The 55,576-nt window shown below is 64.9% G+C and carries 58 protein-coding genes (1 of these 58 cut by a window edge); 38 read left to right on the top strand and 20 right to left on the bottom strand.

The annotated features are described in order from the left end of the window. Positions 1 to 74: the end of an SIMPL domain-containing protein gene (locus tag P6U24_RS01835; protein WP_407157519.1), read on the top strand. It extends 640 nt beyond the left edge of the window; 74 of the gene's 714 nt are visible here — the last part of the coding sequence; the start codon falls outside the window, past its left edge; it ends in the stop codon at positions 72 to 74. A gap of 233 nt (positions 75 to 307) precedes the next feature. On the opposite strand, the gene P6U24_RS01830 is transcribed toward P6U24_RS01835, so the two are convergent. Beyond that, the gene (locus P6U24_RS01830; protein WP_407157518.1) at positions 308 to 1,300 is read right to left on the bottom strand and encodes an MBL fold metallo-hydrolase; all 993 of its coding nucleotides are present in this window, start codon (positions 1,298 to 1,300) and stop codon (positions 308 to 310) included. Positions 1,301 to 1,719: 419 nt separating this feature from the next. On the opposite strand from P6U24_RS01830, the gene ffh reads away from it, so the two are divergent. From ffh to P6U24_RS01790, 8 genes are all read left to right on the top strand, one after another. Then, positions 1,720 to 3,258, top strand: a complete 1,539-nt coding sequence (ffh, locus tag P6U24_RS01825; RefSeq protein WP_407157517.1) for a signal recognition particle protein — start codon at positions 1,720 to 1,722, stop codon at positions 3,256 to 3,258. Positions 3,259 to 3,432: 174 nt separating this feature from the next. Continuing rightward, on the top strand, positions 3,433 to 3,765 hold the full coding sequence (gene rpsP, locus P6U24_RS01820) for a 30S ribosomal protein S16 (protein WP_407157516.1): 333 nt from the start codon (positions 3,433 to 3,435) through the stop codon (positions 3,763 to 3,765). A 218-nt stretch (positions 3,766 to 3,983) separates the two neighbouring features. Beyond that, on the top strand, positions 3,984 to 4,601 hold the full coding sequence (rimM, locus tag P6U24_RS01815) for a ribosome maturation factor RimM (protein ID WP_407157515.1): 618 nt from the start codon (positions 3,984 to 3,986) through the stop codon (positions 4,599 to 4,601). A gap of 132 nt (positions 4,602 to 4,733) precedes the next feature. Beyond that, positions 4,734 to 5,828, top strand: coding sequence for a zinc-binding dehydrogenase (locus P6U24_RS01810; protein ID WP_407157514.1), 1,095 nt, complete (start codon positions 4,734 to 4,736; stop codon positions 5,826 to 5,828). Positions 5,829 to 5,838: 10 nt separating this feature from the next. After that, a complete protein-coding gene (gene trmD, locus P6U24_RS01805) occupies positions 5,839 to 6,594 on the top strand; it encodes a tRNA (guanosine(37)-N1)-methyltransferase TrmD (RefSeq protein WP_407157513.1) in 756 nt (251 codons plus the stop codon). Positions 6,595 to 6,701: 107 nt separating this feature from the next. Then, a complete protein-coding gene (gene rplS, locus P6U24_RS01800; RefSeq protein WP_407157512.1) occupies positions 6,702 to 7,082 on the top strand; it encodes a 50S ribosomal protein L19 in 381 nt (126 codons plus the stop codon). Positions 7,083 to 7,493: 411 nt separating this feature from the next. Then, positions 7,494 to 8,900 (top strand): 3-isopropylmalate dehydratase large subunit, encoded by a 1,407-nt coding sequence (gene leuC, locus P6U24_RS01795; RefSeq protein WP_407157511.1) that lies wholly within the window; start codon positions 7,494 to 7,496, stop codon positions 8,898 to 8,900. 283 nt (positions 8,901 to 9,183) lie between these two features. Continuing rightward, positions 9,184 to 9,408, top strand: coding sequence for a hypothetical protein (locus P6U24_RS01790; protein WP_407157510.1), 225 nt, complete (start codon positions 9,184 to 9,186; stop codon positions 9,406 to 9,408). A gap of 81 nt (positions 9,409 to 9,489) precedes the next feature. On the opposite strand, the gene P6U24_RS01785 is transcribed toward P6U24_RS01790, so the two are convergent. The 3 genes from P6U24_RS01785 to P6U24_RS01775 all read right to left on the bottom strand — a co-directional run bounded on the left by P6U24_RS01785 (position 9,490) and on the right by P6U24_RS01775 (position 11,306). Further along, positions 9,490 to 10,218 carry a hypothetical protein gene (locus tag P6U24_RS01785; protein ID WP_407157509.1) on the bottom strand — a complete coding sequence of 243 codons (729 nt, stop codon included), beginning with the start codon at positions 10,216 to 10,218 and terminating at the stop codon, positions 9,490 to 9,492. A 314-nt stretch (positions 10,219 to 10,532) separates the two neighbouring features. Next, complete coding sequence (locus P6U24_RS01780; RefSeq protein WP_407157508.1) at positions 10,533 to 10,757, bottom strand: hypothetical protein; 225 nt, start codon at positions 10,755 to 10,757, stop codon at positions 10,533 to 10,535. Between the two features lie 234 nt (positions 10,758 to 10,991). Further along, positions 10,992 to 11,306, bottom strand: a complete 315-nt coding sequence (locus tag P6U24_RS01775; protein WP_407157507.1) for a hypothetical protein — start codon at positions 11,304 to 11,306, stop codon at positions 10,992 to 10,994. Positions 11,307 to 11,417: 111 nt separating this feature from the next. Between P6U24_RS01775 and P6U24_RS01770 the strand changes: the two genes are divergently transcribed. The 5 genes from P6U24_RS01770 to P6U24_RS01750 all read left to right on the top strand — a co-directional run bounded on the left by P6U24_RS01770 (position 11,418) and on the right by P6U24_RS01750 (position 14,305). Further along, a complete protein-coding gene (locus P6U24_RS01770; protein ID WP_407157506.1) occupies positions 11,418 to 11,816 on the top strand; it encodes a metallopeptidase family protein in 399 nt (132 codons plus the stop codon). Positions 11,817 to 11,901: 85 nt separating this feature from the next. Further along, positions 11,902 to 12,507, top strand: coding sequence for a 3-isopropylmalate dehydratase small subunit (gene leuD / locus P6U24_RS01765; RefSeq protein ID WP_407157505.1), 606 nt, complete (start codon positions 11,902 to 11,904; stop codon positions 12,505 to 12,507). Between the two features lie 33 nt (positions 12,508 to 12,540). After that, positions 12,541 to 13,386: a hypothetical protein gene (locus P6U24_RS01760; protein WP_407157504.1), complete on the top strand. Its 846-nt coding sequence runs from the start codon at positions 12,541 to 12,543 to the stop codon at positions 13,384 to 13,386. Positions 13,387 to 13,464: 78 nt separating this feature from the next. Beyond that, positions 13,465 to 13,884, top strand: coding sequence for a DUF6455 family protein (locus P6U24_RS01755; protein ID WP_407157503.1), 420 nt, complete (start codon positions 13,465 to 13,467; stop codon positions 13,882 to 13,884). A gap of 67 nt (positions 13,885 to 13,951) precedes the next feature. Next, positions 13,952 to 14,305 (top strand): c-type cytochrome, encoded by a 354-nt coding sequence (locus tag P6U24_RS01750; RefSeq protein WP_407157502.1) that lies wholly within the window; start codon positions 13,952 to 13,954, stop codon positions 14,303 to 14,305. Positions 14,306 to 14,311: 6 nt separating this feature from the next. Here the strand turns inward: P6U24_RS01750 and P6U24_RS01745 are convergent, their stop codons facing one another. Next, complete coding sequence (locus tag P6U24_RS01745; RefSeq protein ID WP_407157501.1) at positions 14,312 to 15,190, bottom strand: HpcH/HpaI aldolase/citrate lyase family protein; 879 nt, start codon at positions 15,188 to 15,190, stop codon at positions 14,312 to 14,314. 125 nt (positions 15,191 to 15,315) lie between these two features. On the opposite strand from P6U24_RS01745, the gene P6U24_RS01740 reads away from it, so the two are divergent. After that, positions 15,316 to 15,963 carry a carbonic anhydrase gene (locus tag P6U24_RS01740; RefSeq protein ID WP_407157500.1) on the top strand — a complete coding sequence of 216 codons (648 nt, stop codon included), beginning with the start codon at positions 15,316 to 15,318 and terminating at the stop codon, positions 15,961 to 15,963. 55 nt (positions 15,964 to 16,018) lie between these two features. Here P6U24_RS01740 and P6U24_RS01735 read toward each other — a convergent pair whose 3' ends face one another. Beyond that, positions 16,019 to 16,570, bottom strand: coding sequence for a TIGR00645 family protein (locus P6U24_RS01735; protein WP_407157499.1), 552 nt, complete (start codon positions 16,568 to 16,570; stop codon positions 16,019 to 16,021). Between the two features lie 35 nt (positions 16,571 to 16,605). Then, the gene (locus P6U24_RS01730; RefSeq protein WP_407157498.1) at positions 16,606 to 17,640 is read right to left on the bottom strand and encodes an aspartate-semialdehyde dehydrogenase; all 1,035 of its coding nucleotides are present in this window, start codon (positions 17,638 to 17,640) and stop codon (positions 16,606 to 16,608) included. Positions 17,641 to 17,754: 114 nt separating this feature from the next. On the opposite strand from P6U24_RS01730, the gene P6U24_RS01725 reads away from it, so the two are divergent. After that, positions 17,755 to 18,576 carry a hypothetical protein gene (locus P6U24_RS01725; protein WP_407157497.1) on the top strand — a complete coding sequence of 274 codons (822 nt, stop codon included), beginning with the start codon at positions 17,755 to 17,757 and terminating at the stop codon, positions 18,574 to 18,576. Positions 18,577 to 18,770: 194 nt separating this feature from the next. After that, positions 18,771 to 19,154 (top strand): hypothetical protein, encoded by a 384-nt coding sequence (locus P6U24_RS01720; protein WP_407157496.1) that lies wholly within the window; start codon positions 18,771 to 18,773, stop codon positions 19,152 to 19,154. Positions 19,155 to 20,403: 1,249 nt separating this feature from the next. Here the strand turns inward: P6U24_RS01720 and leuB are convergent. Next, the gene (gene leuB / locus P6U24_RS01715; RefSeq protein ID WP_407157495.1) at positions 20,404 to 21,516 is read right to left on the bottom strand and encodes a 3-isopropylmalate dehydrogenase; all 1,113 of its coding nucleotides are present in this window, start codon (positions 21,514 to 21,516) and stop codon (positions 20,404 to 20,406) included. Between the two features lie 256 nt (positions 21,517 to 21,772). Here leuB and P6U24_RS01710 point away from each other — a divergent pair, with 256 nt between their 5' ends. Continuing rightward, entirely contained in the window at positions 21,773 to 22,966 is a 1,194-nt protein-coding gene (locus P6U24_RS01710; protein ID WP_407157494.1) for a YbfB/YjiJ family MFS transporter, read from the top strand. 225 nt (positions 22,967 to 23,191) lie between these two features. Here the strand turns inward: P6U24_RS01710 and P6U24_RS01705 are convergent, their stop codons facing one another. The 3 genes from P6U24_RS01705 to P6U24_RS01695 form a co-directional block, all read right to left on the bottom strand. After that, positions 23,192 to 23,977, bottom strand: coding sequence for a molybdopterin-binding protein (locus P6U24_RS01705; RefSeq protein ID WP_407157493.1), 786 nt, complete (start codon positions 23,975 to 23,977; stop codon positions 23,192 to 23,194). 23 nt (positions 23,978 to 24,000) lie between these two features. Next, positions 24,001 to 24,645, bottom strand: coding sequence for a cytochrome b/b6 domain-containing protein (locus P6U24_RS01700; protein WP_407157492.1), 645 nt, complete (start codon positions 24,643 to 24,645; stop codon positions 24,001 to 24,003). Positions 24,646 to 24,835: 190 nt separating this feature from the next. Further along, positions 24,836 to 25,390 (bottom strand): fasciclin domain-containing protein, encoded by a 555-nt coding sequence (locus tag P6U24_RS01695; protein WP_407157491.1) that lies wholly within the window; start codon positions 25,388 to 25,390, stop codon positions 24,836 to 24,838. A 153-nt stretch (positions 25,391 to 25,543) separates the two neighbouring features. Here P6U24_RS01695 and P6U24_RS01690 point away from each other — a divergent pair, with 153 nt between their 5' ends. Continuing rightward, on the top strand, positions 25,544 to 25,696 hold the full coding sequence (locus P6U24_RS01690; RefSeq protein WP_407157490.1) for a hypothetical protein: 153 nt from the start codon (positions 25,544 to 25,546) through the stop codon (positions 25,694 to 25,696). Between the two features lie 202 nt (positions 25,697 to 25,898). Further along, positions 25,899 to 26,345: a hypothetical protein gene (locus P6U24_RS01685; protein WP_407157489.1), complete on the top strand. Its 447-nt coding sequence runs from the start codon at positions 25,899 to 25,901 to the stop codon at positions 26,343 to 26,345. A gap of 186 nt (positions 26,346 to 26,531) precedes the next feature. Here P6U24_RS01685 and P6U24_RS01680 read toward each other — a convergent pair whose 3' ends face one another. Further along, a complete protein-coding gene (locus tag P6U24_RS01680) occupies positions 26,532 to 27,293 on the bottom strand; it encodes an SDR family oxidoreductase (RefSeq protein WP_407157488.1) in 762 nt (253 codons plus the stop codon). An 82-nt stretch (positions 27,294 to 27,375) separates the two neighbouring features. On the opposite strand from P6U24_RS01680, the gene P6U24_RS01675 reads away from it, so the two are divergent. Both P6U24_RS01675 and P6U24_RS01670 read left to right on the top strand, forming a co-directional pair. After that, positions 27,376 to 28,902: a malonate--CoA ligase gene (locus P6U24_RS01675; RefSeq protein WP_407157487.1), complete on the top strand. Its 1,527-nt coding sequence runs from the start codon at positions 27,376 to 27,378 to the stop codon at positions 28,900 to 28,902. Between the two features lie 7 nt (positions 28,903 to 28,909). Then, positions 28,910 to 29,215, top strand: coding sequence for a DUF3658 domain-containing protein (locus P6U24_RS01670; RefSeq protein WP_407157486.1), 306 nt, complete (start codon positions 28,910 to 28,912; stop codon positions 29,213 to 29,215). 19 nt (positions 29,216 to 29,234) lie between these two features. Here the strand turns inward: P6U24_RS01670 and P6U24_RS01665 are convergent, their stop codons facing one another. Together P6U24_RS01665 and P6U24_RS01660 are read right to left on the bottom strand one after the other, a co-directional pair. Then, positions 29,235 to 30,095: a sulfite exporter TauE/SafE family protein gene (locus tag P6U24_RS01665; protein WP_407157485.1), complete on the bottom strand. Its 861-nt coding sequence runs from the start codon at positions 30,093 to 30,095 to the stop codon at positions 29,235 to 29,237. A gap of 21 nt (positions 30,096 to 30,116) precedes the next feature. Beyond that, positions 30,117 to 30,377, bottom strand: coding sequence for a hypothetical protein (locus P6U24_RS01660; protein WP_407157484.1), 261 nt, complete (start codon positions 30,375 to 30,377; stop codon positions 30,117 to 30,119). A gap of 105 nt (positions 30,378 to 30,482) precedes the next feature. On the opposite strand from P6U24_RS01660, the gene P6U24_RS01655 reads away from it, so the two are divergent. From P6U24_RS01655 to P6U24_RS01630, 6 genes are all read left to right on the top strand, one after another. Next, on the top strand, positions 30,483 to 31,400 hold the full coding sequence (locus P6U24_RS01655; RefSeq protein WP_407157483.1) for a LysR family transcriptional regulator: 918 nt from the start codon (positions 30,483 to 30,485) through the stop codon (positions 31,398 to 31,400). Positions 31,401 to 31,637: 237 nt separating this feature from the next. After that, the gene (gene sdhC, locus P6U24_RS01650) at positions 31,638 to 32,036 is read left to right on the top strand and encodes a succinate dehydrogenase, cytochrome b556 subunit (RefSeq protein ID WP_407157482.1); all 399 of its coding nucleotides are present in this window, start codon (positions 31,638 to 31,640) and stop codon (positions 32,034 to 32,036) included. A 23-nt stretch (positions 32,037 to 32,059) separates the two neighbouring features. After that, entirely contained in the window at positions 32,060 to 32,434 is a 375-nt protein-coding gene (gene sdhD / locus P6U24_RS01645) for a succinate dehydrogenase, hydrophobic membrane anchor protein (protein ID WP_407160734.1), read from the top strand. 3 nt (positions 32,435 to 32,437) lie between these two features. Beyond that, the gene (gene sdhA / locus P6U24_RS01640) at positions 32,438 to 34,273 is read left to right on the top strand and encodes a succinate dehydrogenase flavoprotein subunit (protein WP_407157481.1); all 1,836 of its coding nucleotides are present in this window, start codon (positions 32,438 to 32,440) and stop codon (positions 34,271 to 34,273) included. 61 nt (positions 34,274 to 34,334) lie between these two features. Beyond that, on the top strand, positions 34,335 to 35,117 hold the full coding sequence (locus P6U24_RS01635; protein ID WP_407157480.1) for a succinate dehydrogenase iron-sulfur subunit: 783 nt from the start codon (positions 34,335 to 34,337) through the stop codon (positions 35,115 to 35,117). Positions 35,118 to 35,332: 215 nt separating this feature from the next. Beyond that, complete coding sequence (locus P6U24_RS01630; protein WP_407157479.1) at positions 35,333 to 35,737, top strand: four-helix bundle copper-binding protein; 405 nt, start codon at positions 35,333 to 35,335, stop codon at positions 35,735 to 35,737. Positions 35,738 to 35,961: 224 nt separating this feature from the next. Here P6U24_RS01630 and P6U24_RS01625 read toward each other — a convergent pair whose 3' ends face one another. After that, positions 35,962 to 36,618, bottom strand: a complete 657-nt coding sequence (locus P6U24_RS01625; protein WP_407157478.1) for a TetR family transcriptional regulator — start codon at positions 36,616 to 36,618, stop codon at positions 35,962 to 35,964. Positions 36,619 to 36,716: 98 nt separating this feature from the next. Here P6U24_RS01625 and P6U24_RS01620 point away from each other — a divergent pair, with 98 nt between their 5' ends. The 9 genes from P6U24_RS01620 (at position 36,717) to P6U24_RS01580 (ending at position 48,723) form a co-directional block, all read left to right on the top strand. Beyond that, on the top strand, positions 36,717 to 37,541 hold the full coding sequence (locus P6U24_RS01620; RefSeq protein WP_407157477.1) for an NmrA family NAD(P)-binding protein: 825 nt from the start codon (positions 36,717 to 36,719) through the stop codon (positions 37,539 to 37,541). Between the two features lie 3 nt (positions 37,542 to 37,544). Then, the gene (locus tag P6U24_RS01615; RefSeq protein WP_407157476.1) at positions 37,545 to 38,042 is read left to right on the top strand and encodes a DUF1772 domain-containing protein; all 498 of its coding nucleotides are present in this window, start codon (positions 37,545 to 37,547) and stop codon (positions 38,040 to 38,042) included. Positions 38,043 to 38,291: 249 nt separating this feature from the next. Beyond that, on the top strand, positions 38,292 to 39,218 hold the full coding sequence (locus P6U24_RS01610) for a glutathione S-transferase family protein (RefSeq protein WP_407157475.1): 927 nt from the start codon (positions 38,292 to 38,294) through the stop codon (positions 39,216 to 39,218). A gap of 90 nt (positions 39,219 to 39,308) precedes the next feature. Next, entirely contained in the window at positions 39,309 to 40,538 is a 1,230-nt protein-coding gene (chrA, locus tag P6U24_RS01605; protein WP_407157474.1) for a chromate efflux transporter, read from the top strand. A 242-nt stretch (positions 40,539 to 40,780) separates the two neighbouring features. Then, positions 40,781 to 42,919, top strand: coding sequence for an ATP-binding protein (locus P6U24_RS01600; RefSeq protein ID WP_407160733.1), 2,139 nt, complete (start codon positions 40,781 to 40,783; stop codon positions 42,917 to 42,919). 84 nt (positions 42,920 to 43,003) lie between these two features. Then, a complete protein-coding gene (locus P6U24_RS01595) occupies positions 43,004 to 44,986 on the top strand; it encodes an ABC transporter ATP-binding protein/permease (RefSeq protein ID WP_407157473.1) in 1,983 nt (660 codons plus the stop codon). A 174-nt stretch (positions 44,987 to 45,160) separates the two neighbouring features. Then, a complete protein-coding gene (locus tag P6U24_RS01590; protein ID WP_407157472.1) occupies positions 45,161 to 45,988 on the top strand; it encodes an FkbM family methyltransferase in 828 nt (275 codons plus the stop codon). Positions 45,989 to 46,160: 172 nt separating this feature from the next. Beyond that, complete coding sequence (locus tag P6U24_RS01585) at positions 46,161 to 46,379, top strand: hypothetical protein (RefSeq protein WP_407157471.1); 219 nt, start codon at positions 46,161 to 46,163, stop codon at positions 46,377 to 46,379. 1,270 nt (positions 46,380 to 47,649) lie between these two features. Next, complete coding sequence (locus tag P6U24_RS01580) at positions 47,650 to 48,723, top strand: OmpA family protein (protein ID WP_407157470.1); 1,074 nt, start codon at positions 47,650 to 47,652, stop codon at positions 48,721 to 48,723. 311 nt (positions 48,724 to 49,034) lie between these two features. On the opposite strand, the gene argG is transcribed toward P6U24_RS01580, so the two are convergent. The 5 genes from argG to P6U24_RS01555 all read right to left on the bottom strand — a co-directional run bounded on the left by argG (position 49,035) and on the right by P6U24_RS01555 (position 53,986). Continuing rightward, positions 49,035 to 50,372 carry an argininosuccinate synthase gene (gene argG / locus P6U24_RS01575; protein WP_407157469.1) on the bottom strand — a complete coding sequence of 446 codons (1,338 nt, stop codon included), beginning with the start codon at positions 50,370 to 50,372 and terminating at the stop codon, positions 49,035 to 49,037. Positions 50,373 to 50,447: 75 nt separating this feature from the next. After that, complete coding sequence (locus P6U24_RS01570) at positions 50,448 to 51,224, bottom strand: phosphatase PAP2 family protein (RefSeq protein WP_407157468.1); 777 nt, start codon at positions 51,222 to 51,224, stop codon at positions 50,448 to 50,450. Positions 51,225 to 51,393: 169 nt separating this feature from the next. Further along, on the bottom strand, positions 51,394 to 51,879 hold the full coding sequence (locus P6U24_RS01565) for a hypothetical protein (RefSeq protein ID WP_407157467.1): 486 nt from the start codon (positions 51,877 to 51,879) through the stop codon (positions 51,394 to 51,396). A 122-nt stretch (positions 51,880 to 52,001) separates the two neighbouring features. Then, positions 52,002 to 53,213 (bottom strand): 23S rRNA (adenine(2503)-C(2))-methyltransferase RlmN, encoded by a 1,212-nt coding sequence (rlmN, locus tag P6U24_RS01560; RefSeq protein WP_407157466.1) that lies wholly within the window; start codon positions 53,211 to 53,213, stop codon positions 52,002 to 52,004. Between the two features lie 140 nt (positions 53,214 to 53,353). After that, positions 53,354 to 53,986: an invasion associated locus B family protein gene (locus P6U24_RS01555; protein ID WP_407157465.1), complete on the bottom strand. Its 633-nt coding sequence runs from the start codon at positions 53,984 to 53,986 to the stop codon at positions 53,354 to 53,356. 380 nt (positions 53,987 to 54,366) lie between these two features. Here P6U24_RS01555 and P6U24_RS01550 point away from each other — a divergent pair, with 380 nt between their 5' ends. After that, positions 54,367 to 55,341, top strand: coding sequence for an NADPH:quinone oxidoreductase family protein (locus P6U24_RS01550; RefSeq protein WP_407157464.1), 975 nt, complete (start codon positions 54,367 to 54,369; stop codon positions 55,339 to 55,341). The last annotated feature ends 235 nt before the right edge of the window (positions 55,342 to 55,576 follow it).

Raw genomic sequence — 55,576 nt, 5'->3', positions numbered from 1 at the left:
CGCCCGTCGCGCAAGGCGAGGAGCAGCTATCAGTCACGGTGAGCGTCATCTGGGGCATCAAGTCGGGGCAGTAATTTGGCCTCAGACTATTGCAGTCGCCGGTAGTGGGACCCGTACCTGCCGCTACAAGTTCAGTGTCGTCCCGGCCTTGCGCCGGGACCCATACTCACAGGTCGAAATTGGTGAGCGAGCTGGAGCTCCAGCCTTTGCAATCATTGATGGCGGTGTTTATGGGTCCCGGGTCTGCGCGCCAAGGGGCGCTTGCCCGGGACGACACTTGTTTAAATCTTCAGATCTCGCGACCTGATTAAATCTCCACCACCTGCCCCGGCTTCAGCACGGCGAACTTCTCCCGCGCGACACCGGCCGCGTCGAGCGCTTCGCCAAGCGCAAGCGCCGGCGCATCGATCGCCTCGTCAGTAAGCTGGAACGTGCCGTGATGATGCGCCAGCGCCATCTCGGCCCCGCAATCGGCCAGCGCCTGGACCGCATCCTGCGGGTTCATGTGCTGATCCTGCATGAACCAGCGTGGCTCATAGGCGCCGATCGGCAGGATCGCGAGCCTGATCGGACCATGCGCCTCGGCGACGCGGCGGAAATGCTTGCCCGTGCCGTAGCCGGAGTCGCAGACGATGTAGATCTTGCCCGCCGGGGTCTCCAGCACGAAGCTTGCCCAGAGCGCCGTGTTGCGATCGAACAGGCCGCGCGCCGACCAGTGCCGCGTCGGCACGAGGGTCACTGCGATCTCACTGCTCAGCTCGACCCGATCGTGCCAGTCGAACGCCTCGGCGCGGATTTTCGAATCCTTCTCAAGCATCGTGAGATCATTGCCGAGCGGCGTGACGACGCGCGGCGCAAACCGCGCGGTCAGCTTCGACAGTGTCCTGATATCGAGATGGTCGTAATGGCCGTGCGACACCAGCACGGCATCGATCCTGGGCAGCGCATCGAAGGCGATGCCGGGATCGTTGTGGCGCTTCGGTCCGGCAAAGCTGAAGGGCGACACCCGCTCCGACCAGACCGGATCGACCAGGATATTCAGCCCGCCGGTCTGGATCAGCCAGCTGGCATGGCCGACGAACGACAGCCGCGCGCGGCTGCCATCGACCCGCTCCGGCGGCGTATCGGCATGGGGGCTCGGCGCCCATTCCGGCCAGACCGAACGCTTGCGCTCGCCCCCGAACTGCCAGCGCAGGATATGGCGGACGGATTTGGGCGGAACGCCATCGGGATCGAAAAAGTGCCGGCCGTTGAAGTGATCGGTGACGGGACCGGAATAGGTCTTGGAACGGCGTGCCAATGGAGTCCTCGGGGGAAGCGCAAAAGGTGAGGTGCTGCAGACAGGTAGGAGGGCGCCGGCGGTCCGGCAACGGGCGCTTGATCCAAGTTTCCTTGACTTTTGGCCGCCAGAGGGGTTTAAGGCACCCCGATTTATCGGAAAGTGTGATCTTTTCGAGCCACCGACCGGTCCTCGAGGCCGGAGGTCAACGCCCGACAGCGCTGTGCGCCCTCGGGCGCAAACGTGTTTGGACGATCGGGTTTCGGCGGGTCTGCCGGGTCTTACATGGTCGTCATGCCCCGCGCAGGCGGGGCATCCAGTACGCCGCAGCGCTTCGGATCGAACCGTGCTGTCTCGGAATACTGGATCACCCGCCTTCGCGGGTGATGACGGCGCACAAATTCAAGCGCCTGCGTCGCGCAGGACAAAGGACGAAACAAGTGTTCGACAATCTGTCGGAAAGGCTTGGCGGTATTCTCGATCGGCTGACGGGACGTGGCTCCCTGTCGGAGGCCGACGTCGATGCCGCGATGCGCGAGGTGCGCCGGGCGCTGCTCGAGGCCGACGTCGCGCTGGAAGTCGTCAGGAGCTTCACCGAGCGCGTGCGCGAGCAGGCGATCGGCGCCACCGTCGTCAAGTCGGTCACTCCCGGCCAGATGGTGGTCAAGATCGTCCATGACGAGTTGGTCAACACGCTCGGCGCCGAAGGCCAGACCATCGACCTCAATTCGGTGCCCCCTGTGCCGATCATGATGGTCGGCCTGCAGGGCTCCGGTAAGACGACGACCACCGCGAAGCTCGCCCGCCGCATGACCCAGCGGGACAAGCGCAAGGTGCTGATGGCCTCGCTCGACGTCTACCGTCCGGCGGCCATGGAGCAGCTCGCCGTGCTCGGCCGCGACCTCGACATTCCGACCTTGCCGATCGTCGCAGGCCAGAAGCCGGCGCAGATCGCGCGGCGTGCGCTGGAGGCCGGCAAGCTCGGCGGCTACGACGTCGTGCTGCTCGACACCGCCGGCCGCACCACGCTCGACGAAGAGATGATGAGCGAGGCGGCCGAGATCAAAACGGTCGCGAGCCCGCACGAGGTGCTGCTGGTCGCGGACGCCCTGACCGGCCAAGATGCCGTCAATCTCGCCCGCGCCTTTGACAGCCGCGTCGGCCTCACCGGCATCGTGCTGACGCGGGTGGACGGCGACGGCCGCGGCGGCGCGGCCTTGTCGATGCGCGCGGTGACCGGCAAGCCGATCAAGCTGATCGGCACCGGCGAGAAGACCGATGCGCTGGAAGACTTTCATCCCTCGCGCATCGCCGGCCGCATCCTTGGCATGGGCGACATCGTCTCGCTGGTCGAGAAGGCGGCGGCGAACATCGACGCCGAAAAGGCCGCGCGCGCCGCCGAGAAGATGCGCAAGGGTCAGTTCGACCTCAACGACATGCGCGAGCAGCTGCAGCAGATGTCGCAGATGGGTGGCATCAGCGGGCTGATGGGGATGATGCCGGGCATTGCCAAGATGAAGAACCAGATCGCGGCGGCCGGGATCGACGACAAGATCATCAAGCGCCAGGTCGCGATCATCGATTCGATGACGCGCGAGGAGCGCAAGCATCCCGACATTCTGAAGGCCAGCCGCAAGAAGCGCATCGCCGCAGGGTCCGGCCAGAGCGTCGAGCACGTCAACAAGCTGCTCAAGATGCACCGGAACATGGCCGATGTGATGAAGATGATGGGCTCCGGCAAGCGTGGCCCGCTCGCCGGCATCGCGCAGGCGATGGGGTTCGGCGGCGGCATGCCTTCGCCCGAGCAGATGAAGGCGATGGCCGAGAAGATGCCCGGCGGGGCCGGCGGCTTGCCGAACCTGCCGAAAGACCTACCAGCAGGGCTGCGCGGCGGGCTACCCAATCTGCCGGGCCTCACTGGCCTCTCCGGCAAGCCGATGCTGCCCGGCCTCGGCCTCCCTCCGGGGAAGAAGAAATGACTTCGTTTCCGTCATTGCGAGCCAACGGGTCCGCGCGAACGCGCGGCCCGATGACAGGCTCCGCGAAGCAATCCAGAACCAAGGAACGACTGGATTGCTTCGTCGCGTCGCTCCTCGCAATGACGATCACATCCAGCATTCACATCGTTACATAGAACTCAACAGGAGACCCTTATGTCAGTCGTCATCCGTCTCGCGCGCGCAGGCACCAAGAAGCGCCCGGTCTATCACGTCGTCGTTGCCGATTCGCGCTTTCCCCGCGACGGCCGTTTCATCGAACGCCTTGGCTATTTCAACCCGCTGATGCCGAAGGACAACGAGGCACGGCTGAAGGTCGACATGGAGAAGATGAAGGCCTGGCTCGCCAAGGGCGCCCAGCCGTCCGACCGCGTCGCCCGTTTCCTCGACGCTGCCGGCGTCAGGAAGCGCGAAGCACGCAACAACCCCGAGAAGGCCGTGCCGCGCAAGGAACGCAAGGCGCAGGCCGAAGCCGCCGCCAAGGCGTAAGGCACTTCGCTCTGGTGGGTAAACGATCCTCCAACGGCACGACGGATGCACCCTCTCCCCTTGCGGGAGAGGGTGGCGAGATCGAACGTAGTGAGATTGAGCCGGGTGAGGGGTCTGCCTCGGCATTTGCAGACGGGGAGAGACACCCCTCACCCGCCTCCGATGCTTCGCATCTCCGGCACCCTCTCCCACAAGGGGAGAGGGTTTCTTCGCAAAGCGTGAGCGCAAAAAAAATCTGCGTCGGGCGAATCGGCGCCGCGCACGGCGTGCGCGGCGAGGTTCGCTTGTGGACCTTCACCGAGGACCCCCTCGCCATCCTGCATTACGGGCCGCTCACCACCAAGGACGGCAGCCGCAGCTTCGAAGTGACGAAAGCGCGCGAGGCCAGGGATCATCTGGTCGCGACCCTCAAAGGCATCACCGACCGCAACGCGGCCGAGAAGCTCAACGGCCTCGAGCTCTACATCGCACGCGACCAGCTGCCCGAGCCCGAGGACGACGAATATTATCACGCCGACCTGATCGGGCTTGCTGCCGAGACCACGGGCGGCGAGCCGCTTGGGCGTGTCCTTGCCATCCATAATTTCGGCGCCGGAGATATCATCGAGATCGCGCCGCCCTCCGGCAGTACATTGCTGCTGCCCTTCTCCAACGCCGTGGTGCCGACCGTCGACATCAAGGGCGGCCGCATCGTGATCGAGCTGCCTGCGGAGATCGACGGCGACGATGATGCGGATGATATTCGCGGTGACGATGGTGATCAAACCGACGGTAATGAGCACGACGCCGAGTCCGCGCCCTCCGCTCGTCGTCCCCGCGAAAGCGGGGACCCATAACCGCAGGCGTGGATTATTCGGCTAGGCTGGAGCTCCAGCCTTCTCCACCATAGAGTGCGGTGGTTATGGGTCCCGGATCGCGCTCGCAAGCGCTCGCTTGTCCGGGACGACATCGAGTTTGGAGTAATTGCCATGGCAACTAAGAAGGCTCATCACAAAGCCTGGCGCCTGCACGCCCACAATGATCTGCGCTTCGACGAGGTCGAGACGCCGGCGGTCGCGCCCGACGGCGTCCTCGTGCGCATCGAGGCCGCGATGGTGCTGTCCTATACCAACAAGGTGCTGTCGGGCGCCGTCCCCTACGCGCTGCCGCCGATGCCGTTCGTGCCCGGCACCAACGCGATCGGCCGCGTAGCTGCGGTCGGTGCAAATGTCGGCCATGTCAAAGAAGGCGACCGCGTCTTCCTCAGCCCGCATCTGCGCGCCGATGTGCCTGACCGCGAGCCGGCGCAGATTCTGATCGGTCTCACCAGCATGGCGCCGACTGAAGCGGCGCTCCGCATGCAGGCGCGCTGGCGCGACGGCGTGTTCGCGGAAGTGGCGCACTGGCCGGCGGCTTGCGTAACGCCTCTCAGCGGTCTCGACGACCGAGCTGCCACGGAGCTGATCGGATTGGCAAAACTGATCGTGCCCTTCGGCGGGCTGCAGCGGCTCGATCTTCGGGGTGGCCAGACCGTGATCATCAATGGCGCCTCCGGCTATTTCGGCTCCGGCGCCGTGCTGCTGGCGGTCGCGATGGGCGCCAGCCGCATCATCGCGGTAGGGCGCAAGCGCGAGGCGCTCGAGAGCCTGACCGAGTCCTTTGGACCGCGTGTCATTCCCGCCGTCGTCACCGGCGATGATCCGGCGAAGGATGTCGCCATCATCCGGCATGCCGCAGGCGGCGCGGCCGATGTCGCGCTCGACCTGCTTGGGCAGGCCAAGAGCACCTCGACGACGCTGTCGACCTTGCGTGCGCTCCGGCGCGGCGGCCGGTTGGTGCTGATGGGCAGCGCCACAGCCCCGCTCGAACTTTCGTTCGGCGAGATGCTGGCAAACGATTGGGAGGTGGTCGGCCAGTTCATGTATGACCGCACCGCCCCCGGCCAGCTCGCTTCGCTGGCGCGCGAGAATCTGCTCGACCTCACAAAGATCGTGGTCACGACCTTCAAGCTCGCCGACTTCCCGCGTGCGGTGGAGGCCGCGGCCCTGATGCAGGGGCTCGATCTGACCGCGATCGTGCCGTAACAACGGCGGCATGACCATTTCGACCGCGAGCGCCCCCTGGCGCGCCACCGTTCTGACCCTGTTTCCCGAGATGTTTCCCGGGCCCCTTGGCGTCAGCCTGGCGGGGCGGGCGCTCGCTTCTGGTCTATGGGCGCTCGAGGCGCGCGATATCAGGGCCTCCGCCACGGACAAGCACCGCAGCGTGGATGACACCCCGGCCGGCGGCGGACCCGGCATGGTGCTGCGCGCCGATGTGCTGGCGGCCGCGATCGACGCGGCAGGGGTCGCGCCCGAGCGGCCGCGGCTGCTGATGAGTCCGCGCGGGCGGCCATTGACGCAAGGAATGGTCGCCGAGCTCGCGGCCGGCCCAGGTCCCCTGATCGTCTGCGGCCGGTTCGAGGGCATCGACCAGCGGGTGATCGACGCCCGCCAGCTCCAGGAGGTCTCCATCGGCGACTACGTGCTCTCGGGCGGCGAGATCGCGGCCCTCGCCCTGATCGACGCCTGTGTCCGGCTGCTGCCGGGCGTCATGGGCAAGCTCGAATCGGGCTCCGACGAGAGCTTTTCCCACGGCCTGCTCGAATATCCGCAATACACCCGGCCCCAGACCTTCGAGGGACGGCCAATTCCGGACATCCTGCTCTCCGGCGACCACGCCAAGGTCGCGGCCTGGCGGCGCGCGCAGGCGGAGGCCCTGACGCAGGCGCGCCGGCCGGACCTCTGGGCCCGCTGGACCGAACAAAACGGGACCAGCCGAAAAACGCCAAAAATCAAGACAGACGGGTGACAAGCGGATCGCTTTGCCTTATAGGAGCGGCCAATTCCGCAAGTGACGGCAGGAACAAGCGCAGCCCGCGGGTGTCGGCTGGGCGCGCCGCCGATGGAGATTTACCCGTGAACCTGATTCAGCAGCTCGAAAAAGAGCAGTTCGACAAGCTGTCCGCCAACAAGACCATTCCCGAATTCGGCCCGGGCGACACCGTGATCGTCAACGTGAAGGTGGTCGAAGGCGACCGTACCCGCGTGCAGGCCTATGAGGGCGTCTGCATTGGCCGTTCCGGCGGCGGCATCAACGAAAGCTTCACCGTCCGCAAGATCTCCTATGGCGAGGGCGTGGAGCGCGTGTTCCCGATCCTCTCGCCGATGATCGACTCCATCAAGGTGGTCCGCCGCGGCAAGGTGCGTCGCGCCAAGCTGTATTACCTGCGCAATCTGCGCGGCAAATCGGCCCGCATCGTCGAAAAGCAGGACCGTCAGGCCGCCGTCGGCGAGTAAGTGCCGGAACAATCGGATTGAAAAGGCGCGGGCAGGTCCCGCGCTTTTTGTTTTGGGCCGTCGTCATTGCGAGGGGCGCCAGCCTAGAGGCAATCCAGTCTTCCTTGTAGCCCTGGATTGGTTCGCTTCGCTCGCAATGGCGGGAGCACGCAAACGCATCTCGCACTCCGCGCGGCGCGTGCTATATATGCCCTGAAATGGTTCTAAATCGCATCAGCATGGCCTGTCGGCGCGTCGTGATCGACGATCGCAGCCGGCTGCCCGGACGGTTCTTCGGCCGGTTCGCGACCTCGGCGATGTCTGAGCTTAGGCTCGCGCTGTAACCGCAGCGCTCGCCAAGCTCGTCTCCGCTTTCCGCGTGTTCCACGCGTGTCCTTCTCAGCCATAGCTATACCCCGGGAGCTTTTGCTCATGTCCAAGCCGACCACGCTGTACGACAAGATCTGGAACGACCATCTGGTGCACGAAGCCGAAGACGGCACCTGCTTGCTCTATATCGACCGCCATCTGGTGCACGAGGTGACCTCGCCGCAGGCGTTCGAAGGCCTGCGCGCCACCGGGCGCAGGGTGCACGCGCCGGAGAAGACTCTCGCCGTCGTCGACCACAACGTGCCGACCACCGATCGCACCAAGCCGAATCCCGATCCGGAGAGCATCGAGCAGATCAAGGCGCTGGCCGAGAACGCCAGGGAATTCGGCATCGAATATTACAACGAGTTCGACAAGCGCCAGGGCATCGTCCATGTCATCGGCCCGGAGCAGGGCTTTACCTTGCCCGGCACCACCATCGTCTGCGGCGACAGCCACACCTCGACGCATGGCGCGTTCGGCGCGCTCGCGCATGGCATCGGCACCTCCGAGGTCGAGCATGTGCTGGCAACGCAGACGCTGATCCAGAAGAAGGCCAAGAACATGCGCGTCACCGTCGACGGCAAATTGCCGGAGGGCGTGACGGGCAAGGACATCATCCTGGCCATCATCGGCGAGATCGGCACCGCCGGCGGCACCGGCTACGTGCTGGAATATGCCGGCGAGGCGATCCGCGCGCTGTCGATGGAAGGCCGCATGACGGTCTGCAACATGTCGATCGAGGGCGGCGCCCGCGCCGGTCTCGTTGCGCCTGACGAGAAGGCGTACGACTTCCTGCGTGACCGTCCGAAATCGCCAAAGGGCGCCGCCTGGGATGCGGCCATGCGCTATTGGGAGAAGCTGCGCTCCGACGACGGCGCGCATTTCGACCATGAGATCCGGCTGGATGCCGCCAAGCTGCCGCCGATCGTCACCTGGGGCACTTCGCCCGAGGACGTGGTCTCGGTCACCGGCCTGGTGCCGGACCCGGACAAGATCGAGGACGAAGCCAAGCGCCTCTCCAAGCATCGCGCACTGAAATATATGGGCCTGACGGCCGGCACGAAGATCACCGACATCAAGCTCGATCGCATCTTCATCGGCTCCTGCACCAATGGCCGCATCGAGGATCTGCGTGCGGCGGCGAAGATTGCCGAAGGCAAGACGGTGGCCGCACATGTCAACGCGATGGTCGTGCCGGGCTCCGGCATCGTCAAGGAGCAGGCCGAGGCGGAAGGTCTGGACAAGATCTTCATCAAGGCCGGCTTCGAATGGCGCGAGCCCGGCTGTTCGATGTGCCTGGCCATGAACCCGGACAAGCTAAAGCCGGAGGAGCGCTGCGCCTCGACCTCGAACCGCAACTTCGAAGGCCGCCAGGGTTTCAAGGGCCGCACCCATCTGGTGTCGCCCGCGATGGCCGCGGCCGCCGCGATCGCCGGCCATTTCGTCGACGTGCGGGAGTGGCGCTAAAGCGCGATGCGATTGGGAGGAATCGACATCGCGCTTTAGGTTGTTGTTTGAGCATGATCTTTGCGGAAAACCGCTTCACACTTTTCCGGATCATGCTCTAATCGCGTCGCTGATCGAGGAACAGCTCCGGTCAGTCGAGCACGCGCGATGTCTTCTCAGGGGCATCGCGCGTCGTTTGTTACCTCAAGCCTGCCGCATTCCGACAAGAACTCCTTAAGGTTCCGGCCGCACATTCTACCTCCGGGTGCCCATCGCATCCGCCGGGAGCGCCGAGGAGCCTGTCATGGCCAACAAGCCGCAATATGTCGACCTGATCCGCGACGCCACGCCACAGCGCCGGAAGGCGCCGCCGCGCAGGATTATCGCCAAACGTGAACCCGTGAAGGAGGAGCGACGGCTCTCGAACTGGCCGCCGGGCCGCTTCGCAAAATGGCGGCTGGAGACCTTCGTCCCGTGGAAGCTGATGCAAAAGGCTTGGCAGTTCAAGAGCTGGCCCGGCACCGAGTGACCACGCAGCTCCACGTAAAAAAGGGCGCCGAGTTGGCGCCCTTTTTTACGTGGAGCTCGTTTGTTTGCGCCGTCGCTTATCTCACCAGTAACGATGGTGATGCCGGTGCCAATGGCGCCAGTGATGCCACCGATGCCAGTGGCGATAATGGCAGATGCGGCGCGGGCCGTAATGGGTCCAGATCACGCGGCAACGACGATAGGGATAATAATAGTAGGAGCTGTAGGCCGGATAGTAGTAGGCGCCGTAGAAGTGCCGACGGTGATGATGGAAGTACGGCCGATAGGCAAAGTGCCGATGATAGCCGCCGTAGCGGATGCCGCCGCCGTGATGAAATGCGGGCCCGGCGCGGAAGCCGCCGCCATGAAAGACTGGTGCTGGATGGAAACCGCCGGCGCGCAATCCGCCACCATGAAAACCTCCGCCGCCACCGCCGCCGTGGAATCCTCCGCTGCGGAAGCCACCCCCACCGATGTGGACTGCTGCGCCGCCTCCGCCGCCATGGAAGCCGCCACCGCCTCCACCTCCGCCGTGAAAGCCGCCTCCGCCGCCATGGAAGCCGCCACCGCCTCCACCTCCGCCGTGAAAGCCGCCTCCGCCACCGCCGCCAACACCTCCGCCGCGCGGGCCACCATGCAACTGGACCGCAACGACATCAGAGGCTGATTGCGCTGCCGGCATCGCGCCGGGCGCAACCGGCGACATCGCCTGCACAGGCTGTCCGGACGTCGCCGCGAGCGCGAACAGTGCGGCAGCCGCGACACCGAGGCGACGGATAGGACCACGCCTCGGATCCTTCGTTCCGATCATCGTCATTTCTCCCGTGAATGCAGACATCGAAGAGCACGGCCAAGCCGGCTGGCCATCCGACAACCGCGATCGCCCCGAGCATGAACGTACTGATAACAACTTGAATGCGGCATGAATGATATTGTGCCGAAACATCGCCTGCGTCTTGGCGACGCATGCCGAACGGCCATCGATATGGTCGCACGGCTAACTAATAGGTTCGATTGCGCCGCTTGCGATGGACCAGGCTTGCGTCGTCATCCTAGCAAAACGACAGGCCCGCAATGCGGGCCTGCTTGCTTGTAATCAATGCCCCGAAAGACGCGTGCTGCCGATCACCAGTGGCGGCGATGCCAGCGGTGCCAACGATGGGGGTGAGGGTGCCAGTGCCGGCGCCAGTGACGACGCCAGTGCACTTCCGTGGTCGGTTGCACGGCAGCGTTCTGCCCGATGGTGGCCGCCGCGCCAGGGCTCGCCAGCGACATCGCCTTCGCGGCGGGCGCAGCCATTGCGAGCATTGCACCGACCGCTGCGACGCCCAGAAGCTTGGTCACAGTCATGAACTCCTCCGATCACTTGAAGTCTCACGCCGAACGTCGTGCAGCCTGATCTTTCAGCCTGATCCGACGCGGCGCAGATCGGAGTCTCAATGAGCGACGTGAATGGGAATGAAGGACCTGCGCCGGCACGGAAATGCGCGCTGATGCGGAGAGGTTCCGGGCAAGATGCGAGATTTGCGGAGCGTGTCGTGACCGCCACAGCAACTCACGCGCGGCGCGCCGCAAGCCGCGCGCTCAGCCGCGCCAGTAGCAGCTCATCCGCGGGACGATGACGGTGCCGCTCGGGCGCGCCTCCTGCACATAATGCGCGTTGCAGACCCGCACCGCATTCGGCCCCGGGTTGTAACGCGGCACGACATCCGGCTGCCAGTGCCCTTCATAGCGCGGATAGATCGGGATGCGCTTCAACCGGCGCTGCGCCGAGAAATCCGTACTCGATCCGCTGCGTGCCTGCGTCGCCGAGCTAACCTGTTCCGCCTGCGCCGCGCTGGATGCAAGGATCATCCCCATCAGCGCCGTCCCGAGCACAGCCATCGTCGTCCGCTTCATCGCGCCCACCCAAGCCCCAAATCAGTTCTGACGGTCCCCGTTTTCGCAGATCGCGTCAACCGCCATCAATCGGAAGATGCACCGTCATAGAACCCGCGCTACAAGGCGGCAATGTGGACAGAGTTGAAAGCACCCTCCTTGGCCGAGCTCGAGGCCATGGCGCATGAGGTGTTCGAGCGGCTGCCTGAGCACTTTCGCACCATGTGCGAGGGCGTCATCATCCGTGTCGACGACTTCCCGACCGAGGAGGTGCTGGACGAGCTGGAAGCTGAGAGCGAGTTCGACCTGCTCGGACTGTTTCAGGGTACGGGTCTGCCGTTCCAGAGCCACAGCGACGTGGCACGCATGCCCAACATGATCTGGCTGTATCGCCGCCCGATCCTGGACTACTGGGCCGAGCACGAGGAGACCCTGGGCCACATCGTCCGCCACGTCCTGATTCACGAGATCGGACACCATTTCGGGCTATCGGACGCCGACATGGCAGCCATCGAAGCCGGCGCTGACTGACGCGCTTATTCCCTGATATTCAGCTTTATCCGGCACTATATTCAGGATAAACCTGCCGCCCTGCCCATACTGGAAGGTGCAACCGATGGACAAGTTCACCACGCTGGAAGGCGTCGCCGCGCCTTTGAAGATCATCAATGTCGATACCGACATGATCATCCCCAAGCAGTACCTGAAGACCATCAAGCGCACCGGCCTCGGCAAGGGGCTGTTCTCCGAGCAGCGCTACAAGGACGACGGCAGCGAGAACCCGGATTTTGTCCTCAACCAGCCGGCCTATCGCAACGCCAAGGTGCTGGTTGCCGGCGATAATTTCGGCTGCGGCTCGAGCCGCGAGCATGCCCCCTGGGCGCTGCTCGATTTCGGCATCCGCTGTGTGATCTCGACCTCATTCGGCGACATCTTCTACAATAATTGCTTCAAGAACGGCATCCTGCCGATCCGCGTCTCGCAGGACGACCTCGACAAGCTGTTCGACGACGCCGAGCGCGGTTCCAACGCGACGCTGACGATCGATCTGCCGAATCAGGAGATCCGCGGTCCCGATGGCGGCAAGGTCAAGTTCGAGATCGATCCGTTCCGCAAGCACTGCCTGCTCAACGGCCTCGACGATATCGGCCTCACCATGGAGAAGAAGGCATCGATCGACAGCTACGAGGCCAAGCTGAAGACCGAGCGCGCCTGGGCCTGAACCGCTGCATCCCGATAGATTGATCGGCCCCGGATGGCTCGTCCGGGGCCTTGCTATGAGGACAGGTCCCGCCAGGTGACGCACTCACTGCCTGACATCGTCACCTTCTGGCGCGGCCCCCTGGATCGGTTGCGGCAGACCTGCCTGCGCTCGCAGGTCGCAGCCGGCCACAAGGTCATCGTCTACAGCTTCGATCCGCTCCCCGGATTGCCCGACGGCGTCGTCAATGCCGATGCCGAGGCGGTGCTGCCCTATTCGTTCTCGGAGCGCCTGCGCCCGCCACAACCGGACGGCAGCTGGCGCGACTGGACGACACTGCAATACAGTGACTTCTTCCGCATCCGGTTGATGGCGCTGAACGCCGGCGTCTGGCTCGATGCCGATGTGCTGCTGCTGAGGCCGGTCGAGATCGATCGGGGCAAGCCCTATTTCGCCTGGGAGCGCGGCCGCCAGCTTGGCAATTCCGTGATCTATCTGCCGCCTGACGATCCGATCGTGCGCGAGTTCGAGCAGCTGATCGGGCAGGACGAGCTGACGCCGAACTGGCTGTCGCTGTCCCACCGCCTGACATTTGCGCTACAGCGCCTGCGCGGCGGCTCCAAGCGCCTCTCCGATATCCGCGTCGCGGTCTATGGGCCCGCGGCGCTGACCGCGCTGGCGCGGCGGCACGGCACGTTGCGTCATGCCCTGCCGAAGCGCTCGTTCTACGCCGTGCATTCGGAGCCGAAGGCATTCTTCGAGCCGGCCGACTTCTCGCCCCTGCTGCGCGATCCCGCCATCCTCGGATTGCACATCTCGCCCAAGGGACGCGCCAAGCTGCCGCCGGTGCCGGGCAGTCTGTTCCACTGGGCCGCGGAGCACTACGGCGCCCTCGCCTGAGGCCGCCGATTTGATCTGACGCAATGCGCCTCCGGCGGCGCGATGGTGAAATTGCCCTCCTCGCCTCGGAGGTGCCCCATGACCGACCAAGCCCACGCCTATCCCCGGGTCCAGCTCCTGATCGACGCTTTCGTCGGCTGGCTGGAGCGATTCCGCGCGCTCCGCGAGATCGGGCAGCTGGACCGCGAGGAGGTTCAGCGGATCGCCGGAGACTTACGGATTTCTCCTGACGATCTCGACGAGCTCGTTCGCAGCGGCCCGCATGCGGCAGACGAGTTGCCGCGCATGCTGAAGGCGCTCGGCATCGACGAAGCCGCACTGACGCGCCTTGAGCCACTGGTGCTGCGCGACATGGCACGGGTCTGCTCGTTGTGCCAGGACAAGGCACGCTGCCGGGATGATCTCGCCGCCGGCACCGCCGACAGGCACTATGAAGAGTATTGTCTCAACGCACCGACGCTCGACAACCTCGGCGAGGACATCGCCAAGCATGCCTGACCGGGATCGGCACGTCCCCCGCCGCGATCATGTCATTGTCCGGGAACATCCGATGAGCCCACGGGACATGCCTCGTAATTACTGGCTTCATGTCGGGGCTGCGCTGCTCGTCGCCCTCGCGGCAATGACCCTGATCCGTCTGCATAGTGCCGGCGGAGCAATGCCGGCGACCGATAGCGTCGCGGCTGGCCGCAAGCTCGCGGAGGCCTGGTGCAGATCATGCCACGCGATCGATACGAACGGAGCCCGGGCCGAGAGCACCGCGCCGGATTTCGTCGCGGTCGCGAACCTGCCCTCGACGACCGAGCTGTCGCTGAAGGTGTTTCTGCAGTCGAGTCACCACAACATGCCGAACCTGGTGCTGACACCCGCGCAGTCCGGCGACGTCGTCAACTACATCCTCAGCCTCAAGCGCAGATAGGGCGCGCTACTTGCCCATTCCCGCGATGGCGTCGGCGATCGCGATCGTCCGCCGCGCCATCTCGGCATGCAGCCGTTCCACCATGCGCCCGTCGATCTGGATCGCACCGCGCACGGCGTTCTCCGGCAGTTCGAAGGCCGCGAGGATCTTGCGCGCCTCGGCAACCTCCTCCGCCGGCGGCGTGAAGATCGTGTTGCAGGCATCGATCTGGCCGGGATGGATCAGCGTCTTGCCATCGAAGCCGAGATCGCGCGCCTGCAGGCACTCCTGCGCGAAGCCGTCCGCATTGGAGAAGTCGCTATAGGGACCGTCGAGCATTTCCAGCCCATGTGCATGCGCGGCCAGGATGCAATGGGTGATCATCGGCAGCATCGCGGCGCGGCCGGGCAGCATCCTGATCCGCGTCTCCCGCGAGATATCATTGGGACCGAACACGAAGCCGGCGAGCCGCGAGCCCTCCTCATGCACTGTGGCGGCGAGCTTGTCGGCATCGAGCACCGAGCGCGCGGTCTCGATCATCGCCCAGACCTTCAGCGACGGATCGGCGCCGACCTCCGTGAGGCGATCGGTGACGAGGCGCAGATCCTTCACGGTCGAGACCTTGGGAACCAGGATGCCGTCCGGCGCCGCCTGCCCGGCCATCGCCACGTCATCGGCCCACCAGGGCGTGTCCGGGCTATTGATGCGGATCAGGAGCTCGCGGCCGCCATAGCCGTCCGCCGCGACCGCCTTGGCGATCTGCTCGCGCGCGGTTCCCTTGGCGTCCGGCGCCACGGAATCCTCAAGATCCAGGATGAGGCCATCGGCCGGCAGGATGCGGCCCTTTTCCAGCGCCCGCACATTCGAGCCAGGCATGAACAGCAGACTGCGGCGCGGACGGATCATCTGGGAGCTTCCTCTGGCATTTTCCTCGACGTTTTGCTTAGCGTCGCGGAAGGCCCCGCGATACCATTTCGGCGCCGGGTCTGAAAGCCTTGTTCCCGCCTGTTGCATGTGATTAGGCAGGTCTCATGAAATCGTTTCCGCAACGTCTGCTCGAGGGCTACCGCGCCTTCACCACCCAGCGCCTTCCCACGGAACAGAGCCGGTACCGTGAATTGTCCGAACGCGGGCAATCGCCTGAGGTCATGGTGATCGGCTGCTGCGACTCCCGTGTCTCGCCCGAGGTGATCTTCGATGTCGGCCCGGGCGAATTGTTCGTGCTCCGCAACATCGCCAATCTGGTGCCGATCTACCAGCCCGACGAGAACGCCCACGGCGTCTCGGCGGCGCTGGAATATGCCGTCACCGTGCTGAAGGTGAAGCACATCGTCATTCTCGGCCACGCCCAGTGCGGCGGCATCCGTGCCTTCGTCGACAAGATCGCGCCGCTGTCGCCCGGCGACTTCATCGGCCGCTGGATGTCGATGTTCATCAAGCCTGGCGAGGTGGTCGAGCAGCGCCCGCACGAGACCATGCAGGATTTCGTGACCCGCATCGAAAAGGCCGCGGTGTTCCGCAGCATCGAGAACCTGATGACCTTCCCCTTCGTGCGCTCGCGGGTCGAGAGCGGCGAGCTGCAGCTGCATGGCGCCTATTTCGGCGTCGCCGAGGGCTCGCTCTTCGTCCTCGACCGAGAGACCAAGGAATTCAAGAGTGCGCGCGAAATAAGCGAGTAGTGAATGGCGAGTAGCGAATGGATGCGCGGCTTCCCTATTCGCCATTCGCTATTCCCTACTCGCCCCCATGATCACCGCTCCAGCGATCGGAGATCGCGAGCATGAAGGCCGAAATGACGAACACCAGATGCACGCCGACCAGCCAGCCGAGCCGGTTCGGCTCGAACACGGTGTCGATGTTCATGAACGCCTTCAGCACCTGAATCGCCGAGATCGCGACGATCGATGCCAGCAGCTTCTGCTTCAACCCGCCGAACTGGATCTTGGTCATCCAGTCAGGCCAGTCGGGATGGCCGCCCGGATCGATCTTCGAGACGAAATTCTCATAGCCGGAGAACACCACGATCAGGATCAGATTGCCTGTGAGCGAGACGTCGATCAGCGAGAGCACGCCGAGAATGATGTCGGACTCCTTCGAGCCCGGCGCATGCACGATGAACTCCCACAGCAGCATGCCGAACTTCAAGAGCAGCACCGCGAGGCTGACAACCAGGCCGAGATAGAAGGGCGCCATCAGCCAGCGGCTGTTGAAGATCAGCCTTTCAATGCCGCGCTCGGCCCTGTTCGGCGCGTGCGTGCCGGCCTGCGGTGCCCCCTGCTCGCTCATGATGATCAGCGCCTTGCGATGCCCAGAGCGGCTGGCTAAGCGGCCTTCTTCTTAGGCACGATCAGCTTGCGGTTGATCAGGCTTTCCGCGATCTGCACCGCGTTCAGCGCCGCCCCCTTGCGCAAATTGTCCGAGACGCACCACAGCACCAGACCGTTCTCGACCGTCGCGTCCTCGCGGATGCGGCTGATATAGGTCGCGTCCTCACCGGCCGCTTCATAGGGCGTGACGTAGCCGCCCGGCTCCTGCTTGTCGATGACGAGGCAGCCTGGCGCGTTGCGCAGGATATTGCGCGCTTCGTCCGCAGTGATCGGATTCTCGAACTCGATGTTGACGGCTTCCGAATGGCCGACGAACACCGGCACACGCACGCAGGTGGCGGAGAGCTTGATCTTGGGATCAAGAATCTTCTTGGTCTCCGCCATCATCTTCCATTCTTCCTTGGTGTAGCCATCCTCCATGAAGACGTCGATCTCCGGGATGACGTTGAAGGCGATACGCTTCGGAAACTTCTTATTGATCAGCTCGTCATTGGTGTAGACGGCCTTGGTCTGCGTGAACAATTCGTCCATCGCATCCTTGCCGGCGCCCGATACCGACTGATAGGTCGCGACCACGACACGCTTGATGGTCGCCTTGTCGTGCAGCGGCTTCAGCGCCACCACGAGCTGCGCGGTCGAACAGTTCGGGTTGGCGATGATGTTCTTCTTGGTATAGCCAGCAGCCGCATCGGCATTGACCTCCGGCACGATCAGCGGCACGTCCGGATCCATTCGCCACGCTGAGGAATTGTCAATCACGACCGCGCCGGCCGCGCCGATCTTCGGCGACCATTCCTTCGACACCGCGCCGCCGGCCGACATCAGGCAGATATCGACGTCGGCAAAATCGTAGTGCTCCAGCGCCTTCACCTTCAGCGTGCGATCGCCGTAGGAGACTTCGATACCGACGCTGCGGCGCGACGCGAGCGCGACGACTTCGTCGGCGGGAAATTTGCGCTCGTCGAGAATCGCGAGCATCTCCCGTCCCACATTACCGGTCGCGCCGACGACTGCGACTTTGTAACCCATCGTTCACTCTCCGACGAAAAATGGCCGACGGCCGCACCGCGCGGAAACCGAGGCGGCAGCGCTTCTATGCGAGAAACGTCCCTGACACAACGTTAGCACGACCATCCGAATTTGATGCATCCCGTTTCGGCCTCCTCCACCTCGCCACCTCGCACGGCCGGCTTCCTGCTCGCGCTCGAAGGCTTCGCGGACGAGGTCTGCGGCACCCTGGCGCGCCTGTTCGCCTATGTGGGGGCGCTGGCGCTGATCGGCATCCTTGGCCTCGCGCTTTGGCAGCAGATCGGCGGCCTTGAGCCGACGGAACCGGGCACCCGCCCCGGCTGGACCATCGCCGACGACGCCGTGCCGGCCTATGCGCTGCGCCTTTCCGATCAGCTGGACAGATCCGCGACCTATACGGTGCTTCATCATGTCGAAGGTGGCCGCAAGGACGTGATCCGCTGGGGCGAGCCGTCCGATCGGCGGGCGCTGAGGGAACTCGAGGTCTATCGCTTCGGCGGCGAGCGTGACGCGACCGCCGATCCTGCGGCCGAGGTCGCAGCCGACTTGGCTCGGCGGATGGCGGTCAATGGCCCCGACGCCTTCGAGGCCGCCGGGGTGATCGACAGCAAGTTCGGCATGGTCGGGCTGCTGCGCTTGGCCGGCGCCAGCGATGGTCCCGGCGGCTGCATGGGTTTCTTCAAGGGCATTCACACACCAAGCCTGCGCATTTCCGGCTGGTCCTGCCAGGGCGTGAGCGGCCCAACGCGGCGCGCCGCTGTCGGTTGCATGTTGAACCGGCTGACCCTGCTCTCGACCGATCATGATGCCAACCTCTCCGCCCTGTTTGCCCGCGCCGAGCGCAAGCACGCCGCCTGCGGCTCCGGCATCCCGGCGAGCGCCGCAACCGACTGGGTCACCTCCGCCGACGATCCGCGACTGCGCGGCGCCCTATAGCAGGCGGCCGGCGCGATCGTTGTCGGCCGCTCAAGTCGCGGATTTGATGCAACTTTCCCGCCACAGCGGACATTTATCTGGCCCGGTGTGGCAACAATGACCTTGTGACGCCACATCCGGCGCAGATATTGTGCCGAGCAACCCATGTGCATTGGCGGGCGCCCGCCACTTGTTGGCGCGAGGAAGAGGACGTGATGACGACATTTTCTGCCGCGAGCCGGCTCGCGATGCTGGCCGTGATTGCCGCGACCAGTTTGGCCGCCACGTCCGCTGATGCCGCGACCAAGCGCCGGCAAGACGGCACCTACGTCGCCACCGGCAGCAACGGCCCCAATGTGTCCTATCAGCAGGGCCCGCATACCCGCATCTTCATCTCGCGGCGCTCCTGGCTCGATGGCGGCACCGAGGTGCTGCCGGGCGACCGCAAGTTCACCGATTACGCCCTCCCGTCGGAATACGGCTATCCCTCGTTCGGCCGCGAGAACAACAACCGGCCGATCGATCGCCAGCCGCTGATGACGCCGACCGATCTCGGCGGTTTTCCGCGAGCCTTCCCGCTGCCGCCAGTCCCGTACTGAGATCGGCGAAGGCGCCTGATTGTGAAGGCCGGGCATTGCCCGGCCTTTTGCGTTTGGGGGAATGGATGATCCTGCCGTCCTCATTGCGAAACACAACGTGCTGACGCAACGCAGAGCGAAAACTTCCGATCGATCCCACGCTGTCGTCCCGGGCAAGCGAACAAAGCGAGCGCGACCCGGGATCCATAACCACCGACAGTCATGAAACAGTCCGATGGAGCGACCATCGACTTCTACCGAGACGGAGGTGTTTATGGGTCCCGGCGTTCGCCGGGACGACACCGTTTGTGTTAGACAAGATTCGCACCTCTGGCTCAGCGTAATGACGCCCTCGCGCCGTCGTGTATTTCTCCGTTGTCATGGTCCACCACCCGGTCCGGCCTCTGGCCGGCCGGATGACAGGTTCCGGCGGACGATCCAGTATCCGGAGGCGGTCGTAGCCTATCGAGAGGCTGCGGCGTACTGGTTCACCCGCCTGCGCGGGTGATGACAGATGTCGCACCAGCATTGCAAACATGACTCCACGTTCCCGCGACATGACATGCCCGAGTGATACTTGTTCTTTGACCCTCTCTCGAAATGGAGGGCGCAGGGAAGGCCGGGTGCCGGTCGCACCCGTGGTCCGCGTGCAGCAAAAAACGCACGCGGCAGAACCACAGGTAACGGCCGAAACAACCGGCCTCCCCTGCGCGATGGGTTACGGGCTTATACGTGCTCTCCCCAGGGACCGGCGTTCTTGCCCCTGTCGCCCGCGATGCTCGTCAAAGCATCGCGACCTTGACCTCAGCACCGGGAGGCCAGGACCACACGATTTCGCCGTCCGCACGTGCCCTTCGTCCGCGAGTTGTTAGCTCGCTGCGACACGCCGCGTCCACCGCATCTCCGGCTCAACGTTCGTGACGATCGCGAAGCGCCCCTCTTGGTGGAGCCGAGACGGGCGGAAATGTGAACCTGATTTGCCCGACGGCGCAAGGCCGCATGGCGTGCGACAAACTGGCACGACGGGCAGTCACATAGGACGTCACATATCAAGTAGTTGTCTGGCGAGGACGCAGTCACATCAACAGTGTCGTCCCGGCGAACGCCGGGACCCATAACCACCGGCCAAATTCGTGAACCGAGCTGCCGCTCCGGTATTCGTAGAACGAACTCCTCGGAGTATGGGTCCCGGGTCGGCGCGCTGCGCGCTTGCCCGGGACGACATCCCTTATGTTGCAGCACTAACGTGCCTATCAAAAGCGCACGCGATTTAAGCGTGCAGCTTTTCCATTTCCTTGATCACGCCCTCGCCCATTTGCGTGGTCGAAGCCACCGTCGAACCTTCCGACTTGATATCGGCGGTGCGCAGGCCGCTGGCCAGCACCGCGGCGATGGCGGCTTCCAGTCTGTCGGCGAGCGCGCCCATGTCGAAGGAGTAGCGCAGCGCCATGCCGAACGACGACAGCATCGCGATCGGGTTGGCGAGGCCCTTGCCTGCGATGTCAGGCGCCGAGCCGTGCACCGGCTCGTACAGCGCCTTGCGGGTCTTGCTGCGCGCATCGACCTCGCCGAGCGAGGCCGAGGGCAGCATGCCGAGCGAGCCGGTCAGCATCGCGGCGATGTCCGAGAGCATGTCGCCGAACAGATTGTCTGTCACGATGACGTCGAACTGCTTGGGCGACTTGACCAGGTTCATGCCGCCGGAATCGGCGAGCTGGTGCTCCAGCGTGACGTCCTTGTATTCGCGGCCGTGCACGGCAGTGACCACCTCGTTCCAGAGCACGCCCGACTTCATGACGTTGCGCTTCTCCATCGAGGTCACCTTGTTGCGGCGCTTGCGCGCAAGGTCGAAGGCGACGCGCGCGATGCGCTCGATCTCATAGGTGTCGTAGACCTGGGTGTCGATGGCGCGCTTCTGGCCGTTACCGAGATCGGTGATGGTCTTCGGCTCGCCGAAATAGACGCCGCCGGTGAGCTCGCGCACGATCATGATGTCGAGCCCTTCGACCACCTCGCGCTTCAGGCTGGAAGCATCGGCCAGCGCCGGATAGCACACCGCAGGGCGCAGATTGGCGAACAGGCCGAGATCCTTGCGCAGCCGCAACAGGCCGGCCTCGGGCCTGACATCGTAGGGCACGCCGTCCCATTTCGGGCCGCCGACCGCGCCGAAGATCACGGCGTCGGCGGCTTTCGCCTTGGCCATGTCGCCTTCCGAGATCGACACCTTGTGCGCGTCATAAGCGGCGCCGCCGACCAGCCCCTCTTCGGTCTCGAACGAGGCGAGCCCGCGTGCATTGAGCCAGCCGATCAGGCGCTTCACCTCCGCCATCACTTCGGGGCCGATGCCGTCGCCCGGCAGCAGAAGCAGCTTGTGTGTCGCCATAGTTCCGTTTCCTCAGCTGGCTGGTCATCCCGCGCACATGCCGGCATCCGTGATCGCCTTGCCCGCTGCAAGACGTGGATGGCCGGGACAACCCGGCCATGACCATCGAAAATCCGCGCGGAGTGCTAAAACGCTGTTGCGCCCTTGGCAAGACACCATTGTGGCAGCCGGCCTTCAGAAGGAGACGGCGCGGCCTATAATCGATCTGGTCCGTCATTGTCGTCGCCTTGCAGTCGTTGCGCGGTCCGCCCGGAGCATGTCCTTGCACAGTCCCCAGCCCCCATCGACCGTCCATCTGGCCCGGCTGATCCTCACGCTATCGCTCAGCGCCACCGTCAGCCTTGGCATCGGCCGCTTCGCCTACGCGCTGGTCTTGCCAGACATGCGGGAATCGCTCGGTTGGTCCTATTCGGCGGCCGGGTTCATGAACACCGTCAACGCGGCAGGCTATCTTGCCGGGGCGTTGCTGGCCTCGCGGCTGGTGAGGCGCTTCGGCTGGTCGGCTGCGGTGCGCGGAGGAATGCTCGCCAATCTCGCCGCGCTCGCGCTTTGCGCGATCACGGGTGATTTCATCCTGCTTAGCGCTGCCCGACTTGTCGGCGGGTTCGCTGCTGCGGCCGCCTTCGTTGCCGGTGGCGCGCTGGCCGCCGAACTCGCGCAGTCACGTCCCGAGCGGGCGAGCTTCCTGCTCAGCCTGTTCTACGCCGGACCCGGGCTTGGCATTCTGACCTCAGGCCTGGTCGCCCCGTTCGTTCTGCAGGGCTTCGGCCCCGGATCCTGGTGGATCGTCTGGTGGATGCTGACGGCGCTGTCGACGCTGCTCGCCGTTCCGCTGTTGCTCATGCCGATCCAAAGCAAAGCCGGCCTCCACGCCGACACGGCAGCGGCGTTCTCGATCTGGCCGATCGCTGTCTACCTGTTCGGCTATCTTCTGTTCGGCGCCGGTTATATCGCCTACATGACCTTCATGATCGCCTATGTCCGCGATCTCGGCGGCGGCGCAACGGCGCAGGCCGCATTCTGGTCCCTGATCGGACTCGCCGGCTTTGCGACGCCATGGGTCTGGCGCAGCACCTTGGCGCTGGACCGCGGCGGGCTCGCGACCGCGATCATTCTTGCGGTCAACGCGATCGGCGCGGCACTGCCGATCCTGGGTCATTCCACGACCATGCTCGCGGTCTCGGCGGCGGTGTTCGGCGTCTCCTTTTTTGCCGTGGCGGGCTCGACCACCGCCTTCGTGCGCCTCAATTATCCGCCGCCTGCCTGGCCGGCTGCGATCGCGGCGATGACGATCGCATTCGGGATCGGCCAGACGTTAGGGCCGTTCGTGGTGGGCGCGATCACCGATGCGACGGGCAGCCTCGGCTACGCCTTGAACGTCTCCGCTGCGACCCTGCTGCTCGGTGCCATCGCATCAGTGATGCAGCGGAAATTGCGGAAGGTTTCGTAGCGCACGGCCGCAGCAACAGGCTCGCCGTCGTCCCGGCCAAGCGAAGCGCGAGCCGGGACCCATACCGCGTGATGTCTGAAAAAGGCACGTGGCAATACCACGCACAACAACCAAAGCCTGTGGTTATGGGTCCCGGCGTCCGCCGGGACGACAGCGGAGATTGCAGCAACAGCTCGGCTCATCCCTTCGAGAGGAGATATCGCGGCTCGCAAAGCGCGACCGCCCTCAACTCCCGCTGAATGAATTATAACCCTGGTCTTCCCAATAGCCACCCTTGTAGTCGTTGGTTATTTCCATCGAGACCACGTATTTCGGGTTCTTGAAGCCGAGCTTGGTGGGCACGCGGATCTTCATCGGAAAGCCATAGGCACGCGGCAGGATCTCGTCGCCGAACTTGAAGGTCATCTGCGTCTGCGGATGCAGCGCGCTGCGCATGTCCAGCGGCGAATTGTAGCCGTCCTTGTCGGCGCACTGGAACCAGACATATTTCGCCCGCGTGTCGGCGCCGATCAGCTTGAGAAAATCGCGTAATGGCGTGCCGGTCCAGGAGCCGATCGCGCTCCAGCCCTCGACGCAGATGTGGCGCGTCACCTGCTTGACCTGCGGCAGCGCGTAGAGCTCCGGCAAGGTCCAGGACTTCTTGTTGTCGACCAGGCCGCGTACCTCGAGCTTCCAGTCGTCGCCATCGATCTCCGGCGCCTCGTCGAGATCGTAATAGGCATTGAACGGAAACGGCTTGGTGATCATGCTCTCCGGGAAGGTCGGCGCCAGCGCGTCTGGATTGAACAGCCAGGCCTGGACCGCGTCGTTGAACTTGGAGATCCGCGCCAGCATGGCGTCGGCGGAATCGCTGTCAAGCGCGTCGCAGCCGGTCAGCAAAGTCAGCGCGCCGAGGCTGGCGCCGCCCGCGATGAAGCGGCGGCGCGCCGGATCGGGCAGCAGCTTGATAGCGTCCTTCACCAGCAGCTTCTTGTCGACCCCGGGAATCAGCAGCGAGCGCAAACGGCCCATGGCAAGTCTCCTTGAATTCGAGGTCAGCGGCCGATGATCATGGCGCGCAGGCTCTTCGGCACCAGCAGCGCCAACGCGACATGGACGATCAAGAACAGGCAGATCGCCGCCATACAGAAGAAGTGCACATAGCGTGCCCGATCATAATCGCCGAACAGCGAGACGAGCCAGTGCAGTTGCACCGGCTTCCAGATTGAGAGCCCCGACAGCACGATCACGATGCCGACCACGATGATCCCGGCATAGAGCAGCTTCTGCACGTAATTGTATCTAGAGAGATCCTCGTGGCCGAGCTTGAAGGTCAGCGCCGCCCTGAGATCGCTCACGACACCTTTCGGCGTGATCGGCAGCAGCTTTTTGCGGAAGCGGCCGGTGGCAAGCCCGGTGATCAGATAAGCGAGGCCATTGACCATCAGCAGCCACATCGCCGCGAAATGCCATAGCAAAGCGCCGCCGAGCCAACCGCCGAGCGTGAAGGTGCGGTCGAAGCGGAAATCGAACAAAGGCGACGCATTGTAGATCTGCCAGCCGGACATGATCATCAGGATCATCGCAACTGCGTTGGTCCAATGCATGATCCGCACCCAGGCCGGTTGGATGACCTTCCGTTCACCGGCCTTCGCCGGCGTGGCACCGGCATGGTGATCTGCGGCGACGAGACTGGACATGGCGGCTCCCACTGGTTCGCGATTTGCGTCGTCCCTGGACACTATACGTCGAGATCGAGACGTTCGTTACAGGGAGACGAACAATTCGACATCGGCTTCCGTCCGGTCGAGCAGGACGGCGGTCACAAGCATGCGAGCCGGGTGTGACCCGGCTCGCTGATCCGCCGGGATGAAACCGGTGGATGCGGTGTTACGATGCCGGCATCAACACGGTGTCGACGACGTGGATGACGCCGTTCGACTGGTGGACGTTGGAGATCGAGACCATCGCGGTGTCGCCCTTGGCGTCGACGATCCAGATCTTGCCGTCCTTGTGCTTGACCGTGAGCTGCTCGCCCTCGGCGGTCTTCAGCATCTTGCCGTCGGTCAGGTCGGAGGCGTCATAGCGGCCCGGGACCACGTGATAGGTGAGGATCTTGGTCAGCGTCGCCTTGTTCTCCGGCTTGACCAGCGTGTCGACGGTGCCTGACGGCAGCTTGCCGAAGGCGGTGTTGGTCGGCGCGAACACCGTGAACGGGCCCTTGCCCTGCAGCGTCTCCACCAGACCCGCCGCCTTCACGGCGGCGACCAACGTGGTGTGATCCTTCGAATTGACCGCGTTCTGAATGATGTTCTTGGACGGATACATCGCGGCACCTCCGACCATCACGGTCTTCTCTTCGGCGCGTGCCGGCGCGACGAAGGTCGAGGTGAGCGCGAGCGCGCTGAACGCAACGGCGGAGAGAAGAGCAATGCGCTTGGACATGAATAGCTCCCGATTGATTGAGCGGCCGGATACGGCCGACATTGGAAGATGAGGCACGGCATGAGGAACGGTCTTTGCTCGATCATTCTCCTCGCGTCGTGACGGGCGGAGCTACGGCAAGGTTCTGGCGGCGGTTTCGCGGGATAATTTAACGTGATCCGCGAAACTAATCGGCCGGGTGATCGTGTGCTGACATTTGGTCGTGAGGAAAACGATGCCCGCGACGTCATTCCGAGCGAAGCGAAGCAATCCAGAATCGCGCGCGAAACTCTGGATTGCTTCGTCGCCTTCGGCTCCTCGCAATGACGTCGGCGGTGGCGGTCATCCATTGACCGACGGGTGCGGCGGTCTGCCCATCACCATGCATTGCTTCTACGTGCGTTAACTACGATCGCAGCCGGCAGTGCATGACATCAACGCGATCGTTGCAGTTAACACTCTCTTAAGGTTGATAGATGGCCGGGGCGGCGTTTGCCGGACGGGGGCTTTCGGCAACGTGACGCGCGCAATGCGGGGGCTTGCGATCGTGGTCAGGACAGTCTGGTTTGCCGGTTTTCTCCTGTTGCTTCTGCTCGGCCTGCTGGCCGTCAGGATGGTCTCATCAACAATGGCTGCGTCCGACGACCCGCCAAGCGAGACCACTTCGGCGCTGGCGCAGATCGTTCCCGGCGAGAATACGCTGACCGAAGCCGACCGCAGCGTGGTTGCACCCGATACCGACGACACGCCGCTGCTGCCGCTCGAATCGAGCGCGGTGCGCTCGGCGCGCGCCGAGTACAGGCCGTCGGACATCATGCGCAGGCACACAGGATCGCCGGCACGGACCGCATCAGCCAAGCCGCGCGCGGCCGTCAGCAAGCCGGCCAAGACCGTTGACATGAAACTGTGCCGGCAGCTCGACCCGATCGCGCGCTTTCTCGTGTCGGCCAATCTCGCGCCACCTTGCGCGGGGTGACATGTAGCAGTGCAGTAGAATGTAGCTCACCGTAGTCATCGTCCGCGAAGGCGGACGATCCAGTACACCGTGACGCTTCAGTCCAATCTTCACCGCCGCGAAGTACTGGATGCCCCGCCTGCGCGGGGCATGACGGTGGAATTTGAGGGTCACCCGCGCACGTCCTTCAACGGGCTGCTGCCGCACTCAATCCCTGTTCGCCGGCGTCTGGATGAAGCTGCGATTCCAGGTCGGGCTGATCAGGATCTCGTTGACGCAGACCCGCGGCGGCAGGCTTGCCACGAAGGCGATGGTGCGGCCGAGATCCTCCGGCTGCAGCATCTTGGCCTGCTCCTCCGCGCTCGGCACCACCGGGCGCCGCGAGAGGATCGGGGTCGCCACCTCGCCCGGCATCAGGCAGCAGGCACGGAGGCCGTTGACGCATTCGTCCATGTTGAAGGAATGGGTCAGCGCCAGCACCGCGTGCTTGGTGGTGGTGTAGGCCGGCCCCGGCATCTTCGAGACGTGGCGCCCCGCCCATGACGAGATGTTGATGATGCAGCCGTCCTTCTGCGCCCGCATCGTCGGCAGCACCGCGCGCATGCAATAGAGCACGCCGTTGAGGTTGATCTCGACGAGCTGGTTCCAGCCTTCCAGTGTCATGTCATCCCAGCGGCGCTTGGGCACGTTGATGCCCGCGGAGTTGACGAGGAGATCGATGCGGCCGTGGCGCGCCACGATGTCATCGGCGGCCTTTTGCACGGCATCCGCGTTGGCGACATCGAGCGCAATGGCCTCGGCAATGCCGCCGTTCCGGCTGATCGCCGCCACCACGCCATCCAGCGCATCCTTGCGGCGTCCCGACACCACCACCGCCCAGCCATCCGCCGCAAGCGCCAGTGCGCCGGCCTCGCCGATTCCGCTGCCGCCGCCGGTCACCCAGGCCACGCGTTTTCCGCTTTTTGTCATTCTGACCATCTCCGTTGCCTTTAAAGGGGCGTTTTTGCTAATGCAGCGTCCTCCCGACAGCGCGCCCCATGGGAAATGTTGCATGACAAACGCCGCCAACGCCAACCTGTTTTCCCGCCTGTTCGACAGCCTCGACGGTCCGAACCGGCTCGCCATCGAGACCCATGACGGCAAGCGCATCAGCTATGGCGATCTCGTCGCGCGCGCGGGCCAGATCGCGAACGTGCTGGTGGCGCGCGGCGTGAAGCCGGGCGACCGCGTCGCGGTGCAGGTCGAGAAATCGGTCGAGAACCTCGTACTCTATCTCGCGACCGTGCGCGCCGGCGGCGTCTACCTGCCGCTCAACACCGCCTATACGCTCAACGAGCTCGATTATTTCATCACCGACGCCGAGCCGACCGTGGTGGTCTGCGATCCGTCGAAGGCCGACGGCATCGCCGCGATTGCCGCGAAGGTCGGGGCCAAGGTCGAGACCTTGGACGCGACCGGCAAGGGCTCGCTAAGCGAGGCCGCCGATAAGGCCGCCACCGCCTTCGCAACCGTGCCGCGCACAGGCGATGATCTCGCGGCGATCCTCTACACCTCCGGCACCACCGGCCGCTCCAAGGGCGCGATGCTGTCCCACGACAATCTGGCATCGAACTCGCTGACGCTGGTCGATTACTGGCGCTTCACCAAGGACGATGTGCTGATCCACGCACTGCCGATCTATCACACCCATGGCCTGTTCGTGGCGAGCAACGTCACCTTGTTCGCGCGCGCTGCGATGATCTTCCTGCCGAAGCTCGATTCCGACCTGATCATCAAGCTCATGGCGCGCGCCACTGTGCTGATGGGCGTGCCGACCTTCTACACCCGCCTGCTGGCGAGCCCGCACTTAAGCAAAGAGACGACCAAGCATATGCGTCTCTTCATCTCCGGCTCGGCGCCGCTGCTCGCCGACACCCACCGCGAATGGTCGGCGCGCACCGGCCATGCCGTGCTCGAGCGCTACGGCATGACCGAGACCAACATGAACACCTCGAACCCTTACGATGGCGAGCGCGTGCCCGGCGCAGTCGGCTTCCCGCTGCCCGGCGTCTCCGTGCGCGTCACTGAGCCGGAGACGGGCAAGGAATTGCCGCGCGAGGAGATCGGGATGATCGAGGTCAAGGGCCCGAACGTGTTCAAGGGCTATTGGCGAATGCCGGAGAAGACCAAGTCCGAATTCCGCCCCGACGGCTTCTTCATCACCGGCGACCTCGGCAAGATCGACCACAACGGCTACGTCCACATCCTCGGCCGCGGCAAGGACCTCGTGATCTCGGGCGGCTTCAACGTCTACCCGAAGGAGATCGAGAGCGAGATCGACGCCATGCCGGGCGTGGTGGAATCCGCCGTGATCGGCGTGCCGCATGCCGATTTCGGCGAAGGCGTCACCGCGGTGGTGGTGTGCCATCCGGATGCCGACGTCAGCGAGGCCAGCGTGCTCAAAGGCCTCGATGGCCGGCTCGCCAAGTTCAAGATGCCCAAGCGCGTGTTCGTCGTGAATGAGCTGCCGCGCAACACCATGGGCAAGGTGCAGAAGAACGTGCTGCGCGATCAGTACAAGGGTATCTATACGAAGTGAGTCTGGGATGAGTGGCAAGCCGTATCGAGAAGTTCCCAGGGTCAGCAGCTTTCTACGTTGGGAGAAGGTTACATTACCTCCCTCCGTCTCCGAAGCCGATCTGGACAAGCTCATCTTTGCAGAGCTGGGGCCACTCAGCCGCAAGGTGGCGGCCATCATTGCAAGGGTGACGTCGCGCTGCGCAGAGATGGGTCTAGCGATCAGCGACAAAATGATCGGCGCCCGCCTGATCGCTCTGGCGGAAGCCGGTCAAATCGTGGGGCTGGGCGATCTGCGCAAGTGGCGTTTCAGCGAAGTGCAGTTGAAGCCCTGATGACCCCAAGGGCGGCAATTTACCCGCCCGACACCAAGCTGATCACGAACCGGCTGCCGACGAGGAACAGGTAGCAGCCGAACGCGGTCTCCAATTGTCGCTTCGAGAGCGCGTGTGCGGCACGCACGCCGAGCGGGGCGGTAACGAGGCTGAGCGGCATCACCAGCACGGCGCCGATCAGCGAGACATAGCCGAGCGCGAAGGGAAACTGCAGCGCGGTCACATCAGGATAGCGGGCCGCTGCCGGCCAGCCGGCATAGATGTAGCCGAGCGCGCCGGGGATCGAGATCAGCACCGCGAGCGCGGACGAGGTTGCCACCGCCTGGTGGATCGGCCGGCCGTAGAAGGTCATCAGCAGATTGGAGAACAGTCCGCCGCCGATCCCCATCAAGGTCGAGAGCAGCCCGACCATGACGCCGTAGGCCTTCATCAGCGGCCCCTTCGGCAATTCGGCGCCGAATTTCCAGCTCTCGCGACCGAAGATCAGGCGGAACGAAGCCGACCAGGCCACCGCGACGAACACATATTTGAACAGCCGCTCCGGCGCGATGCGCGCGATCGCGCTGCCGGCGATCACGCCAAGCACGATCGGCAACCACCAGGCACGGATGATCGCCATGTCGACCGCGCCGCGGGCGTAATGCGCCCGGAACGAGCGGATCGAGGTCGGAATGATGATCGCAAGCGAGGTGCCGACGCAGAGGGGCATGCGCACCTCCAGCGGCACGCCGGCGAGACGAAAGCATTCGTAGAGCACGGGCACCAGGATGGCGCCGCCGCCGATGCCGAAGATGCCGGCGAGGAAGCCGGCGATCGCGCCGACCAGGACGAGCAGGCCTGCGAGCTCGACGAGCTCGGTCACGTCGATACCAATGACCATGGGGATATGCTTGGTCCGCTCTCAGCGCCGGCGGATCATCGACAGACCGGCGATCGCCGCGAGCGGCGGCGCGGCGCAGATCAGCACCAGCTCCAATACAGCGATGTGCGGGATCTCATGCTCCATGGCAAGTGCCAGGCAGCTCGCAAACAGCCCGACGGCCGAGAACGCCAGCATGCAGGTCAGGAGATCGTCCGGCTCGCTGCGGCGGCCGACGCTGCTCCGTTGGACCGGCGCGGCGAGAGTGCGGCGCCAGGATGTGATCGACGTCAAGAGCGGCATGAGTATCTCCCGGGACGACCTCAAGCTCAGTCAGTGTAGACTCGTTCAACCCAGGGGAGTATGCGACAAATCCGGTCAGCTCTCTTGCGCAATGCGGAAAGATGCATGGATCAGGTCGCAGCATTCACGACATTCGTCCGGGTCGTGGAGGCCGGCAGCCTGTCCGCAGCGGCGCGATCGCTTCCGGCCTCGCTCACCGCGGTGAGCCGGCAGATCGCAGCGCTTGAAGCGCATTACGGCACGACGCTGTTGCTGCGCACGACCCGTCAGCTGGCCCTGACCGACGCAGGACGGCTGCTTTACGATCGGGCCAAGGCCGTCATCGCCGAACTCAGGGATGTCGAGCTCGCGCTCAGCTCGCAAGACGCGCAGCTATCGGGACGGCTTCGCGTCAGCGCGCCGAGCCTGATGGGCCGGCTGCTGATCGCGCCGCTGCTGGCGGACTTCCTGCGGCTACATCCGGACGTGTCGGTGGACCTGCTGCTGGTCGATCGGCCGGTGAACCTCCTTGAAGAAGACGTCCATGCCGCGCTGCGGATCGGGCGATTGCCGGATTCGCAAGCGGTCGCACGAAAGCTCGCCGAGCTCACCATGATTGTCTGCGCCGCGCCGAGCTATCTGCAGCGCCGCGGCACGCCGGCGACGCCGGCTGATCTCGCCGGCCACGACTGCCTGGTGTTCTCGGATGTGCCCGGCGGCGGCGAATGGCGTTTTCGCATGCCGGACGGCACCAGCGCGACGATGCACCTTCGCGGCCGGCTTTGGATCAACAGCCTGGACGCGCTGGCGGCCGCGGCGCGGGATGGCGCGGGGCTCGTGCGGGTGCCGTCCTGGCAAGTCGCGGATGATATCGAGGCCGGGACGCTGACGCGCGTTCTTGCGGACTACGAATTGCCCGCAAGCGCGGTGCATGTCGTGATGCCACCGGCACGGCTCGGATCGCCGCGGACGCGCGCCTTTGTCGATTTTCTTGCCCTCCGCTGGAGGAGCAATAACCCGCTGCGCGCGTTGGCTGTTTCATAGGTGGCGCGCCAAGAATCGAATATTAATTCGTTTGTAGGCGATGGCTGCTGGCCTGGTATACCACGGCAAGCATTAGGTCTTTTGCAATCGCCCCGCTAGAAGTGAACCTACATTCGCTTTTGGCCCATTTGGTCGTTGCGCTGCGTGTTCCTTCTCCGTAAATAGAGGCGCATCTCGCGATCCCTGTGCTGCAAGCCTGAAACGGGCTCCAGCCCCAAGAATATGTCAAAACAGCCAATGACCGTCAGGATCGAACGCCCGCTTTCCCCGCACATACAGACCTACCGCTGGACGCTGACGATGATCCTGTCGATCGTCCACCGCGCCACCGGAATTGCACTTTATTTCGGGACCCTGCTGCTTGCCTGGTGGCTGATCGCCGCCGCCTCCGGTCCCAGCGCCTACGCAAACGTCCAGGCGTTCACCTCCAGCATCATCGGCCGGCTCATCGTGTTCGGCTACACCTGGGCGCTGCTGCATCATCTGCTCTCCGGCATCCGCCACTTCGTCTGGGACCTCGGCTACGGCTTCAAGCCGAACGAGCGCGAGGCGCTGACCTGGGGCGCACTGATCGGCGGCATCTGCCTGACCATCCTGGTCTGGATCGTCGCCTATGCGGTGGGAGGCGGCCGATGAGCAACGAGCCTCGCTTGAAGTCGATGCGTACCCCGCTCGGCCGCGTCCGCAATCTCGGCTCCGCCCATTCCGGCACCGGCGAATTCTGGCGCCAGCGCATCACTGCGGTGGCGATGACGCTGCTGATCATCCCGGTGCTGTTCGTCGTATTCCTGCTGCTCGGCCGCAACCAGGCCGGGGCGGCGCAGATCCTGGGCTCGCTGCCGATCGCGCTGATCATGCTGCTCTTCATCATCACCAGCGCCTGGCACATGAAGATCGGCATGCAGGTGGTGATCGAGGACTATGTTCATAACGAGTCGCTGAAACTCATCGCCATCATGGCCAACAATTTCTTCTCGGTGACCGTGGCGCTCGCCTCGATCTACGCCATCTTTAAACTATCATCCGGAGTGTAGCCGATGGCCGGCGGTACGAATGGCAGCGGGAACGGCGCTCCCGCGACCAATGGAAAAGCTTACCCGATCGAGGACCACACCTACGACGTCGTCGTGGTCGGCGCCGGCGGCGCAGGCCTGCGCGCGGTGGTCGGCTGCAGCGAGGCGGGCCTTCGCACGGCGTGCATCACGAAAGTGTTCCCGACCCGCTCGCACACGGTGGCGGCACAGGGCGGCATCTCGGCCTCGCTCGGCAACATGCATCCGGACGATTGGCGCTGGCACATGTACGACACCGTGAAGGGGTCGGACTGGCTGGGCGACCAGGACGCGATCGAATACATGGTGCGCAACGCGCCGGAGGCGGTCTACGAGCTCGAGCATTGGGGCGTGCCGTTCTCGCGCACCGAGGACGGCAAGATCTATCAGCGCCCGTTCGGCGGAATGACGGTGGACTACGGCAAGAGCCAGGCACAGCGCACCTGCGCCGCTGCCGACCGCACCGGCCACGCCATGCTGCACACGATGTATGGCCAGTCGCTGCGCCATGCCGCGGAGTTCTTCATCGAGTTCTTCGCAATCGACCTGATCATGGACGACCAGGGCGCCTGCCGCGGCGTCATCGCGCTCAAGCTCGACGACGGCACGCTGCACCGCTTCCGCGCCCAGACCACCATCCTCGCTACCGGCGGCTATGGCCGCGCCTACGCGTCCTGCACTTCGGCGCATACCTGCACCGGTGACGGCGGCGCCATGGCGCTGCGCGCCGGCCTGCCGCTGCAGGATATGGAGTTCGTCCAGTTCCATCCGACCGGCATCTACGGCTCGGGCTGCCTGGTCACGGAAGGGGCGCGCGGCGAAGGCGGCTATCTGGTCAATGCCGAGGGTGAGCGCTTCATGGAGCGCTATGCGCCCTCCGCCAAGGACCTCGCCTCGCGCGACGTGGTCTCGCGCGCGATGACCATCGAGATCCGCGAAGGCCGCGGCGTCGGCAAGAAGAAGGACCACATCTTCCTGCATCTCGATCATCTCGATCCGAAGGTGCTGGCCGAACGGCTGCCCGGCATCTCCGAATCGGCCAAGATCTTCGCCAATGTGGATGTGACGCGCGAGCCGATCCCGATCGTGCCGACCGTGCACTACAACATGGGCGGCATCCCCACGAACTATCACGCCGAGGTGCTGACCAAGGTGAACGGCGACGACAATTCGGTGGTGCCCGGCCTGATGGCCGTCGGCGAAGCCGCCTGCGTCTCCGTGCATGGCGCCAACCGTCTCGGCTCCAACTCGCTGATCGATCTCGTGGTGTTCGGCCGCGCCGCCGCACTGCGGCTGGCCGAGAAGCTCACCGCGAATGGCAAGCAGCCGGACCTGCCGAAGGATTCGGCCGACCGCGCGCTCGGCCGGCTCGATCATTTCCGCCATGCCTCCGGCGGCACGCCGACCGCGAAGCTGCGCGAGAGCATGCAGAACGTGATGCAGACCAATTGCGCGGTGTTCCGCACCGGTGAGGTGCTGGAGGAAGGCCACAAGCTGATCCACAAGGTGCACAGCGGCATCAGCGACATCTCGGTGTCGGACCGCTCGCTGGTGTGGAATTCGGACCTGATCGAGACGCTCGAATTCGACAATCTGATCGTGCAGGCCGTGGTGACGATGGACTCCGCCGGCAACCGCACCGAAAGCCGCGGCGCCCATGCCCGCGAGGACTTCCCGGATCGCGACGACAAGACCTGGATGAAGCACACGCTGGCCTGGATCGACCAGAACGGCAACACCACGATCGATTACCGCCCGGTGCACAACTACACCATGACCAACGACGTCCAGTACATCCCGCCCAAAGCACGTGTCTATTGATCGCGCGTGTACTGAGCGCTTATCGATCTCTCTGTCCGGACAATGAAGAAGGCCTTTTGCAATGGCTGAATTTGCGCTTCCCAAGAACTCCCAGATCATTGGCGGCAAGACCTGGCCGAAGCCGGCCGGCGCCACCGAGGTCCGCGAGTTCAAGGTCTATCGCTGGAATCCGGACGACGGCAAGAACCCGAGCGTCGATACTTATTATGTCGACGTCAATGACTGCGGCCCGATGGTCCTGGACGGCCTGATCTGGATCAAGAATCACATCGATCCGTCACTGACCTTCCGCCGCTCCTGCCGCGAAGGCGTCTGCGGCTCTTGCGCCATGAACATCGACGGCCAGAACACGCTGGCCTGCACCAAGTCGATGCACGACGTGAAGGACGGCGCGGTGAAGATCAACCCGCTGCCGCACCAGCCGGTCGTCAAGGACCTGGTGCCGGACCTCACCAACTTCTACGCGCAATATGCCTCGATCGAGCCGTGGCTGAAGACGACCACGCCGACGCCGCAGAAGGAGTGGAAGCAGAGCCACGAGGATCGCGAGAAGCTCGACGGCCTCTACGAGTGCATCCTGTGCGCCTGCTGCTCGACCTCCTGCCCGAGCTACTGGTGGAACAGCCAGCGCTATCTCGGTCCGGCGGCGCTGCTGCAGGCGACGCGCTGGGTCAAGGACAGCCGTGATGAAGCCACCGGCGAGCGGCTCGATAATCTCGAGGATCCGTTCCGCCTCTATCGCTGCCACACCATCATGAACTGCGCCAAGGCCTGCCCGAAGGGCCTCAACCCGGCCGAGGCGATCGCCGAGCTGAAGCTGAAGCTGGTCGAGCGGCAGATCTGACAGATCCGATCTGGTTTGATCGACGCCGGTAGCCGAAAGGCCGCCGGCGTTTTGTTTTGCACGGGCGCTCAAGCAGCCGGGAACGTCCGATCCGACCGACCGTTGATATCGACGGCCGGTTGCGGCATGCGCCTGAAGGGCGCTTTCAGGCCAAGCGTCGCACGTCCGTCGTCCCTGACAACGCGGCTCCTGGAACCAGTTACATGGAGAGCACAATGCACGCTCAAGAAATGATCAGCACCCACCCGCACGTGCACGGCCAAACCAACGACGCACTGATCCGCTGCATCGAAGAGTGCTACTCCTGCGCTCAGACCTGCACGTCCTGCGCCGATGCGTGCCTGGCCGAGGACAATGTGAAGATGCTCACCCAGTGCATCCGGATGGACCTGGACTGCGCCGACATCTGCAACATCACCGGGCGGATCGCGACGCGGCGAACCGGGTCGGATGAAGAGATGATCAGCAGAATGCTCGACGCCTGCGCGGCAGCCTGCCGGCTGTGCGCCGAGGAATGTGAAAAGCACGCCAAGATGCACGAACACTGCCGTATCTGCGCCGAAGCGTGCCGCCGCTGCATGAGCGCTTGCGAAGACGCCGGACGGGGCATGAGGCACTGACCTTCCTCTGCTGGCGCGCTATCAACCGAGCAGATCCAAGATTTGGCTTCGGGCCATGATAGGCCTGCGCCGCGTGGTCAACGCCCCGGCGCAGGCCGTCATTAATTAGCCTGCAGCACGACGCCCCCCTTGATCGGCCCCGAGAGCGGTAACGACCTGGCGGCCGGTCCTAAAACTGTGTGCGAGCGCCGGCTGCTCCCCTGCTGCAGATCTGCTCGCCGGCCTCAGCTGCGTGCCACCTGGGACAGGTCCCTGGGCAGCATTTGCTTGAAGAGTTTCAGAATCCGACGGCCTTCCTTGGGTGGCAATGCGATGGCGTGGCGCACCGCCGCCGACATGAGAACCATCGTGATTTGGCAAAAGTCTGAGAGGGATTCGGCAGATACAATACGTGCAAGCGGGCGCAATGCATCCTTTAGCATATTCGTCAGGAAGATGCCGTCCTCTTCATCGAGTCTTTGCAGTGCGCGGTCCGCCTGCGTCGCCTGCCAGATATCGCGCACCGCCGGCTCGTCGACGAAGAACTGATAGTAGCTGTCGGTGATACGACCGAGGACCGTATGGAGGTCTGCAAGTCTCTGCAGGCCTGCCAGCTCCTTTCGCACGCATTCATGGCCGATGGCATTGTAGCGCTCCGCGAGCGTAGCAACGACGGCCGTCTTGTCCGGGAAATACTGGTACAGCGAACCGAAGGCGATCCCCGTTCGCTCGACGATGTCGCTCATCCGAAACGCGTCGCTGCCCTTCTCGGCCATCACCTCGACTGCGCAGGCGAGAATGCGCTCGAAGCGCTCGCGGCTCCGTTTCTGCGTCGGAACGAGGCGTGCGATCTTTGGACCGTCGGCATCCGCCTCGTTCGGCTTCGGTTTTCGTCCGGCCATGCCCCCTCCACAAAAAGCTCTTGACGGCTCTAATACGAGACTTTATCGCTTTTCGCAAATACGAGAGTTTCTCGTATTAAATTTGGAAGGGAGATCCGATGTCCCAGAATCCCATTCTCATTGTCGGTGGCGCCGGCAAGACCGGTAGCCGTGTGAACGCACGCCTTCAGGCGCTCGGCATCGCCACACGTCCGGTTTCGCGCTCCACAGTGATCGCTTTCGATTGGAACAGACCGGAGACCTGGAGCGCTGCGCTCGATGGCGTATCTAAGGCCTATGTGACCTATCAGCCCGATCTCGCCATTGAACGAGCCTCAGAGGCAGTCGCCGAACTGGCGCGCCTCGCACGACAAAAGAGCCTCGAACGGCTCGTCCTGCTCTCCGGCCGCGGTGAGCCTCGCGCCCAGCGCGCCGAGGCAGCATTGCAGGATTCCGGCGTCCCCTGGACGATCGTCCGCGCAAGCTGGTTCAACCAGAATTTCTCGGAAGGCTATCTGACCGGCGGCGTTCTGGCGGGCGAGATCGCGCTGCCAGCCGGTGCGGTGCCCGAGCCCTTCGTCGACGCCGACGATATCGCCGATGTCGTGACTGCTGCGCTGACGGATCAGCGCCACGCGAGCAAGGTCTACGAGGTGACGGGACCGCGAGCGCTCACCTTCAGTGAGGCTGCAGCCGAAATCTCGAAGGCGGCTGACCGGACCGTGCGCTACACGCAAGTCTCGCCGCAGGACTTTGCCGCCGGCATGCGGCAGGCCGGAGTCCCAGAGGAGGTCGTCGCGCTTCTGGACGAGCTCTTCACCGTCGTTCTCGATGGCCGCAACAGCCGCATTTCGCACGGCGTTGAAGAGGCCCTCGGCCGGCCGGCCCGCGACTTTTCCGCCTATGCCCGCGCAGCAGCGGCTTCCGGCGCATGGAGGGTCTGAGCCATGCGCCAACTCCTCACGACCGGCCTGCTCTGGTTCTCCGCCGTCGGCTGCGGATTGCTCGCCGGCGTCTATTTCGCTTTCTCCGCGTTCATCATGACGTCCCTCGCTCGGATTGCGCCGGGAGCAGGCATTGCGGCGATGAACGCGATCAACATCGAAATCGTGCGCTCTCTGTTCATGCCCGTCTTCATCGGCACGACGCTGACGGCGGCAGTTCTTGCAGCACTCGCCATCTTCCGCTGGAGCGAACCGGGATCGATCGCAATGCTCGCGGGCGGTCTCGTCTATGTCGTCGGCATGTTCGTCGTCACTGCAGTCTTCAACGTGCCGCTCAATGACGCGCTCGCTGCAAGCGATCCGTCCAGCACCGACGGCGCATCCCTCTGGACTCGCTACCTCCAGGACTGGACCTTTTGGAATCACGTTCGAACGATCGCCTCAGTCACGGCTTGTACGCTCTTCACCATCGGTATTGCGGTGAGATCGTGCTATGGCTGAAGCTCAAGCCGGCATGCGAATGTGCGGCACGTTATCGTCCGCGCGCCCTGCTCAGGCTCGCGCCGGGACCGAAGCCGGCGACAATCGCAGCCGATCTTGTCAGTGGCCCTTCGCGTTTCGCCCTTGGTTCCCAGCCGATCTCGAAACGAATTCCGTGCAGCAGCATTGTACAAATCCATCCGCGTTGCAGGCCCCGCCATCGCGATCTAGCTTCGCGACACTGACACGGTTCTCGGGAGCGATCACGCCATGGCCGACCCGCGCCTCATTCTGCATCATTTCGACGAGTCGCCGTTCTCCGAGAAGATCCGTCTGATCTTCGGCCTCAAGAAGCTGGCATGGAGCTCGGTCAGGATCTCGCGAATCATGCCGCGGCCGGATCTGATGCCGCTGACCGGCGGCTATCGGCGCACGCCGGTGCTGCAGATCGGCGCCGATATCTATTGCGATACGCAATGCATCATGCGGGAGCTGGAGCGCCGCTTTCCCGAGCCGAGCCTGGTGCCGAGCGGATATCAGGGGCTCGCCTGGGCAGCCGCGATGTGGACCGATCGCGTCTTCTTCCAGAACACCGTGAATCTCGTGTTCGGCTCGCTCGCAGACAAGGTTCCGGCCGCCTTCATCGCCGACCGCGAGCAGCTGCGCGGCGCCAAGTTCGATATCGCGGCCATGGAAGCCGCGATCCCGCAGATGCGCGACCAGTTTCGCAGCCATCTGGAATGGATCGACATCCAGCTCCGCGACGAGCGGCCGTGGATCGCCGGCGACGCGCCGAGCCTGTGCGACGTCGATGCCTATATGAACGTCTGGTACGCGCGCACCAATCTCGACAATGCCGCCGATCTGCTCGGCGAATATGACCACGCTCGCTGCTGGGCGGCGCGGCTGCATGCCATCGGCCATGGCGAGCGAAGCGAGATGTCGTCGTCGGAGGCCCTCGCCATCGCCAAGGCTGCGACACCGCAGACCGAAGAACTGCCCGACCTCGAAGATCCCAATGGCCGCAAGGTCGGCGACAAGGTCGAGGTGATGCCCGACGATTACGGCAAGGTCCGCGTCGGCGGTGAGATCGTCGCGCTATCCGCCCAGCACATCGCGATCCGCCGCCACGATCCGCTGGCCGGCGAGGTGGTGGTGCATTTCCCGCGCGCCGGCTTTCTGGTGTTTGCGGCCTAGCTTCCTGCGCGCCGCGGCCGGGCCGGGGCTGGCCTGCTCGCCGGATTTACCTTATCGAAATTCGATGACGATGCATCGCGGATCGCATTCATGAGCATGACAAACGCGCCGACGACATCTGATGTTGATCGGTCCGGTCGCGGCTCGCCACTCGAGGTGCTGCTGGTCTTTCTGCGGCTTGGCCTCTCCTGCTTCGGCGGCCCGATCGCCCATATCGGCTACTTCCGCGATGAATTCGTGCTGCGCCGGAGGTGGATCGACGAACACGCCTATGCCGATCTCGTCGGTCTCTGCCAATTCCTCCCCGGCCCGGCCAGCAGCCAGGTCGGATTCTCGATTGGCTTGATGCGATCGGGCTATCTGGGTGCGCTCGCCGCCTGGACCGGCTTTACCCTGCCCTCCGCCGCAGCACTCATTCTCTTTGCCTACGGCGCCGTGGCGCTCGGCGGACCGGCAGGCAGCGGATTGCTGCACGGATTGAAGCTGACGGCGGTTGCAATCGTGGCGCAGGCCGTCTGGGGCATGGCGCGAACGCTGTGCCCCGATCGCACGCGCGCTTCGATCGCGCTCGCCGCGGCGCTGATCGTGCTCTTCAGCACGTCGTCAGTCACCCAGATCGCTGCGATCGTCGTCGGTGGGATCGCCGGCCTGTGGTGCTGCCGCGACGGAGCGAAGGCGGCGGGCGGCGACGTCGAGATGCCGGTATCGCGCAATGCGGGCCTGCTCGCGCTGGCCGGCTTCGTCCTTCTGCTGGCGGGGCTTCCGATCCTGCGCGGCCTGACCGGATCGGCCAACGTGGCCTTGTTCGATGCATTCTACCGCTCCGGCGCCCTCGTGTTCGGCGGCGGCCATGTCGTTCTGCCGTTGCTGCGCGAGGCTTTCGTCGCGCCGGGCTGGCTCGGCGATGATGCCTTCCTCGCCGGCTACGGCGCCGCGCAGGCCGTGCCAGGCCCGCTCTTCACCTTCGCGGCCTATCTGGGCGCGGTGGTCATGCCCGAGCCGTACAGGCTCGCGGGTGCATGTCTGGGCCTCATCGGTATCTTTCTGCCCGGCATGCTGGTGCTGCTCGGAGCGCTGCCGTTCTGGAGCTCGTTCCGGAAGCGCGCTGGCGCTCAGGCGGTGATGCGCGGCGTCAATGCCGCGGTTGTCGGCCTCCTTGGCGCGGCGCTGTACAATCCGGTATGGACCACGTCAGTGCATACGACGCATGATTTCGGCATCGCTCTGGTCGGCTTCGTTCTGCTGGTCGCCTGGCGCGCGCCGCCGCTGCTCGTCGTCGCCTTCAGCGCTGCTGCAGGTACCGCCATGGCGATGATCTGACTGGTGCACGAATGCGACCGGTGCAGCGCTGCGATACAGAATGCCATCAGCGATGCTATTCCTTGGCTCGACAGAACATGCCGACGCGTTCGATGAAAATCCTTACGGAATTCTTGGGATGCACTCAACCAAAGGTAGAGTAAGAAGGACCTGTCTGGAACCCGCCCCGCATCGCAACGTTTGCCGTTTTGTGAGGTCGGCCAATTGCATATAGGCTCGGAGCATCGATGGCCGGAGCGACCGTGCAGAGCGCGCAACGCAATTCGCTGAGACTGTTGCGATGGATGATGATCGCCTCGTTGGCGCTGCCGCTCGGGCTGTTCATTGTCGCCTCCTTCGTCTCCTACACCGGGACACGGGACGAGGCCGACCGCGAGATCATGCGCTCGCTCGATGTGGTGCACGAGCACGCGCTGAAGGTATTCGAGACCATCGACCGCAGCCTCGCCGAGATCAACGAGATCGTCCGCGGGCTCTCCGACGACGAGATCCGCTCGCGCGAGCCGGTCCTGCATGAGCGGCTCAAAGAGCTCGTCGCCAGCCTGCCGCAGATGAAATCGGCCTGGGTGTTCGATGCGCAGGGCCGGGCGCTGGTGAACAGCCTGGTCTCGCCGCCGCCCGCGATCGACTTCTCCGACCGGGACTATTTCAGGGCGCACGTCCCCGCCGATATCGGCACCTATATCGGCACGGCGCTGGCGCCACGCTCTCCCTATCTGGGAGCGGCGTTCTTCGGCGTCAGCCGACGGCGCCTGAGCGCGGATGGAGAGTTCACCGGCGTGGTCCAGGCATCGCTGCTGCCGGAATATTTCGAGAATTTCTACGCCCGGATCGGCCGCGAGGCCGGCAGCTATTTCGCGGTGCGCCGCGCCGATGGCACCCCGCTCGCCGAGTTTCCGGCCTTGCCGGCCGATCGCGGCCTGGACCTGATCACGTTGAAAGCCATGGCCGAGCGCCCAGCCGGCCTCATCACTGTCACGTCGTCGATCGACGGTATCGAGCGGCGCATCGGCTATCAGCGGCTGGCTGAATATCCGGTCTATGTCAGCGCTGGTCTGGAGACCTCTGCGATCCGCGCCCGCTGGCTCGCCACCATGAGCCGGCAGTTGATCTTCGGCCTGCCCGCGACCGCGGTGCTGTTCCTGATCCTGATGCTGGCGCTGCGGCGGACACAAACACTCCACGCGGAAGCGGCGCGCCGCATGGAGGCCGAGGATGCGCTCAAGCACGGCCAGCGCATGGAGGCGCTGGGCCAGCTCACCGGCGGTGTCGCGCACGATTTCAACAACCTACTCACCGTGATCAGGGCGTCGGCCGATCTCTTGCGGCGGCCGAACCTGCCGGAGGAGCGGCGGCAGCGCTATATCGACGCGATCTCGGATACGGTGGAACGGGCCGCCAAGCTGACTGCACAGCTCCTGGCTTTCGCCCGGCGACAGGCACTGCAGCCGGAGGTATTCGATGCTGGCCGCAGCGTCAGCGCGCTGCGCGACATGATTCGCACCCTGGTGGGCTCGCGGATCGAGATCGTGATCGACATTCCGGATCAAGCCTGCCCCATCCATGCCGACGCTGGCCAGTTCGAGACCGCGTTGATCAACATGGCGGTCAATGCGCGCGATGCCATGGCCGGCGAGGGACGGCTCACGATCACCGTTGGCCTCGTCCCGGATCTGCCGGCCCCGGTGCGGCCCGGCGAGCCGCCGCCGCTCGGCTATGTGGCGGTGTCCGTCAAGGATACCGGGGTCGGCATCGCACGAGAGCAGTTCAACCGCATCTTCGAGCCGTTCTTCACCACCAAGACGATCGGCCAGGGCACCGGCCTCGGCCTGTCGCAGGTGTTCGGCTTTGCCAAGCAGTCCGGCGGCGAGGTCCAGGTCGCGAGCGAGCTCGGCCATGGCGCGACCTTCACGCTGTATCTGCCCCGCGTCGCCAACGAAATCGAGGCGGCGCAGCCACGGCTGGAGCCGACTGCGCCGATTGGCGGCGAGGGCATGTCGGTCCTCGTGGTCGAGGACAACATCGATGTCGGCCGTTCGGCGACCGACGCGCTTGCCGAGCTCGGCTATCGCACCACGCTGGTCGACAATGCCAAGGATGCCCTGGAAGAGCTGGTCGATGGCGACAGCGAGTTCGACGTCGTCTTCACCGACGTCGTGATGCCGGGCATGAGCGGGCTCGAGCTCGCCGCGGAGATTCGCCGGCTCGACTTTACCGTGCCCATCGTGCTGGCGAGCGGCTACAGCCACGTCCTGGCGCAGCAGGGTGCGCAAGGTTTCGAGCTGCTGCACAAGCCCTATACGATCGAGGAGCTGTCGCGCATGCTGCACAAGGTGGCGCGAACCCACCCTTCGCCATCGGCTGCGTCGCCGCACCAGTGACGCCAGACCTCTTAACGCCGGTGCCTTGCATTCGCGGTCGCGGCGCCGACCGGAACCAAGTGATTTCGGTTCCGTTGTCGGAGCATGGCGCAGGCGCAGACGACTTCCCGACCGACATCCGAAGCGGCTGCGGCCGAGAAGGAGGAGCCGATCGTTGCGATCGCGGCGGAAAACGGCGATGCAGTCGAGCCGCCGCCCCCCGAAGTGGACGAGCCCGATCCGGAGCTGTCGCCGGAAGAGGCCGAGCAGGTTCGCAAGAGCTATCTGCTGACGCGCTTCTGGATCAGCGCGCGCGGCTATTGGGGCAGAAGCGGCGACCGCCTCGCCTGGCTGCTCACGATCGGCCTGTTGGTGCTGATCGTCGCCAATGTCGCGGTCCAATATGGCATCAATGTCTGGAATCGCGCGATCTTCGACGCGATCGAGAAGCGCAACTCCGATGCCGTCTACCAACTGACCGCATTGTTCTTCCCGCTCGCGATCGGCAGCGTGGTGCTCGGCGTCGCGCAAGTCTATGCGCGGATGGCGATCCAGCGGCGCTGGCGCGCCTGGCTCACCGGCAGCGTGATCACGCGCTGGCTGACAAACGGCCGCTACTACCAGCTCAATTTGGTCAGCGGCGACCACAAGAATCCCGAATACCGCATCGCCGAGGACCTGCGCATCGCCACCGACTCGCCGGTCGATTTCATGTCCGGCGTCAGCTCGGCGCTGCTGTCGGCCGCTACCTTCATCGTCGTGCTCTGGACCATCGGGGGCGCGCTGACCATCCATCTCGGCGGCACGCCGATCACCATTCCCGGCTTCCTGGTCATCGCGGCCGTGGTCTATGCGGCGATCGCGTCCGGCTCGATCCTGGCGATCGGCCGCCGTTTCGTGGCGATCTCCGAGGACAAGAACCAGGCCGAGGCCGAATTCCGCTACACGCTGACCCGCGTGCGCGAGAATGGCGAGAGCATCGCTCTGCTCGGCGGCGAGCAGGAGGAGCGCGACGGCATCGACAAGACCTTCGGAAACGTGCTGCGGCAATGGGCGCGGCTGGCCGGCCAGCACATGCGCACCACGCTGGTGTCGCAGGGCTCGAGCCTGATTGCGCCCGTCGTTCCCGTGCTGTTGTGCGCGCCGAAGTTTCTCGATGGCAGCATGAGCCTCGGCGAGGTGATGCAGGCGGCAAGCGCCTTCACCATCGTGCAGAGCGCATTCGGATGGCTGGTCGACCATTATCCGAGCCTTGCCGATTGGAACGCCTGCGCCCGCCGGATCGCCTCGCTGATGATGTCGCTGGACGCGCTGGAGCGCGCCGAGCTCGGCGACGGTTTCGGCCGCATCAAGCGCGGCGAGACCGCGGGCGATGCCATGCTCAGCCTGAACGATCTCTCGGTGACGCTCGACGACGGCACCGCCGTCGTCGGCGAGACAGAGGTGGTGATCAATCCCGGTGAGCGGCTGCTTGTCGCCGGCGAATCCGGCACCGGCAAGAGCACGCTGGTGCGCGCGATCGCCGGCCTGTGGCCCTGGGGCGGTGGCAGCGTCAATTTCCATGCCGACCGCCGGCTCTTCATGCTGCCGCAGCGGCCTTACGTGCCCTCGGGCACTTTGCGCCGGGCCGTCGCCTATCCCGGCGCATCGGACGATTGGGACGGCGCGCAGATCAGCGAGGCGCTGCACAAGGTCGGGCTCGATCATCTCAAGGACAAGATCGAGCAGGAGGCGCCGTGGGATCAGACGCTGTCAGGCGGCGAGAAGCAGCGCCTCGCCTTCGCGCGGCTGCTGCTGCACAACCCCGATATCGTCGTGCTCGATGAAGCGACCTCGGCGCTGGACGCGAAGAGCCAGGACAAGATGATGGAGATGGTGACGACGGAGCTGCCGAAGGCCACCATCGTCAGCGTCGCGCACCGCGCCGAACTCGAGGCGTTCCACAGCCGCAAGATCGTGCTGGAGCGGCGCAAGGGCGGCGCCAAGCTGGTGAGCGACGTCGACCTGATCCCGCGCAAAGGCAAGCGGCGGCTGCTCGGCCGCTTCCTGCGCCAGCGCAGGACACCAGCAAAGAAGAAGGCGGCGTGAGCTTCTTCCAGTCTCCGCGTGATGCTGGATCATTGCCTCAAATCAAGTGTCGTCCCGGCTCGCGCTGCGCTTGGCCGGGACGGCATCGAAAATGAGGCGCTAACCCCTGCATTGGAGTCGACATCAAAACCGGTTATCACAGCCCGCTCCGAGTTCGAGTGCGAGGACGACGCAGTGACCCCCGACAATGATCCCGTGCCGCCGCCGTTCGGTGCGCTCGCCCCCAATGCGGCGCAGGCTGCGATCATCGCGCTCGCGCATCATTCGGGCCTGAAGCGCGGGGCCTTTCGCCCGATGCTGTCGCGGCTGGTCACTCTGTTGCGCGCCGGCCCCGTGGACGTGACCTATCAGGGCGCGTCCTTCCGCTTCTATCACCAGGCGAGCGCCACTGAGCGCGGCGCGCTGTTCAATCCCGACTACAACCGCGAGGAGCTCGATTTCCTGCGCAGCCACACGCCGGGCGGCGGCGTGTTCGTCGATGTCGGCGCCAATGTCGGCACCTATGCGCTGGCGCTCGCCCGTCACGTCGGTCCGCGCGGCTGCGTGATCGCCGTCGAGCCGCATCCGGTGACGCATGAACGGCTCGCCTTCAACCGCGCCGCTTCGGGCTTTGCGCAGGTGAGGCTGGTCGCCGCGGCGGCCGCCGATGCCGATGGCGAGTTGATGATCGCGACCGACGCCGACAATCTCGGCGCCAGCCATGTCGTGACCGGCCTGCCCGCCACCGATGCCACCAAGGTGCCCGCGTTGCGGCTGCAGCGCATCCTGGACGAGGCGAACGTGACCAAGGTCGACGCCTTGAAGATTGACGTCGAAGGCTTCGAGGACCGGGTGCTGATGTCCTTTTTTCGCGACGCGCCGCAGGCGCTCTGGCCGCGCGCGGTCGTCATCGAGCATCTATCGCGCGAGGAATGGCTCGAGGACTGCCTCGGCGACATGATCGGCCGCGGCTATCGCGAGACCGGCCGCACCCGCAGCAACACGCTGCTGCTGCGCAGCTAGTTCCGGCCTCGCCCCGGGAACATCGTCCGGCGTCGCGGCGTTGTCGACCTGGAACCCGAGGAGCGAGCATGCACCAGGACGCCAGGATCGCGCGCGATCCCGCCATCAACCTGTCTTTCGCCGGTGGCGGCGGGCGGCCTGATCTCGCCGACAACCGCAAGGTCGCGCTGTGATGCCAATCGAGCCTCCCGAGATTCCGCCGGCGACGCCGGGCCATCCGACCGTGCCGCCGCCAGAAGATCCGGTGGGCAATCCCAATCCCGAGATTCCAACGCCGGTCATCGAGCCCGGCATGCCGAATCCGCCCCGGGAGCTGCCGGGTGAGATGCCGCAGGAATCGCCGGGGCGCGGACCGAACAGCCCCACGCCGCCGAATCCAGCCACCGATTGAGTGAGCCGCAACGGGCCGCTTTGCGAAGCGACCCGTGGCCGCATCTGCTGCTGCGGCCGCATTTCGTCCCGCCTGATCTTCCAATCCAAGCCGTTGAAACTTAAGCCTGAATGAACCATGAACGGTTGCGCGGACGCGCCGCATTACGGCAGAAATAAATCGAAACCACCGTTTGAACACCGCCACATTCCGGCCTAACGCATATCTGTTCATCGCGCGCCTCGACCGAAACCACACCTGGGAACCGAGATCACATGACCAAACTTCGACTGCTGCTGCTTGCGACGACCGCCTTGTCGGCGATGCAAATGGCGAGCTCCGAATCGCATGCGCAGTCAGCACCGCTCGTGATGGCGCAGGCGCAGGGCGAAGTCGGCCCGGATGGACGGCCGAAGCAGCCTCCGCATGGCGGCCAGCCGCCGGCCGGCCAGCCGCAACGGCCGGGCGCGCCGCCGCCTGCCGCGGCCCCGCACCAACCTCCAGCCGCACCGCCCGCCGCCGCTCCACACCAGCCTCCAGCCGCGCCCCCGGCTCCGCCCGCCGCGCATCCGGCCGCACCGCCGCCGCCAGCGCCCGCCCCACATCCGACGGCACCGCCTCCGCCGGCTCCGGCGCCGCATGCTGCGCCGCCTCAGCCCCCTGCACCGCCGCCACCAGCACGCCCGACGGCTCCGCCTCCGCCCGCGGCAGCGCCGCCCGCACATCCGACTCCGCCGCCACCGCCACCCACGGCCCGTGAGCCTGCGCATCCGACACCGCCGGCGCCGCCCCCGTCGGCCAGAGAACCTGCTCGTCCAACGCCGCCGCCACCACCGCCCGCGGCCCGTGAGCCTGCACATCCGACACCGCCGCCGCCCTCGCCCCCGGCTCCGCAGGCGCCGAGCGCAGCCCCACCGACAGCGGCTCCCCCGTCGCACGCGACCCCACCAGCCGCAGGCACTCCGCCGTCCGGCGGCCGCCCCGGCACGCCGCCGAGCCCTGCGCCGTCAGCTACCCCCACACAACCGCCTGCCGCACCGCCGGCAGGTGGTCAGCCGCCCGCGGGCCGTCCCGGAGCAGCGCCGCAGGCTGCCCCGCAAGCGGCACCACAGGGGACGCCGCCTGGCGCCCCGCCGGTCCCGCCGCGCGGGGGCCCCAATGCACCGCCGGCCCCGAATGCACCCGCAGCACAGCCGCCCGCACCGGCAGGTGCGCCACCGGCCGCCGGACCCGGCGGCCGACCCGGGCGCCTCCGGCCGGACAACCGCCCGCTCCGGGCGGCCAGAGCGCCTTGCCTCAGGGGGCGCCACCGCCGGGCGCGCCGCCGACCCAGGTGAACCGTCCGCCGCCGCAGGTCGCCGCGCCGCTGCCGGCCCCGCCACCGCCGTCGCCTCAGGCCCTCACGCCACTGCCGCAAGGCGCGCCACCGCCCGGCCCGCAACGGCTGGAGGACTTCCGCGGCCAGCGCCGCGAGGTTCAGGAAGGTGGCCGCACCGTGATTTTCGAGCCGGGCCGCGTCATCGTGCGCGATCCGAGCGGGCAGGAGTTCGTCCGTCACGACGAGCTCGACCGCTTCCGCTTCGGTGCGCGCGACATCCGCGTGCTGCAGGAGCGCGGCGAGACCCGCACCGTCGTGATCCGTCCCGACGGCAGCGAGATCGTCACCGTCACCACGCCGGACGGTCGGCTGCTGCGCCGTATCCGCCGGGATCCGGGTGGCCGCGAGGTCATCATCATCGACAACACCTTCCGCGATCCCGCCGCGGTCGGCGGCTTCTATGTCGACCTGCCGCCGCCGACCATCCGCATCCCGTATGACCGCTACATCGTCGATGCTGCGGATGCGCCGCCGGACGTGATCTACGACACGCTGGAGGCGCCGCCGGTGGATCGGATCGAGCGACGTTATTCGCTCGACGAGATCCGCTACAGCCCGTCGGTGCGGCAGTTGATGCCGTCGATCGACCTCAACACCATCAACTTCGACACCGGGTCGTGGGAGATCTCGCCCGACCAGGCCGCGAAGCTGCAGGTGATCGCCGACGGCCTCAACCGGGCCATCCAGCGCAATCCGCGCGAGGTGTTCCTGATCGAGGGCCATACCGACGCGGTCGGCAACGACACCGACAACCTGTCGCTGTCGGACCGCCGCGCCGAATCCGCCGCGACGCTGCTGACCCAGCAGTTCAACGTTCCGGCGGAGAACCTGACGTCGCAGGGTTATGGCGCGCAGTATCTGAAGGAGCAGACGCAGGGACCGAGCCGCATCAACCGGCGCGTCACGGTCCGCCGCATCACCCCGCTGCTCAATGGCGGGCAGGCCTCGCTGCCGCCGCCCCCGCCCGGCGTCGCCCCGCCCCGCTGAGGCGCAGCTATCAACGCAAAAGGAAATGGCCGGGAGCGATCCCGGCCATTTTTTTCATTCGTTTTGCGCGCTGCTCATGACACCGTCATTGCGAGCGAAGCGAAGCAATCCAGCATCAGGAAGAATTGCTTCGTCGCCTTCGGCTCCTCGCAATAACGGGATCGAGATCGTTTCAAGAACGTCGTCATGCCCCGCTTAGGCGGGGCATCCAGTACGCCGCGGCTTCCGTGGCTTGACCGGACGATCACGGAGTACTGGATCGTCCGCCTGCGCGGACGATGACAGCAGAGCCAAACGCGACTGCAGTTCCCTCAGCTCTTGTCGTTCCCCAGCTGGAAGATCTGCGCGCCTTCCGGGCCCGACAGCAGGCCCGTGTCGGTGTAGAGCTTCAGCTTGGTGCGGGTGTCGGTGATGTCGAGATTGCGCATCGTCAGCTGGCCGATGCGGTCTGCCGGCGTGAACGCCGCGTCCTCGACCTTCTCCATGCTCAGCCGCTCCGGCTGATAGGTCAGGTTCGGACTTTCAGTGTTCAAGATCGAATAATCATTACCGCGGCGCAGTTCGAGCGTGACCTCGCCGGTGACGGCGCGCGCCACCCAGCGCTGCGCAGTCTCGCGCAGCATCAGCGCCTGCGAATCGAACCAGCGTCCCTGGTAGAGCAGCCGGCCGAGCCGCATGCCGCTGATGCGGTATTGCTCGATCGTATCCTCGTTATGGATGCCGGTGACCAGCCGCTCATAGACGATGTGCAAGAGTGCCATGCCCGGCGCCTCGTAGATGCCGCGGCTCTTGGCCTCGATGATCCGGTTTTCGATCTGGTCGCTCATGCCAAGGCCGTGCCGGCCGCCGATGGCGTTGGCCTCGAGGAACAGCGCGACGGGATCGGCGAAGGTCTGTCCGTTCAGTGCGACCGGCTGGCCTTCTTCGAAGCGCACCGTGACCGTCTCGGCCTTAACGGCGCAGTCGTCGCGCCAGAACGGCACCCCCATGATCGGATTGACGATCCGGATGCCGCTGGCAAGGCTCTCCAGATCCTTGGCCTCGTGGGTTGCACCGAGCAGGTTGCTGTCGGTCGAATACGCCTTCTCGGCGCTCATCTTGTAGTCGAACCCGTTGGCGGTCAGGAACGCCGACATCTCGGCGCGGCCGCCGAGCTCGTCGATGAACTGCTGGTCGAGCCAGGGCTTGTAGATCTTCAGGTTGGGATTAGTGAGCAGGCCGTAGCGATAGAAGCGCTCGATGTCGTTGCCCTTGTAGGTCGAGCCATCGCCCCAGATATTGACGCCGTCCTCCTTCATGGCAGCGACCAGCATCGTGCCGGTGACGGCGCGGCCGAGCGGCGTGGTGTTGAAATAGGTGATGCCGCCGGTCGAGATGTGGAACGCGCCGGACTGGATCGCCGCGATGCCCTCATGCACCAGCTGCCTGCGACAATCGACCAGCCGCGCCTTCTCGGCGCCGAAGCCGAGCGCCTTGCGCGGGATCTCGTCGTAATCGCTCTCGTCGGGCTGGCCGAGATTGGCGGTGTAGGCGAAGACGCGGGCGCCCTTGAGCTTCATCCACAGCAATGCCGCACTGGTGTCGAGACCACCCGAGAACGCAATGCCGACCTTGTCCCCCTTGGGCAGGCCTTTCAGGATCGTCGTCATGGAGCTTCCAATCGGTCGTAGATGTCTGGCGAATTGGCTGGGCGAATACCAGCTTTCGCCGGCCAGGGCACGCGTTTATTGGCCGCTGGCCGCGGCCGGGCGCCGGCGACGAAAGAGCCGGCGGGCGAAGCGATAGCCGGGCCACGCCAGGCGCGTCAGCGCGGCATCGATCGCCTCATCGGACAGCCGCGAAGGCCAGCGGTAGATGTAGCCATGGACAAGCCAGATGACGAAAAAACTGACGAGGCCGGCGGCCGCGACGTCGGTAAAGAAATGCCCGCCGAATGACATGCGCAGCACCGATGTCGTGATCCCGAACAGCACCGCCGCGGCGTAGGCGACGGGACGAATCGCGGGCGGCGTCAGCGCGGCCGGCGCGATGGTCCAGAAAGCCGTGGCGCCCTCTCCGGAGAAGAACGAGCAATTGTGAGGGCACCCTCCGCGCGGGTCCCACCACGCCACGAACGGCAGGTCGCCGCCCAGCGCGGTGACCGCGATCGGACGCGGCCGGCCCCAATAGGATTTGAAGGTGAAATTGGTCAGCACCCCGGCCGACAGCGACAAGGTCAGCAGCAGGAAGGCGATGGTGCGGCCGGACACCAGCAGCGGCCGGTCCGGGCGGATGAACTTCACCACCAGCGCCACGATCGAGGGCAGCGCGATCCCCCAGGCGATCCACATCGCAGCATCGCGCGCGAATGAGGCGACCTCGTTCGACTTCAAGGGAAAGCTGCGGGTCGTCGGATCGTAGAACAGCGCGGCGAGCTTGAGATCAAGCTCGGGAAAGATCCCGAACAACAGTCCAATGACGAGCGCCAGCGCCAGCGCGATGAAGAGTCCGGTCCGGTTCATGAGGGAAGCGTTTAGCGGAGCGAGGAAGGCGAGGAAACCCCCATCATTGCGAGCGCAAGCGACGTGTCCGCCGAAGCCCAATGGGCGAAGGCGGAAGCAATCCAGGGCCACGTCAATGAATCTGGATTGCTTCGTCGCTGACGCTCCTCGCAATGACGGCGTCCATGCATCACCGCGGCGAGCCGGACGGCAGCGGCGGCGGAGGCGGCAGACGCTGCGGCGGCCTGCGCCACGCGCCCGCGTTGCGCCCGGCGATCATCCAATAGACGAGGCCGCCGACGATGCCGGCGCCGGTCATGATCTCCAAATGGCGACGCACGATGCCTTCGAAGTGAAAGGTCTCGGGGTCGAACGGAATGAGGCCGAGATAGCCGGCGAGCCCGACCACGCCGCCGCCGATCGCATAGGCCAGCACGCTGCGGATCGAGAAGGCTTCGGTGATCAGCGCGATCAGCAGCGCCGGGATCAGCGCAACGCCGGAGACGAAGATGATGCCGAACCCGATGATGATGTCGAGCGCGCCCTGGTCGATCGGGCCCTCGCCGAGATCGGAGAATTCGGGGAACAGGATCGCACCGACCACGATCAGGCCGGCGACGAAGCAGGCGGCGAGAAAGGCGAACAGGATCACGAACAAGCGGCCGATCAGCGCCATGATACACCCCTCACTCCGTCATTGCGAGGAGCGCAAGCGACGAAGCAATCCAGCATCACGCGCGTAGGCCTGGATTGCTTCGCTTCGCTCGCAATGACGAAGGTTGGCATCCGGGATCAAGCTCAATCCGTCATCGCCATGGCGCGCAGGGCCTGGCGCTCGCGGGCCGACAATTTTTCGGTTTCCGACTTGAGCTGGCCGCAGGCGGCGAGAATGTCGCGGCCGCGCGGCGTACGCACCGGCGAGGAATAGCCCGCGTTGAAGACGTATTCGGAGAACTTCTCGATCTGCTCCCAGTCCGAGCACTCATAGGCGGTGCCCGGCCATGGATTGAACGGGATCAGGTTGATCTTGGCGGGAATGCCCTTGAGCAGCTTCACCAGGAGCTTGGCATCATCGAGCGAATCATTGACGCCCTTGAGCATCACATATTCGAAGGTGATGCGCCGTGCATTGGAGGCGCCGGGATAATCGCGGCAGGCCTTGAGCAGCTCGGCAATCGGATATTTGCGGTTCAGCGGCACCAGCTCGTTGCGCAGCTCGTCACGCACCGCATGCAGCGAGATCGCCAGCATCACGCCGATCTCCTCGCCGGCGCGGATGATGTTCGGTACCACGCCCGAGGTCGACAGCGTGATGCGGCGGCGGGAGATGCCGATGCCTTCATTGTCCGCGACGATCGCGAGCGCATCGCGCACCGCATCGAAATTGTAGAGCGGCTCGCCCATGCCCATCATCACGATGTTGGTGACGAGACGGTTGCCGTGCGGGGTGTCGCGGTCGGCCCAGTCGTTCAGGCGATCGCGCGCCACCATGACCTGGCCGACGATCTCGCCGGCGGTGAGATTGCGCACCAGGCGCTGCGTGCCGGTGTGGCAGAACGCGCAGTTGAGCGTGCAGCCGACCTGCGAGGAGACGCACAACGTGCCGCGATCGGTCTCGGGAATGTAGACGCACTCGACCTCATGCGCCTTCTGCAGGTCATCGCCGCTCGGCAGCCGCAGCAGCCATTTGCGGGTGCCGTCATTGGAGATCTGCTCGGCGACCACCTCGGGACGGTCGACCGTGAAGCGCTCCGCGAGCCCTGCGCGCGTCTCCTTGGAAACCGACGTCATCTCATCGAAGCTCTTGGCGCCGCGGAAATAGATCCAATGCCAGAGCTGCTGCACCCGCATCTTCTGCTGCCGCGGCGGCACGCCGATCTCGCCGAGCTTTAAGGCAAGCTCCTCGCGCGACAGCCCGATCAGCGACGGCCGGGCCGGCGGCACGTAGGTTTCGAGCGGGGTCTTCTCGAGGGGCGCGGAAGATTGGCGCAGCTCGGCAGTCGACGACATCTTCAAGTGATCCAACGTGCTGATTGGCCGCGGCGGCCGGAAGCTTCAAGCAGCTTTATATAATCATCCGAGCCGCGATTGCGACCACGACACGCACAAATGGTGCCTGGTTAACGGTGGCAATCCTGCCGCCGGCAGCGTTATCGTTTGCAGTCCTGCGCGATGCGGTCGAGCGCCTGAGCGAGGCCCTTCAGCGAAAAAGTGTCGGTGGTCTCCGTGCCCTTGGCGGAGACGCCCTTGACCACCGCCTCGGGAGCCCGGCGCATCGCTTCCACCATCCGCTCCTCTTCCGCGGCGTTCTTGATCCAGAGCCCGTCGCCCTGCGTGTACATCGCGTAAGCAGCGCCGCCGACCTCGAGCGTCGATTCCGAGCCGGGCTTCAGCGCATAGCCGATCATGATCGACACTTCGTTGAACACCTTCTCGGACGGCCGGGTCGAGACGAAGGCATAGGCGGGGTCACGTGGACGGTTCGGCGGATTGGTCTTCGAGGACGTCGGCTTGGCCAGCGCGAAGCAGACCTTCTTGCCATTCGGCGCTGCCGTGTAGGCGCCCCAACCGCCGAACTGACCGATCAAGGTGGGCTCGACGCCGCCGACGCTCGGGACAGCAGGCTTGGCTTCCGCCTTGGGCGTCGGCGCCGCGGCCTTCGGCACGGCCGCCTTGGGCGCTTCCTTGGGCGCCTTCGGTGCTGCGCCTTGCGCCGCTGCAAGACTGGGAACCCCGAGCACCAGCCCGCCGGTCGCCAGCGCTGTCAGTAACCGCCGAAACATGATCAGATGTGATTCCCCCGACGTCTTGGTTCTATCAATATTGTGACTGGAAGATGGCCCGGAACCGCGCGCCGCCGCGCGGGATGAATAGCCGCTAAAGCACGTTCTTGCAAAGGCGGTTAAGCCACAGGCGCAAGCGAACTCGTGCCTCCGGAACCAGTCACGACGTCCCGTCTCGCTCTATCATGCATGCATGCTCCTTTCGTGAAGGGACCCCACGCGCAGCAAACAACGCGCCAATACGTCTCCCCGAGCAGCGCGTTGCTTGACGCCGCCACGACGATCGCCGCGGCTGAGGCCGATTGTCGCGTCCGCGTAAATCCGGCATGAAGCTTTTCGGTTCCACACACTGACAACAAAGCAAGACAACGGGAGCGTCCATGAAAGCCATTCTCTGCTCGCAATATTGCCAGCCCGACGACCTCGTCTATGCCGACGTCCCCGATCCCGTTGCTGCTGCGGGCGAAGCGGTGATCGCGATCAAGGCGGCGGCGCTGAACTTCTTCGACATCCTGATGATCCAGGGCAAGTACCAGATCAAGCCGCCATTCCCGTTCTCGCCCGGCGCGGAGGTTGCGGGCGTGATCGAGAGCGTCGGCGACGGAGTCACCGATCTCAGGGTCGGCGACCGCGTCGTGGCCTCCTGCGGCCACAATGGCGCGCGCGAGAAGATCGCGCTGCCGGCCGCCTCGATCGTGAAGATCCCCGACAATCTCGATTTCGACCGCGCCGCCGGCATCATCATCACTTACGGCACCGCTCTGCATGCGCTGGAGGACCGCGCCGGTCCAAAGCAAGGCGAGACGCTGGCCGTGCTCGGCGCAGCCGGCGGAACCGGGCTCGCTGCCTGCGAACTCGGCAGGCTGATGGGGCTGAAGGTGATCGCCTGCGCCTCGTCGGACGAGAAGCTGGCATTCGCCAGGGCGCACGGCGCGGAATTGACGCTGAACTACGCGACCGAGGACCTGAAGGAAGGGCTGCGGCGCCTGAGCGGCGGCAAGGGCGTCGACATCGTCTTCGATCCGGTTGGCGGTGCTTACGCCGAAGCCGCGCTGCGCGCGATCGCCTGGGAGGGCCGCTTCCTGGTGATCGGCTTTGCCGCCGGCGAGATTCCGAAGATGCCGCTCAATCTCGCGCTCCTGAAAGGCTGCGATATTCGCGGCGTGTTCTGGGGCGCCTGGACGCGGCTCAATCCGGCGAAGAACCGCGCCAATCTCGAAAAGCTCGTGCAATGGACCGCGGAGGGCAAGATTTCCTCCCATGTCGACCGCGCCTTCCCGCTGGCACAGACCGCGGAAGCGCTGAAAGTGCTTGCCGGCCGGCAGGCCATGGGCAAGGTCATCCTGCACCCCTGAGCAAAAAATGGCAGGCAGGCGGCAATGCGGCCGCCTGCGCGGCTGCGCCAACAGGGCGGAAACACCAAGCCTCGATCAGTAGTATTGCGGACCGCAATTGACAGTTGCAGACAACCGATGCATCGAGAGCACAGCCACCGCGAATCAACCGAAATCCACAGCTAAATTGCTTAACAAAACGTAAAACGAGCGCGTTTTGGTTAATGCAACCAGGCCAAATTAAGGCGCTGCTGAC

Source organism: Bradyrhizobium sp. STM 3557, assembly GCF_045571465.1.
Lineage (GTDB): Bacteria > Pseudomonadota > Alphaproteobacteria > Rhizobiales > Xanthobacteraceae > Bradyrhizobium.
The sequence above is the reverse complement of the archived record's forward strand: the minus strand, read 5'-3'. Positions and strand labels throughout refer to the sequence as shown.

Coding starts and splice junctions, on each gene's coding strand:
- P6U24_RS01725 (WP_407157497.1), top strand. CDS start 17,755: ATGCATCCCGTTTCGGCCTCCTCCACCTCGCCACCTCGCACGGCCGGC.
- rlmN (WP_407157466.1), bottom strand. CDS start 53,213: ATGTCGTCGACTGCCGAGCTGCGCCAATCTTCCGCGCCCCTCGAGAAG.
- P6U24_RS01735 (WP_407157499.1), bottom strand. CDS start 16,570: ATGAGCGAGCAGGGGGCACCGCAGGCCGGCACGCACGCGCCGAACAGG.
- P6U24_RS01705 (WP_407157493.1), bottom strand. CDS start 23,977: ATGGGCCGTTTGCGCTCGCTGCTGATTCCCGGGGTCGACAAGAAGCTG.
- P6U24_RS01630 (WP_407157479.1), top strand. CDS start 35,333: ATGCACGCTCAAGAAATGATCAGCACCCACCCGCACGTGCACGGCCAA.
- P6U24_RS01695 (WP_407157491.1), bottom strand. CDS start 25,390: ATGTCCAAGCGCATTGCTCTTCTCTCCGCCGTTGCGTTCAGCGCGCTC.
- P6U24_RS01790 (WP_407157510.1), top strand. CDS start 9,184: ATGGCCAACAAGCCGCAATATGTCGACCTGATCCGCGACGCCACGCCA.
- P6U24_RS01730 (WP_407157498.1), bottom strand. CDS start 17,640: ATGGGTTACAAAGTCGCAGTCGTCGGCGCGACCGGTAATGTGGGACGG.
- P6U24_RS01670 (WP_407157486.1), top strand. CDS start 28,910: ATGAGTGGCAAGCCGTATCGAGAAGTTCCCAGGGTCAGCAGCTTTCTA.
- argG (WP_407157469.1), bottom strand. CDS start 50,372: ATGACGACGATCCTGAAAGGCCTGCCCAAGGGGGACAAGGTCGGCATT.
- P6U24_RS01680 (WP_407157488.1), bottom strand. CDS start 27,293: ATGACAAAAAGCGGAAAACGCGTGGCCTGGGTGACCGGCGGCGGCAGC.
- P6U24_RS01750 (WP_407157502.1), top strand. CDS start 13,952: ATGCCTCGTAATTACTGGCTTCATGTCGGGGCTGCGCTGCTCGTCGCC.
- P6U24_RS01755 (WP_407157503.1), top strand. CDS start 13,465: ATGACCGACCAAGCCCACGCCTATCCCCGGGTCCAGCTCCTGATCGAC.
- sdhC (WP_407157482.1), top strand. CDS start 31,638: ATGACCGTCAGGATCGAACGCCCGCTTTCCCCGCACATACAGACCTAC.
- P6U24_RS01570 (WP_407157468.1), bottom strand. CDS start 51,224: ATGAACCGGACCGGACTCTTCATCGCGCTGGCGCTGGCGCTCGTCATT.
- P6U24_RS01615 (WP_407157476.1), top strand. CDS start 37,545: ATGCGCCAACTCCTCACGACCGGCCTGCTCTGGTTCTCCGCCGTCGGC.
- P6U24_RS01740 (WP_407157500.1), top strand. CDS start 15,316: ATGAAATCGTTTCCGCAACGTCTGCTCGAGGGCTACCGCGCCTTCACC.
- P6U24_RS01585 (WP_407157471.1), top strand. CDS start 46,161: ATGCCAATCGAGCCTCCCGAGATTCCGCCGGCGACGCCGGGCCATCCG.
- P6U24_RS01595 (WP_407157473.1), top strand. CDS start 43,004: ATGGCGCAGGCGCAGACGACTTCCCGACCGACATCCGAAGCGGCTGCG.
- P6U24_RS01770 (WP_407157506.1), top strand. CDS start 11,418: ATGTGGACAGAGTTGAAAGCACCCTCCTTGGCCGAGCTCGAGGCCATG.
- P6U24_RS01660 (WP_407157484.1), bottom strand. CDS start 30,377: ATGCCGCTCTTGACGTCGATCACATCCTGGCGCCGCACTCTCGCCGCG.
- leuC (WP_407157511.1), top strand. CDS start 7,494: ATGTCCAAGCCGACCACGCTGTACGACAAGATCTGGAACGACCATCTG.
- P6U24_RS01635 (WP_407157480.1), top strand. CDS start 34,335: ATGGCTGAATTTGCGCTTCCCAAGAACTCCCAGATCATTGGCGGCAAG.
- P6U24_RS01625 (WP_407157478.1), bottom strand. CDS start 36,618: ATGGCCGGACGAAAACCGAAGCCGAACGAGGCGGATGCCGACGGTCCA.
- P6U24_RS01620 (WP_407157477.1), top strand. CDS start 36,717: ATGTCCCAGAATCCCATTCTCATTGTCGGTGGCGCCGGCAAGACCGGT.
- leuB (WP_407157495.1), bottom strand. CDS start 21,516: ATGGCGACACACAAGCTGCTTCTGCTGCCGGGCGACGGCATCGGCCCC.
- P6U24_RS01700 (WP_407157492.1), bottom strand. CDS start 24,645: ATGTCCAGTCTCGTCGCCGCAGATCACCATGCCGGTGCCACGCCGGCG.
- P6U24_RS01550 (WP_407157464.1), top strand. CDS start 54,367: ATGAAAGCCATTCTCTGCTCGCAATATTGCCAGCCCGACGACCTCGTC.
- P6U24_RS01610 (WP_407157475.1), top strand. CDS start 38,292: ATGGCCGACCCGCGCCTCATTCTGCATCATTTCGACGAGTCGCCGTTC.
- P6U24_RS01565 (WP_407157467.1), bottom strand. CDS start 51,879: ATGGCGCTGATCGGCCGCTTGTTCGTGATCCTGTTCGCCTTTCTCGCC.
- P6U24_RS01555 (WP_407157465.1), bottom strand. CDS start 53,986: ATGTTTCGGCGGTTACTGACAGCGCTGGCGACCGGCGGGCTGGTGCTC.
- leuD (WP_407157505.1), top strand. CDS start 11,902: ATGGACAAGTTCACCACGCTGGAAGGCGTCGCCGCGCCTTTGAAGATC.
- sdhA (WP_407157481.1), top strand. CDS start 32,438: ATGGCCGGCGGTACGAATGGCAGCGGGAACGGCGCTCCCGCGACCAAT.
- P6U24_RS01710 (WP_407157494.1), top strand. CDS start 21,773: ATGTCCTTGCACAGTCCCCAGCCCCCATCGACCGTCCATCTGGCCCGG.
- P6U24_RS01745 (WP_407157501.1), bottom strand. CDS start 15,190: ATGATCCGTCCGCGCCGCAGTCTGCTGTTCATGCCTGGCTCGAATGTG.
- P6U24_RS01785 (WP_407157509.1), bottom strand. CDS start 10,218: ATGATCGGAACGAAGGATCCGAGGCGTGGTCCTATCCGTCGCCTCGGT.
- P6U24_RS01810 (WP_407157514.1), top strand. CDS start 4,734: ATGGCAACTAAGAAGGCTCATCACAAAGCCTGGCGCCTGCACGCCCAC.
- sdhD (WP_407160734.1), top strand. CDS start 32,060: ATGCGTACCCCGCTCGGCCGCGTCCGCAATCTCGGCTCCGCCCATTCC.
- P6U24_RS01675 (WP_407157487.1), top strand. CDS start 27,376: ATGACAAACGCCGCCAACGCCAACCTGTTTTCCCGCCTGTTCGACAGC.
- P6U24_RS01780 (WP_407157508.1), bottom strand. CDS start 10,757: ATGACTGTGACCAAGCTTCTGGGCGTCGCAGCGGTCGGTGCAATGCTC.
- P6U24_RS01775 (WP_407157507.1), bottom strand. CDS start 11,306: ATGAAGCGGACGACGATGGCTGTGCTCGGGACGGCGCTGATGGGGATG.
- rpsP (WP_407157516.1), top strand. CDS start 3,433: ATGTCAGTCGTCATCCGTCTCGCGCGCGCAGGCACCAAGAAGCGCCCG.
- P6U24_RS01655 (WP_407157483.1), top strand. CDS start 30,483: ATGGATCAGGTCGCAGCATTCACGACATTCGTCCGGGTCGTGGAGGCC.
- P6U24_RS01760 (WP_407157504.1), top strand. CDS start 12,541: ATGGCTCGTCCGGGGCCTTGCTATGAGGACAGGTCCCGCCAGGTGACG.
- chrA (WP_407157474.1), top strand. CDS start 39,309: ATGAGCATGACAAACGCGCCGACGACATCTGATGTTGATCGGTCCGGT.
- P6U24_RS01665 (WP_407157485.1), bottom strand. CDS start 30,095: ATGGTCATTGGTATCGACGTGACCGAGCTCGTCGAGCTCGCAGGCCTG.
- trmD (WP_407157513.1), top strand. CDS start 5,839: ATGACCATTTCGACCGCGAGCGCCCCCTGGCGCGCCACCGTTCTGACC.
- P6U24_RS01720 (WP_407157496.1), top strand. CDS start 18,771: ATGACGACATTTTCTGCCGCGAGCCGGCTCGCGATGCTGGCCGTGATT.
- P6U24_RS01685 (WP_407157489.1), top strand. CDS start 25,899: ATGCGGGGGCTTGCGATCGTGGTCAGGACAGTCTGGTTTGCCGGTTTT.